This is a genomic window from Curtobacterium luteum (assembly GCF_001475545.1).
Classification (GTDB): Bacteria; Actinomycetota; Actinomycetes; order Actinomycetales; family Microbacteriaceae; genus Curtobacterium; species Curtobacterium luteum_A.
This window is the reverse complement of sequence record NZ_LDQC01000031.1, coordinates 1-54,299: the sequence shown is the minus strand read 5'-3', so window position 1 is coordinate 54,299 and position 54,299 is coordinate 1. Positions and strand designations below refer to the sequence as shown.

The following is a 54,299-nucleotide window of genomic DNA, read 5'->3' as shown; positions in this document are numbered from 1 at the left end:
CGGCCGACGAGCACCGGCCGACGGGCGGCAGCCAGCGGGCGCCAGCCGATGAGCGTCAGCCGACGAGCGGCAGCCGACGGGCGTCAGCGGACGGGCAAAGCCATGCCGAGGCTCGGCGCGACGTCCTCGAACCCGAGGGACCGGTAGAGGCGCTGGCCGGGCGGGTCCCCGACGAGGGTCACGTAGGCGCCCTCGGGAGCGCGTGAGCGGATGTCCGCGACGAGCCACTCCACCACGGCACGGCCGATCCCGTGCCGCTGGTGCACCGGGTCGGTCGCGATGTCCGCGATGTGGAAGTACCAGCCGCCGTCGCCGATCGCCCGCCCCATCGCGACCACGGCACCCTCGCGGTCGACGACATGGCACGCAGTCCAGCTCCCGGCGATCGCGCCGGCTCCCTGCTCGGGCGTCTTGGGGGTCAGCCCGGAGTCGCGGCGCAGCCGCAGGTAGTCGGCGAGGGGTGGCGGACCGGTGACGATCGTGTAGGACGCGTCCATGCGTCCAGTCTGGCCGACCCTGGTGACACGACCCGCGCCTCCAGGCCGACTCGGCGCTCGAGACTCGGACCAGGCGACCGTTGTCGCGCTGCCGGGTCCGACAACGGTCGCCCAGCGGGAGACTCGGCCCGCCGCCCCGCCGCCCCGCCGCGCCGGCCGCTGCTCAGACCGGGATGATGCAGGCGGGTGTGCCCACCGGGATCTGCGCCACCGGCGCACCGGGGAGGCCGTCATCGCCGACGGGCAGCACGGTGATCGCGTCCGACATCTGGTTGGCGACGAGCAGGTACCCCGGCACGCGGGCGAAGTGCCGCGGCCACGTCCCGCCCGCCGGGGCCGAGCCGAGCAGGGTGAGTCCCCCGCCCGAGGCGTCGAGCACCACGATCACGTCCCGTCCGCGGACCGCGACGACCACGTGCCCGGCGTCGTCGACCTCGATGTGGCTGAGCAGCGACTCCCCGACCGCGCCGTCGAACGTCGGCGCGGACGCCACGACCGTGAACGAACCGGAGTCGTCGCGGCGGAGACGGTGCACCCGACCGTCGAGCTCACCCGCGACGATGAGGTCACCCTCGTACCAGGCCATGTGCCGCGGACCGGCGCCCGGCGCGACGTGGTGCACCCGTACCGATTCCACGACGGGTTCCGCGGTCACGCGGAACTCGTGCAGGGCATCGCCGCCGAGGTCGGCCACGAGCACGGTGCCGTCGGGCGTCGCGATCGACTGGTGGGCGTGCGGTCCCTCCTGCCGGTCCTCGTGGGGGCCGGTGACGTCCGGGAGCACTGCGGTGGCCACGGCGGTCTCGGGCACCACGATGCGGTCGGCCGTGCCGTGTGCCCCGACCACGCCGTCGCTGGCGAGTACCGAGGCCGCGTACGACTCAGCGCGCTCGAGGGAGACGGCCGTGACCGTGCCCGAGGTGTAGTTCGCCACGACCAGCGCGCCCGACGGGTCCACCCGGACGTGGCACGGGGCGTCACCGCCGGCGCTGGCGTCCCACAGGTGCTCCAGACCGTTGGCGGTCCGGCGGAAGGCCGAGACGCTGCCGTCGACGGTCTCGGAGACGGCGTAGACCCGGTCGCCGGAGACGGCCAGGAAGGACGGGTCGTCCATCACGGCCACGGTCTGGGCCACGCCGTCGTGGACGAGCGAGATGCCGGTGGCGGTGCCACCGCCCGTCGCCGTGTAGGAGCCGACGAGCAGGTCCGGCAGCGCGGGCCGGGACTGCTCGGGTGAGTCGCCGCTCATTCGCTGCCGCCCGCGATGCGCTCGTGGTGGTGGATGACCTCGGCGACGATGAAGTTCAGGAACTTCTCCGCGAAGGCCGGGTCGAGGTGCGACTCGGCGGCCAGGTCACGGAGCCGTGCCACCTGGATCTGCTCCCGAACGGGATCGGCCGCGGGCATACCGGCGGCGGCCTTGAGGTAGCCGACGCGCTGCGTGTACTTGAAGCGTTCGGCGAGCATGTGGATCACGGCGGCGTCGATGTTGTCGATGCTCTGCCGGATGCTCTGCAGTTCGGCGACGGCTCCGTCGTCGTGGGCGGGCGTGCGGTCGTCGCTCATGCACCGAGCCTACTGGCCGCGCCGGCCGGGCCTCACGTCGGTTACGAGCCTGCGAGAATGGAGGCCATGACGGCTCTCCTCGTGATCTCGAGCGTGTGCGCGGTCCTCGCCGGACTCGTGCACGTGTACATCTTCTTCCTCGAGTCGATCGCCTGGACGAGCCCGCGCGTGCGTCGCATCTTCAGCGTCGAGACCGAGTCCGACGCGCTCGCGACCCGGTCGATGGCCTTCAACCAGGGCTTCTACAACCTGTTCCTCGCGATCGGAGCGATCCTCGGCGTGGTGCTGATCGCGGCCGGCAACGGCGCGGTCGGGTGGCCGATCACGGTGTTCGCGACCGCGTCGATGCTCGGCGCTGCGGTCGTGCTGCTCGGCTCCGGTCGTCGTTACCTCCGGGCCGCGATGGCGCAGGGGACGCTGCCGTTCCTCGCGCTGCTGTCCGCGCTGCTCGGGTCGACGTTCGGCGCCTGACCCCAGCACGACGCGCGCGACTCGGACGCGGCAGCACCCGACACCGACACCGACACCGACACCACGACGCCCCCACCGGCTGACCGGCGGGGGCGTCGTCGTGCGGGGCCCGACGTCAGCCGAGCTTCTCCGCGAACTGCGACGGCAGCTTGTCGAGCGCCCACTCGATCGCGGCGGTCGTCCCGATCGAGAACGCGTTCGCCACGTCCTTGTCGTCGAACACGATGTCGTGCCCGGCCTCGACCGAGGGCACCTTCTGGAACAGCTTGTTCGAGGACGCCTCGGACGCGTCGACGAAGATCGGCAGGACGAGCGTGAGGTCGGCGTCGAGCAGGTCGAGGTTCTCGTCGGAGAGGCTCACCGAGAACTGCTTGCCGGCCTGCTGGTCGATCGCCTTCGGGATGGTGAAGCCGAGGTTCTCCATGAACTGCGACCGGCTGTCCGACGAGGCGTAGGCGCCGAAGCCCTCCGAGGAGTACGAGCCGACGACGGCGGTCTTCCCCGCGAACTCCGGGTGCGCCTTGCGGGCTGCTGCGTAGGCGTCGTCGAGTCCGGAGAGGAGCTTCTTGCCCTCGGACTCCTTGCCGAGCGCCTTCGCGATCATCTCGACCTGCTGCTTCGTGGTCGTGAGGTAGTTCGCGCCGCCCTTCGGCACCGCGACCGTCGGCGCGATCGCGGAGAGCTTCGCGTAGCGGTCGGCGTCGCCCGAGCTCTTGGTGTCGAGGATGACGTCCGGCTTGAGCTTGATGATGTCCTCGTAGCTCGGCTCGAGCGTCTGGATGATCTTCGGCGACTTCGTGTACGCACCCTTGAGCCACGGGCCGACACCGTCGCCGCCGAAGCCGAGCCAGTCGCTCGCGCCGACGGGCTGCACGCCGAGTTCGAGCGCGGTCTCGGCGTCACCCCAGCCCAGCGCGACGACACGCTTCGGAGCACTCGTGATCTCGGTGGTGCCGAGCGCGGTCGTGATCGAGACCGGGAACTGGCCGTTCGCCTTCGCGGAGGACGACGTGTCCGCCGTGGAGGTGCCGGAGCCGGAGGCGCAGCCGGCGAGGACGAGGGATGCTGCGACGACGGCGCCCGCGGCTGCGAGCACGCGGCGGAGTCGGGAAGAGGAGCGGGTCACGGAGGTAAGGCTACCCTAAGTCATCTGCTCCGGGCACCTCGGTACGCTGGCCGGGTGCAGTACTCCGATCCGGCCCGCTCCCACCTCGCGGTGCTCGGCTCCCCCGTCGCACACTCCCTCTCGCCCACCCTCCACGCAGCGGCCTACGACGTCCTCGGTCTGCCCTTCACGTACGGGAGGCACGAGGTGGCGTCCGGTGGGCTCGGTGCGTTCGTCGCGGGGTTGGGTCCGGAATGGCGCGGCCTCAGCCTCACCATGCCGCTCAAGCGGGAGGTGCTGCCGCTCCTCGACCGCACGACCCCGCTCGTCGACGAGCTCGGGGTCGCCAACACGGTCGCCTTCCGCACGGTCGGGGACCACGTCGAACGACTGGGTGCGAACACCGACGTCGAGGGGCTGGTCCGGCCGGTCGAGGCACTCGGGCACCTGCCGGGTGAGGCGACGGTCCTCGGTGGCGGCGCGACCGCGGCGAGTGCCCTCACCGCCGCCGTCCGGCTCGGGGCGGTCCTCGTGCGGGTGTTCCTGCGCGATCCGGCGAAGTCCCGACGCCTCGTCGACCTCGCCGTCCGGCTGGGGGTGTCCCTCGAGGTGCACGCGCTGACCGAGCTCCCGGGGACGCACCACGGGTTCGTCCTGTCGACGCTGCCGGGCGGCGCCGCGGACGACCTCGACCTGGTGCCGTCGGACCCGGACGCGGTGCTGTTCGACGTCGCGTACGAGCCGTGGCCGACCGCTGCCGCCACCCGCTGGGGCGGTGCCGGCGGCCGCGTGCTCAACGGACTCGACATGCTGACCGAACAGGCCATCGGGCAGATCCGGTTCTTCCTGTCGGGCGACCAGGACCAGCTGCTGCCCGACGAGGCCGCGGTGCGTCGGGCGATGCGGTCCGCCGTCGGGCTGGAGCCGTCGATCAGCCCGCGCTGACGTCGCCGTCGACGTAGAGCCACCGGCCGTCCTCGCGGACGAAGTCGCTCGTCTCTTCGAGGACGCCGCGTTCGTCGTCCGTGCGCCAGTACGCCCGGAACGCGACCGTCCCCTCGGTGTCGAACGGTCCGCCGGCGCGGGTGCCGACGATGTCGAGCCGGGTCCACCGCTGCGTGTCGTCGAGGTCGAGGGACGACGGGCGCGTGCTCGGGTGCCAGGTCGCGAGCAGGTACTCGGGCAGCCCGAGCGCGAACGCGGTGAACCGGGAGCGCATGAGCCGTTCGGCGGTCGGCGCGGGGGCACCGGCGTGCAGGGTGCCGCAGCACTCGCCGTACGGGTTCCCGCTCAGGCAGGGGCAGCGGTCGGTGTCGGCGATCACCGGACGACGGTAGCGCGTGTAGGCAGGAGCCGTGTTCCGACTCGGCTGGCAGGTGTTCCGCACGCGGCTGCCCGAGCTCGTCTCCGACCGGGATCGACGACGGCTCGTGGTGGTGGCGGCGATCGTCGCGCCGGTGGTGTTCGTCGGGCTGCTCGTGGTCGCGGCCCTGACCGACGGGATCACCGCGGGAGGCACGGTGGCGGCCCTGCTGTTCGGGACCGCCGCGGGCGGGTTCTCGATGGTGTTCTGCCGCATCGGGCCGAAGGGGTGGGCGATCCCGCCGGTCCCGTCGATCGGCTGGCGGACGCAGGAGGCGGTCGCCCGCTACTACCGCAGGAACCCGCCGCCGGTGGCGCCCGAACACCGGGACATCGTGCTGCGGGGCATCGACGTCTACCGCGACCTCGTCGTCCGTGCGACCCTGCAGAGTTCCTTCCTGCTCGGCTCGTGGGTGCTCGGTCTGGTCGGCGGGATCCTGGTGGCGATCACGGAGACCGTCACCCACGGCCCGGTGTTCCTGTACGCGCCGGTCTGGCCGCTGATCGCCGGCGGCTACGGGATCATCGGCATCCGCACGCTCGGCCGTCAGGAGCAGCTCCGCGTCGAGGCGTCGGCGCTCCCGCCGGTCCCCCCGCCCCCGAAGCGCGGTCGTCCGGGCGGACCGAGCGGCAGCAAGCTCGCGCTGCCCGGCGAGTGATCCCGGTCAGCGCGACCGATCACCGGGTGAGCTCGGTCAGTCCGTCGGTGCGGGCTCCGGCGCGGCGAGCGCGGCGAGCCGTGCGCGTTCGGTGCGCCCGAGGTCGGCGAGCGTGCCCGGGATCGAGAACGCGTAACCCACGACCCAGAGCAGTGGGAACCACTGCGTCCAGGCCGTCACGACGCAGGCGCACGCGGCGGCGACCCCCGCGCCGAGGAGCGGGCCGGCGCGGCCGATCAGGGCGATGAGACCACGGCGGAGCAGCAGGGTGTCGGTGAGGACGGCGTCGCGGTCCTCGGGTGCGACCGGCACGGCGCGTCGACGGAGGTACCGCTTCGTCGTCGGCCGGGCGGCGAACCGGAGGTCCACACGGACCGGTCGGCCGTTGATCGTCGCGGCGGGATCGAGGGGGTGCCGGGTCGGGATGCACCCGAACGTGAGCAGCCCGACCCCGAGCGCGAGGAGTGCGATCGCGACCGCGCTGCGGACGGGGCCGGTCCCCGTCCAGCCGAGTCGTGCCTCCAGTCCGGACAGGGCGACAACACTCACGGCGAAGGCCGCTGCCGCGATCGCGACCGCGCGCCGGACGCGTGCGCGGTCGAAGACGTCGCCGGCGTGGCGGCGGAAGACGGAGCACCCGAGTCGGAACACGCTCCGATCCTCGCGGATGTCACCCGTTCCCGCCAGGAGGGGTACAGCGCCACCCCATGTCCACAAGGCGCGACGCGTAGGAACGAACGCATGCCCGCCACCGCGTTCTGCCTCCACGCCCTCGGCTCGAGTTCCGAGGAGTTCGCGCTGCTGCACGACCGGTTGGAGGACGTGCTCGACCTCGTCGGCATCGACCTCCCGGGGTTCGGCACGAGCCCGGCGTCCTCCGGCACGACCGTCGAGGACATGGTCGAGCGCGTCGAACGGGCCATCGGACGGAGCGGTGTCACGGAGTGGGCGCTCGTCGGGCACTCGATGGGCGGCAAGATCGCGGCGATCGTCGCGGACCGCACCGTCTCCGGCGCGAACGGCCTCTTCGGCCTGCGTGGTGTCGTCCTGCTGGCCGCGTCGCCGCGCTCCCCCGAGCCGATGGGCGAGGACCGCCGCGACGCGATGCTCGACTGGGCCGCCGCCGGGCACATCAGCACCGACCACGCCGGAGAGTTCGTCGACGCGAACACTGCCGGAACCCTGCGGTCCGACCGCCTGCGGTCCGCGGTGTACGACGTCGAGCGCGCCGACCCCGAGGCCTGGCGCTCCTGGCTCGAGCGGGGCAGCCGCGAGGACTGGTCCGACGACACGACGAACCCGGTGCCCGCGCTCGTGCTCGCCGGCGCAGAGGACGGCGATCTCGGACCGTCGGCGCAGCGGGAACTCGTCCTGCCGCACTGGTCGAACGGGACCTTCGCGGTCGTCCCCGGCGCCGCGCACCTGCTGCCGTGGGAGCAGCCCGACGACGTCGCCGACCGCATCCGCACCTTCTGGGCGCGCCACGCCGCGAACGGACCGGTGGTCCCCGCGGAGCACGCCCGGGTCATCGCCTCGCCGCGGGTGAGCGCGACGACCCGCGGGGCGCTGGCCGTCCGAGCGCTGGCGGACGACCCCGACGGCGAGCCGCAGGTGCTCACGCCCACGCAGCTCGACACGCTCCGGGCCGTCGCCGCGGTGGTCGTGCCGCAGTCGGGCGGACGGACCGTCGACGTCGCCCTCCGGGTGGACGCGCAGTTGGCGGACGGCGCAGGGGACGGCTGGCGGCCGGACGGACTGCCGACGGACGTCGAGGCGTACCGGGCGGCGCTCGACGAGCTCGGTGCGACGGTTCCGCGTGGCGGTGCCGACGACGACCGTGCCGGGGTGCTCGCCGACGTCCTCGCTGCGATCGAGGACGGATCGTACGAACCGGTCGGGCTGCTGACCGCCGCGCAGTTGGCCGCCTGGGCCGAGGACGCTGCGGTGGATCTCGCGAAGCAGTGGCTCGCGCACCCGGCGACGATGGCGGCGATCGACTACGACGGCTACGCGAACGGCGGTGACGGCGTGCGGAAGCAGGGCTTCCAGCTCCTCGGCGCCGGACAGCGTGAAGCATGGGAGGCGGGGCCGCCGGCGGCCGGCCCCGCCCGTCCCGAGGACACGACGGAAGCGGAGACGACGCGATGAGACTCGACGGACAGCGACACTGGGACGAGGACGAGGTCGTCGACGTGGTCGTCGTCGGCACCGGCGCGGGTGGTGCCCCGCTCACCGCGGCACTCGCGCGACGCGGGCTCTCGGTCGTCGCGCTCGAGGCCGGGAGGAACACCGAGTCCGGCGACCACACCCCCGACGAGGTGCTCGCACCCGCCGACATCAACTGGATGGACGAGCGGATCAGCGGCGGTGACGCCCCGACCGCGTTCGGCCCGAACAACAGCGGGACCGGGGTCGGCGGGTCGACGCTGCACTGGGGTGCGTTCACTCCCCGTCCGAGCCGGCACGACCTGCAGCTCCGGACCGAGTCCGGCGAGGGCGAGGACTGGCCGATCGACCACGACGAGCTGACCGGCTACATCGAGCAGGTCGAGCACGACGTCGGCGTGGCCGGGCCCGAGCACTACCCGTGGGACCCGTCACGCCGCTACCGCATGCGGCCCCCGGCTCGGAACGCGTCCTCGGACATGATGATGCGCGGCACCGCGGCGCTCGGGATCACCGCCACCGACGCCCCCGTCGGGCTCACCACCGAGGACCGGCACCAGGAGCACCACGGGCTCCGCCAGGCGTGCATCTCGTGCGGGTCCTGCCACCAGGGCTGCCGGAACGGGTCGAAGGTGTCGATGGACACCACGTACCTGCCCGCCGCGGTGGCGTTCGGTGCCGAGATCCGGCCGGAGGCGTTCGTGCACGGGGTCGAGCTGGACGCGCTCGGACGGGTCGAGGCGGTCGTCTACCACCAGGGCGGCCGGGACCACCGACAGCGGTGCCGCTCGCTCGTCCTCGCCGCGGGTGGGGTCGAGACCCCGCGCCTCCTGCTGCACACCGGGCTCGCGAACTCCAGCGGCCAGGTCGGCCGGAACTTCACCGCGCACGGCGCGACCCAGGTGTGGGCGACGTTCGACGAGTCCATGCGGTCCTACCGCGGGTACCCGTCGTCGATCATCACCGAGGACTTCGTGCGCCCGGCCGACGCCGACTTCGCCGGCGGGTACCTCATCCAGAGCCTCGGCGTGCAGCCGCTGACCTTCGCCACGACGCTCGTCCGGGGTGGCGGGCTCCGCGGGAAGGCACTCGTCGACGCCATGCGGGACTACCCGCGGATGGCCGGGGTCGGCATCAACGCCGAGTGCCTGCCGTACGACGGGAACCGCCTCGAGCTGACCGACGAGCTCGACGCACACGGGGTGCCCAAGGCTCGGGTCACGTTCAGCCCCGGCGAGAACGAGGACGCGATCGAGCGGCACGCCGTACGGACCATGACGGCCATCGTCGAGGCGGCCGGAGGTCGTGACGTCCGTGTGCTCGAGCGGACCGCGCACACCATCGGCACCGCCCGGATGGGGACCGACGCGTCGTCGTCGGTCGTGGACCGGGACGGGCGGTCGTGGGACGTGCCGAACCTCTGGGTCTGCGACAACTCGGTGTTCCCGAGTGCCGTGATCGCGAACCCGGCGCTGACGATCATGGCGCTGTCGCTGCGGACGGCGGACCGGATGCTCGCGGGTGCGCCCGAGGGCGGCGGGTCGCGGGAGACGGCGGGCGCGCGGGGCTGACGCTCGGCGCCTGCCGCGCACGCCACCCAGCGCGGACGTCTGTCGGCACACGCCGCCCAGCGCAGACGCCTGTCGGCGGTTCCGGGCAGACTGGCGCCATGTGTGGAAGGTTCGTCGTCTCCGACACCACCGCCGACCTGCTCCCGGAACTCGTCGGTGAGCTCGCCGCGCGCACCGAGCACGTCGACGAGGACACCGGCGAGGTCCGCCCCGGCCTCGCCCCGAGCTGGAACGTCGCCCCGACCGACCCCGTGTACGCCGTCCGGCAGCGCCACGGGCAGCGAGAGCTCCCCCGGATCAGCTGGGGGTTCGTGCCGAGCTGGGCGAAGGACTTCCAGAAGCAACGCCCGAAGCCGATCAACGCCCGCATCGAGACCGTCGCGACGAGCGGGATGTTCAAGCGGGCCTTCGCGACGAACCGGTGCATCGTCCCCGCGCTGGGCTACTACGAGTGGGTCGTGCGCGAGGACGGGAAGGAACCGCACTTCGTCCACGAACCCGGTGGCGCCCTGGCCATGGCGGGTGTCGTCAGCGCGTGGCCCGATCCGACGAAGCCCGAGGACGACCCGGACAAGTGGCGGCTCTCGCTCGCGATCATCACCCGGGACGCCCACGTCGCGCCGGGCGAGGTGCACGACCGGATGCCCGCGTTCCTCACGCCGGACGGCTACGACGACTGGCTCGACGGCGGACTCGGCACGCACGACCTGCTCGCGCTGCTCGACCACGAGTCGCTCGCGGTCGCGGCGGGGCTCGAGCAGTACGAGGTCTCGCGGGCGGTGAACAACGTCCGGAACCAGGGGCCGCAGCTGATCGAGCCGATCCCGTGAGCTCTGCCCGGAGACGACGAAGACCCCGCCGATGGCGGGGTCTCGAAAGGGTTCGTCTCGTTCAGTCGAGCGTGCGACGGACGTCCGGCAACAGTGCGTGCAGCCGTTCCGCCAAGCGGTCCTGGGCTTCCTCGAGCGACCGGTAGTCCCCGACGTACTGCCCGAAGGTGTCGGACACGAAGAAGTGCGCGCCCTGCTGGTCGACCACACCGCCGTAGTACCCGCCGTAGTTCGCTGCCCAGAGTCCGGTGTCCGCCTCGGACCACACGACGTGCGCACGGGCCGGTGCAGCCGGTGAGACGATGCCGTCACCGATGCCCGTGATGAGTTCGATGGTCGCCGTGTCGACGTCCACCTCGGTGTGCTGGCCGGAGACGACGGGGGTGCTCATGGTGGTGCTCCTGGTGCTGTTCGCGCTGCGCGGAGTGGTGCGCGGCCCCGCGGTGCTGCGCGGTGCGGTTGTTCGCGGTGTGGTGTTGTGCAGAGTGGTGCTGTCCGTGAGCCCGCCCGACGACGGTCGCGGATGGTCGCCCGGCACTACGCGACCGGCCGGATGACGGCCGGGAGCATGACGTGGAGCTGGTCGGCGAGACGGCCCTGGGCCTCCTCGAGCGACCCGAAGTCGCCGACGACCAGGCCGAACGTGTCGGAGGCGACGTAGCGGCCGTCCCGCTTGTCGACGGACCCGCCGAAGTAGCCGCCGTAGTTCGCGACCCACTCGTCCTCGTCCTCCTGGGTCCAGGTGAGCTTCGCGCGGCTCGCACGACCGTGCACGGCGGCGTCGGCCTCGAGGATCGCGATCGTGTCGACGGTGTCGGTGTCGAGCGTGACCTCGGCTCGGATGTCAGTCTGGACGGTCGTGCTCATGTCGTGCTCCTTCGCGTTCCGGGGTACATCTGCTGACACCAGAACGCTACGAGAAGGCACGTGCCACGCGCCACCCAGCCGCGTGCATTCACGGGTTGCGTCAATGCGGTGCAGCACAGAAGCCCGTGTTTCCGGGGGCTGACGACGGCAGATCGGGGTACACGTCCCCCAACGGGGTACTCGTTCCGCGGATGAACCGGCTCCGGGGTACAGCGCCGCGAGACGCGGCGCCGGAGCCATGAGACTCGGCGCCGCCCTCACGAGACTCGCGACGCCCCACCGCGAGCAGCGACGCCTCACCGCGAGCAGCAGCGGCAGCGGCAGCGGCAGCAGCAGCCAGCGGCCAGCGGCCAGCGGCCAGCGGCCGTCAGCGCACCGCGCGCAACGCGTCCGCGACCGTCGCCACGGCAGCGCCGATCTCGTCTGCGACGCGGGCGTGCGTCGCCTCCGAACGCCGGTACGGGTCGTCGACGTCGTCGTCACCCGGGTCGATCGGCGACGCCACCGAGCCCCGGAGCCGAGCGACCCGCTCGACGAGCTCGGCGCCGGAGGACACACCGGCGAGGTCGGCGGGCTCGAGGGCGTCGAGCACCCGCGCGAACTGCCGGATCGTGAACGCCCGCTTCGTGACGCGGGGAGCCAGTGACACGACCGCGGCCCGGTGTGAGCGCTCCGCCGTGAGCACGAGGTCCGCAGCACCTGCGATCGCTGGCGTCAGGTACCGCGCACGGTGGCCGTCCGGCGAACCACCCAACCGGCGGGACTGCTCAGCAGCGGCCTCGTCCATCGGGGCACCGTCCTGCGCGATCGTCCCGGCGGACTCGACCGTGAACGCGGGGGCGTCACGGCCGAGCCGGGCAGTGAGGACCTGCGCGCCGAGCGGGGACCGGCAGAGGTTGCCGCTGCAGACGAACAGGACGCGCATCGTCAGGACGCGGTCGGGGCGGCGCCGAGCAGGTCGTGCCGGACGACGATCGCGTCGCGGCCGGGGCCGACACCGATGGCCGAGATCCGGGCGCCGGACATCCGCTCGACGGCGAGGACGTAGTCCTGCGCGGCCTGCGGCAGGTCCGCGAACGTCCGGGCGCCGGTGATGTCCTCGGTCCAGCCGGGGAACTCCTCGTAGATCGGCTTCGCGTGGTGGAAGTCGGACTGGTTCACGGGGACCTCGTCGACGCGCTGCCCGTCGACCTCGTACGCGACGCAGACCGGGATCGTCGCCAGCCCGGTGAGGACGTCGAGCTTGGTGAGCACGAAGTCCGTCACGCCGTTGATGCGCGCCGTGTAGCGGGCGATCGGGGCGTCGTACCAGCCGCAGCGTCGCGGACGGCCCGTGGTGGTGCCGAACTCGAAGCCGTTGGCGCGGAGGAACTCCCCCGACTCGTCGAACAGCTCGGTCGGGAAGGGGCCGGCGCCGACACGGGTCGTGTACGCCTTGACGATGCCGATGATGCGCTCGAGCTTGCCCGGGCCGATGCCGGAACCGGTCGCTGCGCCACCGGCGGTCGCGGATGAGGACGTCACGAACGGGTACGTGCCGTGGTCGACGTCGAGCATGGTGGCCTGGCCTGCCTCGAACAGCACGGTGTCGCCCCGCTCGAGCGCACGGTGGATCTCGAGCGCGGTGTCGGCGACCATCGGACGCAGGCGCTCGGCGAAGGACAGCAGCGACTCCACCACCTCCTCCGCGTCGATGGCGCGACGGTTGAACACCTTCACGAGCAGGTGGTTCTTCTGGTCGAGGGCCGCCTCGACCTTCTGCCGGAGGATGTTCTCGTCGAAGATGTCCTGGATGCGGATGCCGACGCGGTTGATCTTGTCGGCGTAGGTCGGGCCGATGCCCCGGCCGGTGGTGCCGATCTGCCGCTTGCCGAGGAACCGCTCGGTCACCTTGTCGATGGTGCGGTGGTAGTGCGTGATGACGTGGGCGTTCGCCGAGACGAGCAGCCGGGAGACGTCGACGCCGCGGGCCTTGAGCGCGTCGAGCTCCTGGAAGAGGACCTCGAGGTCGACGACCACGCCGTTGCCGATGATCGGCGTCACGCCCGGCGTGAGGATGCCGGACGGCAGGAGGTGCAGTGCGTACTTCTCGCCGCCGACGACGACCGTGTGCCCCGCGTTGTTGCCGCCGTTGAACTTGACGACGTAGTCGATGCGGGACCCGAGGAGGTCGGTGGCCTTCCCCTTGCCCTCGTCGCCCCACTGGGCGCCGATGATGACTGCTGCGGGCATCTGGTTCTCCTCACGTTGGCGGAGGACCGCACGCGACCCTCCGGGTCGGTGGTCCACCCGAGTCTATCGGCTGGTCACCTGGGTGCCACCGTCCGGACAGACGGACGGGAGGCGCGGTGCCAGCTGGCACCGTGCCTCCCGTCCGTTGCTCGGTCGCGCTCGGATCGCGCCCCGTGCCGCAGCTAGCTGCGGAAGAAGTCCGCGTACGCGGGGTCCCCGACCGGCTGGCTGTGACCCGGCTCGCGGAGCCGCTCCTCGACCATCGCCTGGATCACGTCGGGCGGGGTGAGACCACGTCGCCGCCACTCCGTGGGGTTCGCCCGGAGCTGCTTGATGTCGATCTGCTGTCGCATGCGATCACCATTCCACGAAACAACTAGTTTGTCTAACTACCTGTCCCGTCAGCGCACTCCGGGCGGACCCGACGGACCTACTTCTTCACCTTCGCGGTCGGCTTCGAGGTCGCCGAGCCGTCCAGGTACCCCGAGGCCTTCGCGACGACCTTGACGGTGAGCTTCTTCCCGCGGTCCGCGGTCTTCACCTTGTACTTCGCCGCGGTGGCCTTCCCGATGGCTTTGCCGTCCCGGTACCACTGGTACGAGTAGGTCACCTTCGCCGAACCCGAGTCCCACTCGCCGTGCACCGCGGTCAGGGTCTTCCCGACCTTGGCGGTCCCGCTGACCGAGACCGAGCTGCCCGGCTTGAGGGCGAGCTTGGAGACGACCTTGGTCGCGATGGTCTGGGCCTGGCTGCCGACCGCGTTCCCGAGGTGGAGGAGCAGCACCTTCTCACTCGTGGCGCCGCTCGCACGGGTCACCTGCAGCGACCCCTTGTCGGCGAACAGCGTGCCACCCTTGCCCGACTGGGCGAAGGTCAGCGCCGGCTTGGCGAGGTCGAAGGTCGTCGCGGGGGTGGTGTCGACCACGGAGCTGCCCGAGACGCCGGTCGCGTAGGCCGACTCGGTCTCCACGTGGTAGCTCACCTGCTTGCCGGTGGCGCCGATCAGGCTGGCCGTCACCGGCAGGACCTTCACCGCGCTGTCGAACGTGTTGACGTCCTGGCCGGGCGCACCGGCGTTGAGCGGGTAGGCATCGACGACCTTCCCGGTCTGCAGGTCGACCGTCGTGACGAACGTCGCGTCGACCGCCGCGGACTTGGCGTCGTAGACGATGTAGTCGTCCGTGCCGTCACCGTCCACGTCGATGTACACCTCGACGTTGGTCACGGCGCCGGGGTTGGCGTCGGGGCCCTGGGTCTGCACGCCGAACGCGAGCACGTCCGAGGCCTTGTCGTAGCTCGCCCCGTAGGAGCGGACGTCGGCCGCCCGGAGGGACTGCTCGGCCGAACCGGCGGGGAACGACTCGGCCGGGACGGTGCCGCCGAGGACGAACGGTGCGACCGCGGCGTGGTACCCGGTGGTCAGGCCGCCCTGGTCGACGGCGCGACCGGTCAGCTTCAGCTCCGCCTTGGTCGAGCCCGTGAAGACCACGCTGTTCCCCTTGACCGCACTCACCGGCTTCGGCGCGGCGTAGGTACCGAGTCGGAGGGGTTCGACGGTCTTGTCGGTCGGCGTGAAGGTCACGAGGCCGGTCGCCGCGGCGACGAACTCGCGCTGGTAGCCCTGCTGCACGGCCTCCTGCGTCGGGTCGATCACCCGGCGCAACTGCGTGGGATCCGCGACCTTCATCGTCAGGGTGAGCACGGCACTCGCGCCCGCTCGGACCGTGACGCGGGACTGGTCCAGCGAGAACGTGACGCCGGGCTGCGTCACGCGGGACTGGTAGGCCACGTCGTACGTGTGCGCGACCGAGTCCTTGTTCGTGATGATCAGGGACCGCTTCTGCGAGGTGTTCTTGTTCGCCACCTCGACGACCCCGAAGGAGGCCGTGACGAGCTTGCCGTTCTCGGCGCTCACCACGGTGGTGTCGGCGTTCACGGCCTGCAGCGCGTCGACGCGACCCGTCCCCTGGCGGAGCTGGTTCGCGATCGTGCTGCCGTCCTTGACGTCGTGCGTCGCGGTGTTCATGAGCGCTGCCTTGACGGCGTCCGCGCCCCACGTCGGGTGCGACTCGAACGTCAGCGCCGCGATGCCCGCGACGTCCGGCGTGGCCATCGAGGTGCCGCTCATCGACATGCGGCCGTCACCGGTGCCGTTCGCGGCGGAGATGACGTTGACGCCCGGGCCGGCGATGTCCGGCTTCACGATGTCGTCGAACGAGCCGTGGACGCCCCGGCTGGTGAACGACGCGAGCGTGTTCACGGCCTCGGGGTCGGTCGCGAGCTCGGTGCCCTTCAGCTCGTCAGCGAAGCGCACGTGCAGGGTTCCCGCCTTCGCGGCGGCCTGGAGGCTCGTGACGCTGTCCGCCGTCAGTTCGGCACCCGGGATGGTCGCGTTCCCCGCGATGCCCGAGTCGAACGTGTTGACCGTCCCGGCGAGGAGCACGCCGACGCCGCCTGCGGCGGCGACGTTGTTGAAGCGCACCGCTGACCCGCACTCGAGGGCCGCGTCGGTCCACTTCAGCCAGACGACCTTGCCCTTGACGGCGGTGGCGTCGGCCCCGCTGAACGCGGTGCAGCCGTCGACGTTCGTGGTGGGGACGACGACGTCGCCCTCGACGGGCAGCGTGCCGGTGTAGTTCTGCGAGTACTGGGCGCGCCAGTTCTTCGCGACCGAGCTCGGGGCGGTGGCGGCGACGGCGTCGAAGAGCGACTGGCCGGTGGCGCTCGCGGCGACGGTCAGCGCTCCCGCTGCGGTCCCCGGCGATCCACCGATGTCGGTGAAGTCGTCGGCGTTGCCCGAGGCGATCACCGGCAGCACACCGCGGTCGGTCAGCGCGTCGATCTTCGCGTTGTCGGGGTCGTCCGGCGCACCGTAGTCGGAGCCGAGCGAGAGGTTCAGGACGTTGATGTCCTTGCCCTGGGTGAGCGCCTGGCCGACCCAGTCGAGCGCGGCACCGGTCAGGTCGGTCGAGCCGCCCCCGTCACCGAACACCTTGAGGGCGTAGAGCCCGGCCTCGGGCGCGGTGCCCGGGCCGACCCACATGTCCTGGACCTGCTGGGCGGTCAGCTTGGTGTAGTCGCCGTCGAAGGTCTTCTTGTCGGCGGTGAGACCGTAGCCGGCGACGGTGCCGGACACGTGCGTGCCGTGGTCACCGCCCTTGCCGTCGATCGGGTTGTCGTCCGGTGCGGGCACGGGCTGGTAGGCGTCGCTCGACGGGTCCGCGTTGTAGGTGGGACCGGCGAAGTCGTACCCGCCGAGGAACTTCTCCGGGTCGTACGAGCCGGCTGCGGGCGCCGACGTCGAGGCGAGGGCGTCGGCGTAGGCCTGGGCCGTGCCGGGACCGCCGAAGTCGGCCTGCGTGTAGTCGAGCCCGGTGTCGAGCACGGCGACGTTGACGCCCTTGCCGGTGTGCCCGGTCTGGGTCCAGGCGTTGAGCGCCCGGGTGTAGACGTCGCTCGCGGCGTTCTTCGGGGCGACGCCGTCGACGCCGGCCTTCGCCGTGCTCGGGTCGACGCCGGAGGGCGCGGCGGACGCGTCGGCGTTGACGGTCGGCTCGACGACCTTCTTCGGCGTGAGCGGGATGATGCTCTCGACGTCGGAGCGCTTCGCGATCTGCTGGAGCGCGTCGACGTCGGCGACGACCGCGACACCCGGGACGGTGTACTCGGTCGAGTAGAGCTCGGTCGACCTGGAGTCCGCCTTCTTGATGGCGGCGCGCACGGCTGCCGTCGTCGACTGGATCGTCTTGACGCGTTGCTTCGCCTGCGTCGACGGGGACTTCGAACGGGAGAGGTCCCCGCCCTTCGCCTGCGCGTCGACCTCGAGCGCGCCCTTCCCGGTCGTGCGCACGAACGCACTGACCGTCTTCGTGGGCTTCGCGTCGCGCAGCGGCTGCGCGAGCTTCAGCTCGGGGATGGAGACACCCGGGGTCGCTGCGACGGCGGTGCCGCCGACCGCGAGCCCCGCGCACGCCAGGGCCGCGGCGGCGATGCCGGCGGTCAGGACGCGTGCGAGTCGGCGTGGTGTCGGGTTCGGGTTCGGTGTTGCACGGTTCAAAGGGCGCGCTCCTGGCTCTGTCCGTGGTTCTCGTGGAATTCCTGTGAAGCTATGCGGTTCCTCTCAGACCGCCTAGTCCCCTCTTCGGAGGACCGGCCCCCGTCCGGGGGTACAGCCAACAAGAACTTGCACACCACTGTGCAGGTTATTACGATGGGCGCATGCCCACGCCCGCTGCGTCCACTCGCGCTCCGCGCAGGGACGCCACCGAGAACCGCGCGGCGTTGCTCGAGGCCGCGAAGACCGAACTGCAGCGCGACCCCGACGCCTCGCTCGAGACGATCGCCGCGGCTGCCGGCCTGTCGCGCCGTGCGGTCTACGGACACTTCCCCTCCCGCGACGACCTCGTGCGCGAGGTCGTCACCATCGGCGCCGCCCGGATCGCCGCCGCGATGCCGACCACCGGCGACCTCGTCGACGTCCCGCCCGCCGCACGCATCGCGGCGATCGCCGTGGCGCTCTGGGCCGAGGTCTCGCACGTCCGCTCGATGGCGGCCGTCGCCGTCCGGGAGCCGTTCATCCAGTCCGTCGCGGCCGAGTTCGCCCCGGTCCGGGCCCGGGTGCGCGAAGCGTGCGCGCTCGGGATCGCCGACGGGACGATGCGCGACGACGTCAGCCCGGACGCACTCGGTCGGCTCGTCGAGGACGCGTGCATCGCCGTGCTCGACGAGGCCACCCGGTCGGGCACGTCGGACGCCGCCGGGCGCCGCATGGTCGTCCTCTCGGCGCTCGGCGTGACCGGCATCGACTGGCGGACCGCCCTGCTCTCCGAACCCGCACCACCGGCCGCCGCGTCACCCACACCATCGGCCACCGCGTCGCCGACCAGCAGCTCGCCGACGAGCACCGAGGAGCCCTCCGCATGACCACCCTGGAACTCGACCACGTCGGCATCGGCGAGGAACCCGGCGCCGCACTGCCGACCGTGTCCGCGGTCGCCGGCCCCGGTCGACCGGGCATCGTCGCCGTCGAGACCGAGCAGGCTCCGGTGCTCGCGTCGCTCGTCGCCGGTGGCCGGATGCGGCCCGACCGGGGTCGCGTGCTCGTCGACGGACGAGCGGACCCGGCAGCCGTCCGCCGTGGGTTCGCCCTCGTGGACACCCCCGGCGTCGCCGAGCCCTTCCCCGTCATGAGCTGCCGCCGCATCGTCCGCGAGGAACTCGCCTACGCCGGGCAGCGCCCGTCGCGGGAGCACGTCGACACCGTGCTCGAGTCGCTCGGGATGACGCAGTACGCCGACACCCACGTGCAGCGTGTCCCCACCGAGGTCCGCGTCCGCCTGCTCGTCGAGCTCGCGCTCCTCCGTGCGGACGTCACCGGACTGGTCATCACCTCGCCCGAGCGGCACGGCGGCGCCGTCGAGGACTGGTTCGCCGTCGTGCGCGACGTCGCCCTCCGCGGCGTGACCGTCCTCCTCGTGACGTCGAAGGCCGCAGCGCAGACCGCGACAGCGCTCCTCGACACCATCCCCGCACCGACCACCACCGACGGCCCCGACGACGCGACCGCCACCGACGGAGACGACCCGCGCCTCCAGGAAGCGTCCTGACGTGACCACCACCTCGCTCGTCCGCGCGGAGCTCGCGCGCCTCACCGCCACGCCCCTCGCCCGCCTCGCCTTCATCGCGCTGATGTGCGTCCCGCTGCTCTACGGCGGCGCCTACCTGTGGGCGAACCGCGACCCCTACGCCAAGCTCGACCAGGTCCCCGCGGCGATCGTCAACCAGGACGCCGGAGCCACGCTCGACGGCGACCGCGTCGACTACGGCAAGGACGTCACGAAGGAGGCGATCGACGGCCACGACTTCGCGTGGAAGGAGACCTCCGCGGCCGACGCCCGGTCCGGGGTCCGGAACGGCACCTACGACTTCGTCGTGACGATCCCGCACGACTTCTCGTCCTCGCTCGTCTCGGCGCAGTCCGACGACCCCCAGCAGGCGAAGCTCACGATGACGACCGCGGACACCAACTCGTACCTCGCGTCGACCATCGCCGAGCAGGCGGGCAAGACGATGCGCACGGCCGTCGCGGAGCGGGTCGGCAAGCAGGCCGCGAAGACGCTGCTCGTCGGACTCGCGGACGTGCGTGACAGCCTCGGCGACGCCGTCGACGGGGCCGGGCAGCTCGCCTCCGGTGCCACGACCGCGAAGGACGGGGCGGACCGCCTCGCCGACGGGACGGGCAAGCTCTCCTCGGGGGCATCCCAGCTCGCCGCCGGGACCGCGGAGCTGCCGTCGCAGACGCAGCAGTTGGACAGCGGCGCGCAGCAGGTCTCGACCGGAGCCGCGAAGCTGGCGTCGGGGCTGTCCGACGCGGAGCAGCAGACCGCCGCCCTGCCGTCGCAGACCCAGCAGCTCAACGCGGGCGCGCAGCAGGTCGCCACGGGCCTGAAGACGCTGTCGGATTCGACCGACCCGGCCCTGGATGCGCTCGAGGCGCTCTCCCCCGACACCGTCAACGCCGCGATCACCGCGGCTGCGGCGAAGCAGGGCGTCGAGCTGTCGCCCGAGGCGCAGGCCGTCATCGAGCAGACCGTCGAGCAGCAGTTGGCGGACTCCGGCAACCAGGAGCAGCTGGCGAAGGTCAAGCAGGCCCTGACCGGGATCGACCAGCTCCGCGACGGCTCGGCCCGGGTCGCTGCCGGGACCCAGGAGCTCGCCGACGCGTCACCGACACTCGCGAACGGGATCGCCACCGCGGCTGACGGTGCATCGACGCTGTCCGGCGGTGCGTCGCAGGTCGCAGCGGGGACGTCGAAGCTCGCGGCCGCTGCCCCGACCCTGTCGAGCGGCGCGTCCCAGCTCGCGACCGGTGCGGCCTCGGCCGACGACGGTGCGGAGTCGCTCGCGTCCGGGCTGACGAAGCTGGAGAGCGGCTCGAAGGAGCTCGCGGACAAGCTCGACGACGGCCGGACGAAGATCCCGTCGTCCACCGCGTCGTCGCGCGAGGACCAGGCCTCGGTCATCTCGGACCCGGTGAAGGTCGGCGACGACAACGTGGCCTCGGCGGGGAACTACGGCGCCGGCCTCGCCCCGTTCTTCATCTCGCTCGCCGCATGGATCGGCATGTACGCGCTGTTCCTCATCCTCAGGCCGATCTCGAAGCGGGCGATCACCGCCGTGCGGAAGCCGCTCCGCGTGGTGCTCGGCGGCTGGCTCACCCCGGCGCTCCTCGGGGTCGTGCAGATGGTGGCGCTGTTCCTCATCGTCCGGTTCGCACTCGACCTGAACGTCGTGCAGGCCGGCCCGACGATCGGCATCATGGTGCTCGCCTCGGCGACCTTCGCGGCGATCATCATGGCGCTCAACGTGCTGCTCGGGTCGGTCGGGCAGTTCCTCGGCCTCGTGCTCATGCTCGTGCAGCTCGTCACCGCCGGCGGGACGTTCCCGTGGCAGACGCTGCCGGGGCCGTTGGCTGCACTGCACTTCGCGCTGCCGATGACCTACTCGGTCGACGCGATCCGGCAGACGATGTACGGCGGCTCCGCGGCGGCGGCGTGGTCGGACACGGGCGTGCTGCTGTGCTGGCTCCTCGGGGCGCTGCTCGTGTCGTACGTCGTGACCGCCCGGCAGACCCGGAGTCGCACGCTGCGCGACCTGCGCCCGAGCCTGATCGGCTAGCGCGGGCCCGTCGGGACCAGGTTCCGGACGCAGCACCACGGAGAAGCCCGGTGCCGTGTCCGGAACCTGGTCCTGCGCGTCCCCACCCCCGCGTACCGTCGCGCGCATGGCGACGCTGCTCATCACCGGGGCGGCCGGACGCATCGGGACGGCCCTCCGCCCGAGGCTCACGGCCGCGGGACACCACCTCGTCCTGCTCGACACCCGCCGTCCGGACCCACCCGTCGGGGACCGCGAGCGCTTCGTCGAGGGTGACGTGAACGACCGCGCCGCCCTCTCGGCAGCGCTTGCCGGGGTCGACACCGTCGTGCACCTGGCCGGGATCCCGACCGAGGACGAGTGGGACACCCTCGTCGCCGCGAACGTCACGGGCACGAAGAACCTGTTCGAGGCCGCGGCATCGGCAGGGGTCGGACGCGTCGTCCAGGCGAGTTCGATCCACGCGGTCGGCCGGGTGCCCGAGGACGACGCCGCCCCGGGGAGCGTCCCGGGTGACCGGCTCCCCCGCCCCGACCTGTACTACGGGTTCACCAAGGCCGCGATGGAGCTCCTCGGCGGTCTGTTCGCCGACCGGTACGACATGTCGGTCGTCTCGGCACGCATCGGCGCCTTCGGCGAGCGCCCGAGCAGCCGACGCGCCCTGCTGATGTGGAGTTCACCGGACGACCTGGCGCGGCTCGTGCAGGCGACCGTCGGCCTCCGGGAGCCCGGGCACCACGTCGTGTGGGCCGTCTCGCGGAACACCGGGTCCCCCGCCGACCTGTCCGCCGGCGAGGCGATCGGCTACCACCCCGTGGACGACGCCTCGGCCGTGCTCGGTGCGGACGAGCGTGCGGCCCTGCCGGACGAGGACGTCCGCTTCCTCGGCGGGGGCATGGCTGACCTCCCGCTCGGTCGCCGGTCGAACTGACCGCCGGACCGTACGGACGCGGCGGACCCGCACCGCGCCTCCCGGCAGGCCCGACGCGGCGGGCCCGACACGGCGGACCCGCACCGCGCCTCCCGGCGGACCCGACACGGCGGGCCCGACACGGCGGACCCGCACCGCGCCTCCCGGCAGGCCCGACACGGCGACTCCTCGCTGATGCAGCGCGGTCAATGTCCTGACAACAGCACCAACACCACCACCGCTAGGATCGACGAGGACACCAGGAGGTCGATGCCGATCATGGGCGACGGCAAGCCAGCCGGCGGCAAGCCGGCGACCATCTACGACGTCGCGGCCCGCGCCGGCGTCTCCAAATCGCTCGTCTCGCTCGTCCTGCAGCGCTCCCCCCGGGTCAGCGACCAGCGTCGCTCGGCCGTCCTGCAGGCCATCCAGGAGCTCGACTACCGTCCATCGACGGCGGCCGTCGCCCTCGCGGGCACGCGCTCCCGCACCATCGGCGTGGTGCTCGACGACTTCCGGAACCAGTGGTTCGTGGACCTCCTCACCGGTCTCCGCGAGTCGCTGCAGGACCAGGGCCACCGGCTCGTCGTCGCGGACCGGTTCCTCAACACCGGACTCGACGCCTCGCCCGTCGAGGGCTTCCTCTCGATGCGCGTCGAAGGCATCGTGATCGCCGGCGAGCCCGACACGGACCTGGCGGTCCCCGCGTCGATGCCGCTCGTCGTCGCGGGCGGGCGGGTCACGATCCCCCGCGCCGACACGGTCGCCAACGACGACCGCACCGGCGGTGCGATGGCCGCCGACCACCTGCTCGGCCTCGGGCACACGCGCATCGGCTTCGTCGGCGCGCGGTCCGCCGCCTCCGACGAGCGACGGACCGGCCTGGAGGCACGGGTCGCCTCCGGAGGGTCCGGTGCCTCCGTCGTCAGTGCGGTCCTCCCCGGCGAGCCCACCGAGGACGCCGGCGTGCGTGCCGTCGGGGTCCTGTTCGACGAGCACCCCGACGTCACGGCGGTCTTCGCCGCGAACGACGTGATGGCCCTCGGCGCGCTCTCCGGCCTCGCCGAGCGTGGTCTTCGGGTCCCCGAGGACGTCTCGGTCATCGGGTACGACGACACCCCCGTCGCCGCCACCCGGTACGTGGGCCTGACGAGCATCGACGACCGGAGCGTCGACATCGGCCGGGGCGCCGGCGAGCGGCTGCTCGCGCGGATCGCTGAGCCGGACGCGCCCGCGCAGGAGATCCTCGTCGAGCCACGCCTGGTCGCGCGGCGCACGACCGCACGGCGCTGACGCCGACGCACACCGCGCTCGGCCTGCGGCGGGAGCGCCGTTGCCGCTCCCGCCGCAACGGCGGCTCAGCGGTCCGCGGTCGTCTCCTCCTCGCGGGCCACCGCGACGTCGAGTCGCGGGTCGAGTGCCGGGTCCGGCGAGACCGTGGCGGTCCTGACGGGCGGATCCGGCTCGTGCGCGACCTCCGGCCGTGCCGCGCCCCGGGTCGGCTTGAGCCGCTGCCGGATGACCCGCCACGGACGCCCGAGTCCGGTCTGCACGCCGCGCTCAGCGGGTCCTTCGACCTCGAGCCCGTAGTACTCGCCGACGCGTTCGAGCAGCAGGGCGCGCTCCGCCCGGTCGTACGCGCGGCGTTCACGCGTGAACGCGATGACGGTCGACCAGCACGTCAGCAGGAGCACGATGCTGAACGGGAGGGCCGTGGTGATCGCGGCCGTCTTGAGCGCGTTGAGGCCGCCGGTGAGCAGGAGCGCGACCGCCAGGAGCGCCGAGACCCCCGCGAAGAAGACCCGGAGCCAGTTCTTCGGCTCGATGTCCCCACCGGACGCGATCATCGCCATGACGAGCGACCCGGAGTCGGACGAGGTGACGAAGAAGACACCGATGAGCAGGATCGCGCCGAAGGTCAGCACCGTCCCGGCGGGCAGGTCCGCGAGCAGGGTGAACAACGAACCCTCGACGTCCACGGAGCCGTCGGTCCCGACGAGTCCACCGCCGTTCATCTGCTGGTGGATCGCCGCTCCGCCGAGCACCGCGAACCAGAGCATCGTGAGCGCGGTCGGGACGAGGAGGACGCCGAACACGAACTGCCGCACGGTCCGGCCCTTGGAGATGCGGGCGATGAAGATGCCCACGAACGGCGCCCAGGACATCCACCAGCCCCAGTAGAACGTCGTCCAGGCCGCCTGCCAGGCCTCGCCGGCGGCACCCTGCTGGGCGCTCACGGTGAAGGAGAGACCGACGAGGTTCTGCAGGTACGCGCCGATCGACTGGACGAAGTCACGCAGCAGGTACTGCGTCGGGCCGACGATGAGGATGAAGAGCAGCAGCGCGGCAGCGAGGATCAGGTTGAAGTTCGACAGGATCTTCATGCCCTTCGTCACACCGGTGACGAGGGACACGATCGTGAGCGCCGTGATCACGGCGATGATGGCGATCTGGCTCACCGTGCTGCTCTCGGCGATGCCCGCGCTCTCGAGACCGGCGCCGATCTGGATGACGCCGAGGCCGAGCGAGGTCGCGACACCGAACAGGGTCCCGATGAGGGCGATGACGTCGATGGTGTTGCCCCAACCCCCCTTGACCCGCTTGCCGAGGAGGGGTTCGAGCGCCCAGCGGATCGAGACCGGGCGGCCGCGACGGTGGATCGCGTAGGCGAGGGCCAGCCCGAGCACCACGTAGATCGCCCAGGCGTGCAGGCCCCAGTGCAGGAAGGTCTGCGTCATGGCCTGCTGCGCGAGCGAGGCCTCGTCGCCGGTGACGCCGGGGCGTGGGTCGGCGAAGTGGCTCAGCGGCTCGGAGACGCCGTAGAACACCAGACCGATGCCCATGCCGGCGGCGAAGAGGAGCGCGAACCAGGAGCCGGTCGAGAACTCCGGTTCGTCCTGGTCCTTGCCGAGCTTGATGTCGCCGAACCTGCTGAAGCCGACGAAGATGCTGAACGCGACGAAGAACGCCGCGATGAGGACGTAGTACCAGCTGAAGTTCGCGACGATCCCGGCCTGGAGGGCGTTGAATGCGCTCTCCGCGCTGCCGGGGGCGATGAGGGTCCACGCGACGAAGCCCAGCACGATGACCGCGGCAGGCCAGAACACCCATCGCTTCAGTCGCGGGGTCGTGGTGACGGGAGCGCCGAGTTCGTCGCCGTCCGCGGTCACGGGCGCAGGGGGGTGTGTCGCTGCCATGCAGTCCATGGTGCCCGGGTCCCTGCGCGTCTGCTCAGGCTCGGGCGGCGGCGTCAGTCCGACGGCTCTGCCGACTGCGGGATCGGCAGGGCGATCGGGACGTCGGGGTCGTCCTGTCGGGCGGCGCGGATCATGGCGTTCGCCGTCGCCGCGAGGGGCACGGCGAAGAACCCGCCCGCGATGCCACCGACCGTCGTGCCCGCGATCACGGCGAGCAGGACCGCGAGCGGGTGCACGGCCACGACGGACCCGGTCAGGAAGGGGTGGAGCACCTGTCCCTCGAGCTGCTGCACGAGGACGACCACCGCGAGCATCACGAGCGCGATCACCCACCCCTTGAACAACAGGGCGAGCAGGACCGCCACGGCCCCCGCGGCGAAGGCCCCGACCACCGGGATGAACGCCCCGACGAAGACGACGACGCCGATCGGGCCGGCGAGGGGCACGCCCAGGAAGAACGCGCCGAGGGCGATCCCGATCGCGTCCGTCGCCGCGATCACGACCTGCACACGGATGAAGTGGGTGAGGGTCGTCCAGCCGGCCTCCCCCGCCACGCCGAGCCGGTGCTGCGCGCCGCGGGGGAAGAGCGACACGACCCACTCCCACATCCGGCGTCCGCCGGTCAGCGCGAAGATCACCGTGAACGTGACGATGAAGAGGCCCTCGCCGAGGTGGACGAGCGTGGCACCCGCGACGACGACCCCCTCCCGGAGTTCCGCGGAGTGCTGCGCGATGAAGTCGCGCGCGTCGGTCGAGAGCGTGTCGAGGTCGACGGCGGGCAGACCGAGCGGCGGGTGCCGGAGCAGGTCCTGCACGCTCCCGATGAGGGCGACGGTCCGCGACTCGAGACCGGGGAGCTGGTCGCTCACGCGCCAGACCACGAGGAACACCAGCAGTGCCGCACCGACGACGACCGACAGCAGAGCGGTGACGATCGCCAACCACTTCGGCACGCCGTGACCCTGCAGGAGGTTGCTGAGCGGGACGAGGAGGGCCGCGACGACGATGCCGATGAGCAGCGGGACGACGACGTTCGCGAGCGTCGCGGCGATCCACACGGCGAGTCCGACAGCGGCGGCGATCACGAGGACCCGGCCGGCGAACACCGCCCCGGTGCGGAGCGCGGAGGAGCGGGAGGACACGACGGCGTCGAGGGCTGGTCCCGCGTCGGGTGTCGTTCGGGTGTCAGAGGTCACGTCGGGTTCGTCTCACTCGGTCCTGCACGGCCCGCCGCGCGTCCGGCGGCGGTGTGGGCGAGGCTGCCCAGACTGCAAACTTGTACCGCAGCAACCGTCCGGGCGTCCAGCCGACGACGAGTCCGGGGGACAACCCCGTGGACCGGTGACCGCCACGTGACGACGACACGGGCTCGCGGTCCGTGGACGCACGGCGTTGCCGGGTCATCCCGACGGGTACGTTGAGGATGCGCTGGCTCGGACGTCGCTCCCAGCTCGCGAGGACCCTCGAGCACCACGAGGACCACCAGGACGGATCGGGAGGGCAGAGCATGGACGACCTCGGGTCCTCCTCGGCACGCGCGGCGCTCGTCGCCGCACTCGACGTCGTGGGAGCGGCGCCGTCCGAGCGGTTCGAACGGATCGTCCGGGTCGCCCGCGAGGTCTTCGACGTACCGCTGTCCTACGTCAACGTCCTCGACGACGACCTGCTGCACACGCTGACGCCGAACGTCCCGGACGAGATCGTGTCCGGACCGGTCGGCTGGTCGTTCTGTCAGCTGACGATCCGGCAGGTCGAACCGACGGTCATCTGCGACACGACCGCCGACCCGCGCACGGCCGGGCTCCCAGGGGTGACGAACCGCGGCATCCGTTTCTACGCCGGCGTCCCGCTGACGATGCCCGGCGGGGTACCCGTCGGGACGCTCTGCCTCATGGACACGCAGCCGCGGGACTTCTCGCTCGCGGACGAGGCAGCGCTGATCGACTTCGGCCGCTGGGCCGAACGAGCCCTCGGCCAGGGCCTCCACCACGACCGGTTGCAGGACGTCGTGGCAGCGCTGACGCCCGCCCCGCTCGGGGTCCGGGACCTGCACGTCTCCGCGACCTCGGTGCCCTACGGCGACACGAGCGGGGACCTGCACGACTGGTCGACCGACGGGCAGCACCTCATCGTGACGCTCGCCGACGTGATGGGCAAGGAGCAGCCCGCGGCGATCCTCGCCGCCGGGATCCGAGCGGCGCTCCGGCAGCACCGCGACCGGGCGCCCGAGGACGCCGTGCGGGCCGTCGAGCCGGCGGTCGCGGAGGACCTCGTCGCCGCGAGCGCGTTCGCCACGCTGTTCCACGCCCGGGTCACCCTCGGCACCGGTGCGGTCGAGGCGGTCGACGCTGGACACGGACTCGTCGTGCACCTCGGCGCGGACGGCCGGCACCGGGTGCTCCGCTCGCACGACCTGCCGCTCGGCCTGCACCCGGTCGGCGCCGCACGGTCGGTCACGACCGTCACGCTGGCCCCCGGTGACGCACTGCTCGTGGCGAGCGACGGCGCGCTCGACCTCGGCGACGGCACGATCGACACGCTGTCCGAGCTCGCGCGGACGTTCGAGCGGACGCGGGACCACCACGCGTTCCTCGAGACCGTCCGCCTGCGGGCCGCTGAGCGCGCGGAGGACGACGTGACCGTGGTGCTGCTGACCCGCGACGCCTGAGCGCGGGCCGTGGTGCCGGCGCGCGACGTCAGGCGGCGTGCTGCAGGATCCAGCTGTGCATCACGATGGCCGCCGCGGCCGAGGCGTTGATGCTCCGAGTCGAGCCGTACTGGGTGATCTCGAGGTGCGCGTCCGCCCCGGCCACGGCCTCGCCGGTGAGCCCCGGGCCCTCCTGGCCGAAGAGGAACACGCAGCGCTCCGGGATCGTGGCGGTCTCGATGCGCTCCGCGCCGTCGGTGTTGTCGATCGCGATCACGGGACGGCCCTCGGCGTGCATGGCGTCGAGGAACGTCGCGACGTCCGGGTGGTACCGGACGTGCTGGTACCGGTCGGTGACCATCGCGCCGCGTTTGTTCCATCGGCGACGACCGATGATGTGCACGGTCCCGGCGAGGAACGCGTTGGCGCTCCGGACGATCGACCCGATGTTGAGGTCGTGCTGCCAGTTCTCGATCGCGACGTCGAACGCGTGGCGGCGGGTGTCGAGGTCGGCGACGATCGCCTCCATCGACCAGTAGCGGAACCGGTCCACGACGTTGCGGGGGTCGCCCTCCGCGAGGAGCTCGGGGTCGAGTCGCGGGTCGTCCGGCCACGGCCGCGGATGGGGGCCGACACCGTTGGTCGTGCGCTCGTGGGAGGGCTCGGGCGAGGCGTCGGTCACACCCTCCAGACTAGGACGCTCGCTGGCTCGCGACCCGCGCCTCGATGCCCGCGAGCAGCACGTCGACCCCGAGCGTGAAGCGGTCGTCGTACGAGTGCGACCCGAGGACCTCGCCGACGAGCGCGTGCCGCTCCGGACGCCCGGCCTCGGACGAGCCCCGGCCGACGAGGACCCCGACGTGCCCGACCACGAAGTCGTAGACGACGAAGAACGCGTACATCGCCTCGCGGTCCGGCAGTCCCGCCTCCCGCAGGGCTCCCACGACCGTGCGGACGACCCCGTCCGACTCCGTCGAGGCGAGCGGCGCGTGCTGGCTGTGCGACTCGAGCACGAGCGGGTGGGTCGTCATGAGGTCGCGGAACGTGCACGCGAAGACCCGGACGACCTCGCGCCAGTCGGACGGCCACACGAACGTCGACGCGAACTCGTCGACGGTCCGGCGGACGAGCTCGGCGTGCAGGTCGTCCAGTCCGCCGATCGTCCGGTGCACGGTCATCGGGGCGACGCCGAGCGCCGCGCCGAGCGAGCGGAAGGACAACCGGTCGAGCCCTTCCTCGTTCGCGATGCGCGTCGCGGCGTCGACCACCTGCTGACGCGAGAGCACGTTCGGACGGCCGCGTCGTCGTCGCGGCGCCGCCTCGGCCTCGCCGACCGCTGCAGCAGCAGTGGCGGCAGCGGGTCGGGGTGTGGCGGTGTGGGCGACGGGGTCGACGAGCACGGCGGGTCTCCTTGTTCCAGTACGTGTACCGAAAACCCTACGGCAAAGCCGAGCGGCGGTCGGTGTCTCGACCATCCCGGGAACCGGCACCGACGCACAAGGGCCGATCCGAGCCTCCCGGCCTGCTCCCGGCACGCGCCGGGCGCGACCGTGCGCGCGCACTAGTGTGAGGCCATGGCAACCCGCGACGAGGTCGAGTGCTGGCTGACGGACATGGACGGCGTGCTGGTGCACGAGAACCAGGCCCTCCCGGGGGCCCCGGAGCTCATCCAGCAGTGGCTCGACGAGGGCACCGAGTTCCTCGTGCTGACGAACAACTCGATCTTCACGCCGCGCGACCTGAGCGCACGACTCCGGGGTTCGGGCCTGCACGTCCCCGAGGAACGCATCTGGACGAGTGCGCTGGCGACCGCCGACTTCTGCCGGTCCCAGATGCCCGGCGGCTCCGCCTTCGTGATCGGCGAAGCCGGCATGACCACCGCGCTGCACGAGGCGGGCTTCATCATGACCGAGACCGCCCCCGACTACGTGGTCGTCGGCGAGACGCGCAACTACTCGTTCGAGGCGATCACGAAGGCCGTGCGGCTCATCCGCGACGGCGCGCGCTTCATCGTCACGAACCCCGACGCGACCGGCCCGAGCGCCGAGGGCGTCCTGCCGGCGACCGGCGCCATCGCCGCGATGATCGAGAAGGCCACCGGCAAGCAGCCGTACGTCGTCGGCAAGCCGAACCCGATGATGTTCCGATCGGCGATGAACCGCATCGGGGCGCACTCGGAGAACACCGGCATGATCGGCGACCGGATGGACACCGACGTCCAGGCAGGCATCGAGGCCGGGCTCCACACGGTGCTCGTGATGACGGGCATCAGCGACCAGGCCGAGATCGAGAAGTACCCGTTCCGCCCGAGCGAGGTCATCTCCGGCGTGCACGAGCTCGTGCGCACCGAGCCGTTCGAAGTCGAGATGTAGGCCCTGCGTCAGACCGACTGGAGGCGCGGCTCGCCCCCGCGCACCGCGAAGGCGGCAATCGGGGGCACCTCCGTCCACCGGCGACGCAGGCGTCGCGGACGGTCGTCGCGCCACGCGACCATGCCACCCGCGACGATCCCGAAGGCGAGCAGGCCGAACGAGAACAGGCCGATCAGGCCGGCCACCGTCAGCGTCGAGAGGTCCGACGGATCCGCCGTGGCCGAGTAGCCGATCGACCCGAAGTCCCAGAACGCGTGCAGCAGCACGGGCGCGAGCAGCGACCCGGTCAGCCGTCGTGCGACGTAGAGCGTCGAGCCGAACGACGCCGCGAACACGACCTGCAGCAGCGTCGGCCCGACACCGGCCCCGGCGAGGATGTTCAGCAGGTGCAGCAGCCCGAACAGCACGCACGACACCGCCCACACCGCGAACTCGGGCAGGCGTCGTCGCAGCCCGACGAGCAGGACGCCCCGGGTCATGAGCTCCTCGAAGACCCCGACGAACAGCACCCCGACCGTGAGCAGCAGGAAGTACCGCGCGGGCAGCGCACCCCAGTCGACGAGCGGCAGCCGCACGAGGCACACCAGCAGGATCCCGAGCGGTGCGATCATCGTCCAGCGCAGGGGCGTCCGGGTGGGGTCGACGGTCGCGATCCGCCACCAGCCGAGCGCGGTGACGACGACGGCGAGCGCGGCGACCGCGATCCCCTCGGGGACGACGAGCGACCGCACGACGCTGTCGACCGTGTGCCCGAGGCTCGGGTAGTCGTCGCTCGGGCGGGCCCGGACCGCGCTCACCACGGCGAACACGACGAGGGGCGCGACGCCGACCAGCAGCGAGGGGGGAACCGGCCAGCGTCGTCCGCGGGCCGGGGCTGCTGACGTCACCCTTGCGTTTGTACCATTGACGCATGCGGCTTCCCTCCCTCAGCACCATGGCCGAGGACTACGTGAAGCTGATCTGGAAGGCGGGCGAGCGCGGCGGTGCCGGTCTGGCGACGCGGGACATCGCGGCGGCGCTCCGCGTCTCGGCCTCCACCGTTTCGGGCAACCTCCGGAAGCTCGACCGTGACGGCCTCATCGAGCACACGCCGTACTACGGCGTCGTCCTCACGCCGCTCGGGCAGCAGGTCGCGGTGGCGATGGTCCGCCGACACCGGCTGATCGAGACGTTCCTGGTGCAGCGGCTCGGGTACGGCTGGGACGAGGTGCACACCGAGGCCGAGGCACTCGAGCACGCGGTGTCGGAGACCTTCCTCGACCGCGTCGACGCCGACCTGGGGCACCCGACGCACGACCCCCACGGCGACCCGATCCCCCGCGCGGACGGCTCCGTGCCGGACTCCCCCGGGGCACTCCTCGGCAGCGTCGCCCCGGGGACGTGCGGCACGGTGGACCGGGTGTCCGACGACGACCCCTCGCTCCTGCGGTACTTCGACGAGCTCGGGGTCGCACTCGGGACGCACCTCCGGGTCGAGCAGGTCCGGGACTACGCGGGGGTCATCGCCGTCGCACGACGGTCATCCGACGGTTCGGAGTCCCTCGTCGACCTGCCGGCAGCGGCCGCGACCGCCATCTGGCTCGCTCCCGACGACGACTGACGCCCGGCCCGGCCGTCCCGATCTGCTCTTCTCCGGTCCTCGAGGTTCCCGCATCCTGGCATCTCGGCAACTGCCAGGCGGCCCCGTGGAACCTCGACGACTGAGCGACGGCGAGTCGTGGAACCTCGGGCGGACGGCACGCCGGCTCCACGATCGCCCGGGGCGCCCGCGTCAGCCGCGCGCGTCCGCCGACTGTCGCCGGAACGGCGCGGCCAGCGTCGGCGCGATCTCCCGGCGGTTGATCCAGAAGACGACGACCGCCGCGACGAGGTGCACGATGCTGAGCACCCACCGCCCGCTCGTGTCCGTCACCACGAACTGGACCGCGAAGAGCGCCACGAGCGCGATCGCCGACCACCGGTGGAACCGCAGCGCGATGATGATCGCCACGCCGAGCACGGTCTGCGAGGCGGTGAGCATGAACTCCTCGACCTGCCGACCGTCGAGCGGCAACCCACCCGTGGTCCCGCCGCCGAGCACGTGCGCGATCGGCAGCGATCCGACGAGCAGCGACCACTGGTTCACCTTCGAGGCGATGAGCGTCCCGATCGCCGCGCCGCCCATCCCGCGCAGGGCGAAGAGCGCGGCGACGATGAACTCGGGCGCCTCGGTCGCGAGCGGGGCGAGCCACTGGACGAGGAAGTAGCTGTCGATGCCGAGCGCGCTCCCGGAGGACACCAGCGCCTCGGCGAACGGCTCCGCCGACGACAGGATGACGGCCGCGGCCACGACGAACAGCGCGACGATGGTCCACCGGCGCGCACGCTGCGGCATCGAGGCGATGTTGCCCGCCATGCCGACCATCTCCTCGTCGTCGCCGTCACCGTCGGCGACCTTCGACGCGCGCCACAGGTAGGCGACGAAGGCGGCGAGGAGCACGAACCCGTACCACAGCGGGATCGATCCGAACAGCGGGATGAGGAACGCCACGATCGCCAGGAGCGCGAGGAAGCCGATGTCGAGCCGGGACGACTGCTCCAGCTGCAGCACCCGCGTGGCCGAGGCAGGCAACGAGCCCGCGCGCACGTACCGCCGGGCGACGAGGAGCGAGACGATCACGACGAGTGGCCAGCCGAAGCCGAGCAGCAGCCGGTTCGACCCGGTCATGTTGGCGGCGGCGAACTGCTCGAACGCGGGATCGGAGCCGGAGCGGAACGCGTAGAACAGGTCGACGGCGTACTCGGGCAGCACGGCGATGAGCGCGAGGATCGCGATGGCGAGCGCGCCTGCGATGTCCTTCTGCGCGGCCTCGGCGGCCCACGCGAGCAGGAACGACGCTGCGACGACCGCACCGCCGAAGACGAGCAGGTCGACGACGGGGTTCGGTGCGGAGCCGGTCAGCCGGAAGACCACGGCGGGCAGCGCGATCACGATGCAGATCGCGACGCGCCCCCAGGCGCTGCGGCCCATGCGGGCGGGCGGTGCGTCGGCGTCGACGACGCGGACGGGTGAGGTGTCGATCACAGGGTGGTCCCTTGGTCGGGCCGCACCGATCGCGCAGGGGTGGGGAGCGCTTCGGCACGACAGAACGGCCGAAGGTCTCGCTCGCCCGCCGGGTGGGACCGGCAGGTGGTGCACCGGGCCGATCATCGTGATGGCCAGTGTGTCGATGCACGCGCTGGGAGCTACTCCCCTTCGACACCCACCCTGGCCGGTGTCGCTCCCGACACGCAAGCCGATCCGGGGGTTTCGAGATGCCGAATCCGCAGGTTCCGTCACCCGCCCAGCGCTGGCGCGGACGGCCTGGAGGCGCGTGGCGGCGCCGCCTCGCGCCTCCAGGCCGTCGTCCGGTCGCGTCGACGGGGGCCGCACTCGCCGCAGGTCGGGTCAGCCCGAGGCGCGCTTGCTGCGTCCCAGCGCCATCTCGCGTCGTGCGCGCTCCAGCGCGAGCGAGGACGCAGCGTCCGGGTCGTGGAGCAGCCGCTCGGTCTCGGCGACGTGCTCGCGCACCGGCTCGCCGCGGCGCGCGGCGGCGTCCGCGAGGACCGGCGCGACGACGTCCTCGCCGAGGGACACCAAGGCCCGACTGAGGGCCAGACGACGGTCGCGGTCACCCTCGCCGAGCTCGAGGGCGAGGCGTCGAGCCAGGGCAGGACGCTCCTCGTCCGGTGCCAGCACGGCGGCGGCACGCCAGGCGGTCCGTCGGACACCGGGGTCGTCGTCGCCGATGCGCTCGGCGACCTCGGGGTACACGGACCCGTCGCGGATCTTCGAGAGGGTGTGCAGTGCCTGCGACCGCGCCTGGGCCTCCGGACGGTCGAGCTCGGACACGAGCCGCGGCACGACGAGGTCCGCGGGCAGCCGGACGAGCGACCAGGTCAGGGCCTCGCGGACCTGCAGGTCGGGGTCGACCGCACACTGCTCCAGGAGGACGTCGAGGTCGTCCGGGTCCGCCGTGGTCCCGGCCGCCATCACGGCGCGGAGGCGCACGGAGGAGCGGGGGTCGGTGAGGTGGTCGGTCAGCGTGGGCATCCCCTCATGCAACACCGCGAAGCCTCTGGTCGGGCGACAGGGAGCCGGGCATAGCGTGGGAGGGTCGCGGCCGTCGTCGTCGCCGCGGCGTCCCGACCACGAAAGGACCACCATGCCCCGCATCGGTACCAGCGACCTCACCGTGTTCCCCCTCGCCCTCGGCGGCAACGTGTTCGGCTGGACGGCCGACGAGCAGACCTCGCACCGGGTCCTCGACACGTACGCGGGCGCCGGCGGCGACTTCGTGGACTCCGCCGACGTCTACTCCGCGTGGGCGCCCGGCAACAGCGGCGGGGAGTCCGAGCGGGTCATCGGGTCGTGGCTCCGCGCCTCGGGCAAGCGCGACGACGTCGTCATCGCGACCAAGGTGTCGCAGCACCCGGAGTTCCAGGGCCTCTCGGCGTCGAACGTCGCTGCGGCTGCCCGCGCCAGCCTCGAGCGGCTCGGCACCGATCGGATCGACCTGTACTACGCGCACTTCGACGACGAGTCGACCCCGCTCGAGGAGACCGTGCGGTCGTTCGACCAGCTCGTCCGCGAGGGCCTCGTCCGGTACACCGCGATCTCGAACTACTCGCGGGAGCGCGCCGAGGAGTGGATCCGGATCGCGGACGAGAACGGGCTCGCGAAGCCGGTCGCGATCCAGCCGCACTACAACCTGGTGACGCGGGAGCCGTACGAGTCGGACATCGCGCCGCTCGCCGCCGCCGAGCACCTCGGGGTGGTGCCGTACTTCGCCCTCGCCGCGGGGTTCCTCACCGGGAAGTACCGCACGCAGGAGGACTTCGCCGGGAAGGACCGCGAGGGGCAGGTGTCGGGCTACTTCTCGGACGAGGGCCTCGCGGTCGTCGATGCCCTCGACACGATCTCCCGGGAGCACCACGTGGAGATCGCGACCGTGGCCCTGGCGTGGCTCCAGGCACAGCCCGACGTGGTCGCGCCGATCGCCAGCGCGCGGAACACCGACCAGCTGCCGGCACTGCTCGCATCTGCGGAGCTCGAGCTCAGCGCCGAGGAGCTGCGCACCCTGTCGGACGCGTCCGCGAAGGTGCACGCGGCGAGCTGAGTCGGCCCCGGCTGCCGCCGCCCGCACCGCCGCCCGCGCCGGGCCGCCGCAGAACGACGTCGCCGCTGTCGTACGACGACGGCGACGTCGTTCGTTGCGCCCGCGAGCACCAGGCGCCAGCATGCAGCGACACCCTCGCTGTCGTACGACGACGGCGACGTCGTTCGTTGCGCCCGCGAGTACCAGGCGCCAGCATGGAACGACACCCTCGCTGTCGCACGACGTCGGAACGGTCGTTCGACGACGACGGCATCCCGCGTTCGGGCCCGCGTCCGCGTTCACGTCCGCACGCGCTCCCCGCCCCGCACGCACCACCGGCGCGCGGCCGTGGCCGGATGGCCCGGTACGCGTCGCCGCCTCGACCTACGCCGTCGGCGCGAGCGACCCCGTGAGCTCCTGCCCCGACGACCGCGTGACGAAGCACGAGATGAACGTGTCGCCCTGCTGCCACGAGGACTCGTCGGGCGCGTAGGTCCCCTGGACCTGCACGTCCCCGACCGAGCCGGCCGCGGCCGTGTCCAACGCCGTCGAGGTCTGGCACTGCTCTCCGGCCTGCGCCGCGAGTGCGTCCGCCCCCGGGTAGGCGTCCGCCTGGACGGGCAGCCGCGCGGTGAGCTGCGCTGCGTGCGGTGCCGCGCAGTCGACGACCGTGAAGGTCTGCGCCCACGCGTTCGTGAACGGCGAGAGGCACTCCCCGCCTGCGAGGTCGGTCCACGCGTGCTCGCCGGGCGCAGCGGGCGTGGTGGCGAACTGCAGCCCGGGGGCCGCCTCCGCGGGGTCGGACGCTGCAGCCGGGGCCGAGGGCGTGGTCGACGGCGACGCGGATTGCGCAGCGGCGGTCGGCGACTTCGTGGGCGGCACGAGGTGGTCGGCGACCGTGTTGCCCATGATCCACCTCGCGAAGAGGAACACGAGGACGAGCAGCACGACGATGAGGACGACCGCGCCGCCGATGAGGAGCTGCTTGCCGCGCGTGCCCTCGCCCTGCAGCTTCGCGAACTGCTGGTTGATGATCCCCTGCTGCGACGGCGACGGGGTCGGGGCACCCGGTGTGCGGGCGGCCGACGCACCCGTGGTCGCAGACGACTGCACCGCCGGCATCATCGCCGTGCCCGTGTCGTGCGGGTCGTAGCCCGTCGTGCCGAGCTGGTCGACGGCGGCGGTCCCGAAGAGGTCCTTGATCGCGCTCGTGTCGCTCGTCTCGCGGTCGGTCCACTCGGACTGGTCGATGTCCTCCGGCCGCACTGCTCCGGCAGCAGGCGCGGTGGTCGCGACCGGCTCGGGATCCGGTCGGTCCTCCGGGGCGGACAGGAGCCCGTCGAAGTCCTGCCCGACCGCGGGCGGGAGGTGTGCCGGGTACGACTCCGGCGTCGGCTCCACCAGCGGCGGGGCGGCGGTCGGCGGCACGGCGTCGTCCGGCTCGGACCACCACGGCGTCGCGGTCGCGGAGCGCGGCGGCTCGAAGGCGACGGTCGGGGTCTCCTCGGCGTCGTCGGAGAGCGACCAGCTGGTCGGGGCGGACCGTGCTGGCCCGGACTCGGCAGGTGCGGGCGCGGACTCGGCAGGTGCGGGCGCGGGCTCGGCAGGCGACGGCCCGGTCGGGGTGCCCGGCCGCGTCGGTTCGACCGGGAGGCCCGTGGCCGCGTCCGGTACGGACAGTCGCGTCGTCGGGGCGTCCGGCTCGGTCTCCGTCGGCGCGGCGGCCAGCGCCTCGGAGGCCACCGCCCCGGCAGCAGCCCCTGCAGCAACGCCCCCAGCAGCGGCCGGGAACCCGGCCCCGGCGGTGGGGACCTCGCCCGTGACGACCTCGTCCTCCTCCTCGGCCTCGTCCGCGAGCGTCCAGGACCCGGTGGCGAGCCCGGTCGTGTCGAACGCGGTCGTGTCGTACGCCTCGGACGTCAGCGTCGTGGGGACCTCGCCCGTCTCGTCGTCGTGCACGGCCCAGTCGAAGGGGCGGTCCGGCCCGGGAGCCCCGTCGTCAGGGCCCGGCTGCACCCGCAGCAGGTCGGTGAAGCTCGGCGGTTCGTCGGCGGAGGGCAGCGCGTCCTCGACACCGATCGGCTGGCGGGCCATCGGCTCGCCGACGGTCACCGCCCCCGTCCCGGTGCCGGTCGCACGGCCGAGCCAGTCGACGTCGTCGCGGCCGGTCCCGGTGGGGTCGGTCCGGCGGCGTTCCTCGTCGAGCGCACGCGCCTCGGCGGCGCGGGCGTCCCGGTTCGTCTGCGCGGTCGGGAGCTGGATCGAACTCGGGTGCGCCTGCTGCGAGGGCGCCCGGAGCTCCTCGGGCATCGAGATCGCCTGAGTGGGTGCGTCGTCCTCGGTGCCGTCCGCTCCCTCGTCGGCCGGAGTCGTGTCCGCTCCCTCGTCGGCCTGGGTCGTCTCCGCGTCGGAGGAGTCCTCCGCGGGCGCCGTGAACGGCTCGGGCAGCGGCGCACCGGTCTCCTGCGCGGCCTTGATGGCCTCGCGACGCTCCCGTCGGGACGGCCACTCGTCGGCCGAGCGGGGAGCGCCGAAGATGTCCGCGGCACTGCGGAGACCGTGGAACGGAGCGTCCGTGTCCGACGCACGCCGTGCCTCCAGGCCGTCGTCCCCGTCTGCGGGGCCGGCGGTGTCCTCGGGGCGTCGCGCGTCGTCCGGACGCTCCCCGGTCACGCGGACAACCCCAGGTCGGCCAACCCGATGGCGGCGTAGTAGGGGTACCCGGCGGCCTCGATCTTCTCCTTGGCGCCGGTGTCGCGGTCGACCACGACGGCCACCGCGGCGATGATCGCACCCTCGCGCTCGAGCGCCTCGGCCGCCTTGAGCGGCGAGCCGCCCGTCGTGGAGGTGTCCTCGAGCACGATGACGCGCTTCCCGCGGACGTCGGGGCCCTCGACCTGGCGGCCGCGACCGTGGTCCTTCGGCTCCTTGCGGACGACGAACGCGTCGTAGGTGAGGCCGCGGGCGGCGGCCTGGTGCAGCACGGCGCTCGCGATCGGGTCGGCGCCCATCGTGAGGCCACCGACGGCGGCGACGTCCGGCACCTCGGCGATGAGGTCGGTCATCACCTGTCCGATGAGGGGTGCGACGCGGTGGTCGAGGCTCACCTTCCGCAGGTCGATGTAGTACGACGCCTGCTTCCCGCTGGTCAGGGTGAAGTCGCCGTGGAACACGGCATCGGCCGTGATGTGGTCGATCAGCTGGGCGCGCACGTCAGTCACAGCGCACCAGAGTAGCCGGTCGGGGTGGTCGGGCGCTGCTGTCCACCTGGGCGGCGCGCACCGAGGCGCGCTCGGTACGCTCCGGAGCATGTCCCGCTCCGCACCGTCGCCAGCCGTCGAGGGGGCGCGGGCGGCGAGCGGCGGCAGGTGGGTCGCGGTCGGCCGGGAGGCACTGGGCGCCCTGGTCGCGCTGGCCCTGTCCGTCATCGCGTTGCGCCACGTCGTCGCCACCCCGCGGGTCGCGCTGCTCTGGTACGACGGCGACTCGGTGCTCCTCCCGTTGGTCCGGCGCTCGCTCGACGCCGGTCAACCGTTCGAGTGGGCGATGTCCCCCGCGCTGTTCTTCTTCCCCGAGCTGCCGGTCTACCTGCTCTGCTCGGTGGTGACGGCGACCCCGCAGCAGGCGCTCGCGCTCAACGGCGTGCTCGTGCTCCTCGCCGTGTACGCGCTGCTCCGCGCTGCGGCGAACGAGCTCATGCCCTCGGCCGGACGCCCGGCGCGGATCGCGGTGTCGGGGCTGGCGCTCGCGTTCGTCACGGCGCTCGTCCTCACCGAGTCGACCGCGACGGCGACGTCGCTCGAACTCGCGTCCCTGCTCCTGACGACCACCTACTACTACGGCGCCGTCCTGGCGATGCTCGGCACCGCGGTGCTCGTGCTCCGAGCAGTGCGGACCGGACGGGCGTCCGTGGCGGTCCTCGTCACGCTCGGCCTCGTCGCGGCGCTGACGACCGCGTCGAACCCGCTGTACGTCCCGTGGTCGGCCGGCCCGGTCGTCGTGACGCTCGGGCTGCTCGCACTCGCACGCCGGGTGCCGTGGCGGCCGGCCGGCCTGCTCGGCGGGGTGCTGGTCGTCGGCTCCGTGGTCGGGTACCTCGTGCGGATCCCGCTGCGCCGGTTCGTGTCGCTCGACCCGTCGACGTACGTGCACCCCTCGCAGGCGGGCAGCACGCTCGCGTTCTTCGCGCAGCTCACCGACGACCGGGCCGCGACCGCGGCGGGCGACGCCGGACTCCTGCTGCTCTTCGTCGGGGTGCTGCTCGCGGTCGGCGGCACCGTCTGGGCGTGGCGGGTCCGGACCTCCCGGACGGTGCTCGCCGCCACGGTGCTGCCGCTCGTGACCGTGGTCGCGGTGTCCGTCGGGGTCGTGGTCGCCGGGTCCGAGACCCCGCGGTACCTCGAGCCGATCGTGACCGCACCGCTCCTGGCGTTCATCGCGGTCGCCGAACTCGCCCGGACAGCAGTCCGCGCGACCCGGGTCCACCGACCGTCGCGGGCGGTCCGTACGGTGCTCGCGATCGGTGCGGCGGCCGTCCTCGTCGCGGGGGTCGCGACCGCCCCGGGGACCGTCCGGGCCGTGGCGGAGGCCCGCTACTCGGCCGCCGGCTGCCTCGACCGCTGGGCCGGCGGCCGCGACGTCACCGGGGTCGGACAGTTCTGGACCGTGCGGCCGCTCGCGACCTACGCGGCGCCGAACGTCGAGCTGCTGCAGGTCCGCGACACGTTCGACACCTACCCGTGGCTGGTCGACCTGGGCGCCTACCGCGGGGCCAGGCCGACGTTCGTGGTCATCGGCTCCGGGGACGTGTGGACCCGGGCCGTGGAGGACTCGCTCGGCGCTCCGGCGTCGATCACGCACTGCACGGGCTTCGACGTCTACGACTACGCGGGGACCGCCGGCGCGGCCGTCCTCCGCGAGCGGGTGGTGCAGAGCGCCGAGCAGACCCTGCGCGACCGGGGCTTCTGAGCTCCGCCCCGTCCTGCGGTGTTCCGTCCACAGCGGCGCGCCCGCGACCCGATCTGCCTGTACGGATGTATAGGCTTCCCCCTGTGACCCGCGCCACCAGCCACAGACCCCGCCGCCCGGCCCTCCCGCTCCGCCTCGCCGTCACCGGTCTGGCGCTCGCGGGACTCGTCGGCTCGGTCGTGCTGGACGCCCCGGTGGCGCAGGCGAAGACGTACCCGTCATGGGACGACGTCCTCGCAGCCCGCGGCAAGGAGTCCGAGAAGCAGACGCAGATCACGAAGATCCGCGGCATCATCGACGGCCTGTCCGACGACCTCGAGGAAGCCCAGGCCGAGGCGCAGCGCCTCGGTGACGAGTTCGCGAAGGCGCAGTCCGCGGCGCAACGACAGGCCGAGACGGAACGGCGGCTCCGCGCCGAAGCCGACGAGCACGCCGAGACCGCCGAGCAGAGCGCAGCGCAGGCCGGCCAGCTCGCCGCGCAGATGGCACGCTCCGGCGGCGCGGACGTCACCGCGTCCGTGGTCGGGAGCAGCGAGGACGCTTCCGACCTCCTCTACAACCTCGGCGCGCTCAGCAAGCTGTCCGAGCAGGCCGAACGCGTCGAGGCCGCTGCCTCCGCGGACGCCTCGGTCGCGAGGTCCCTCACCGCGCAGGCCGACCGCGCGGCCAAGAAGCTCGACGAACTCGCGGACGAGGCGCAGGAGCGGATGGACGTCGCGCAGGCCGCGTCCGACAAGGTCCAGGCGGCGTACGACGAGCAGCAGTCGAACAAGGCCCGACTCGACGCCCAGCTCGCGACCCTGACGTCGGGTCGCGTCCGGTCCGAGAAGGAGTTCGCGAAGGGCGAGGCGATCCGCAAGGCGGCGGAGGAGAAGGCGGCGCGTGAAGCCGCCGCCCGTGCCGCCGCTGCCGCCGCAGCTGCGGCCGCCGCGGCGAACAGCGGCGGCGGCTCGTCCGGTGGCGGCTCTGGTTCCTCGGGCAGCTCGAGCGGTGGGTCCTCCGGTGGCTCGGTCGGATCAGGCTCGGGCACCGGCTGGGTCCGCCCGGCGAGCGGTGGCATCACGAGTCCGTACGGCTACCGTGTGCACCCGATCCACGGCGGCGTCATCTTCCACGACGGCGTCGACCTCGGCAGCCCGTGCTCGTCGGCCATCGTGGCGGCGGCTGCCGGGACGGTCGAGTACGTCGGCTGGTACGGCGGCTACGGCAACTACGTGCGGATCGCCCACGCCGGCGGGATCACGACCGCGTACGGCCACATCGTGAACGGCGGCTTCCGGGTGTCGCCCGGGCAGCGGGTCTCGGCCGGGCAGCTCATCGCACTCGTGGGCTCCACGGGGAACTCGACCGGCTGCCACTCGCACATCGAGGTCCACACGGGCGGCGCCACGATCGACCCCGTGCCGTTCCTCCGCGCCCGCGGCGTCGGCATCTAGCACCGCGGGCCCGCCGCGACGCGTTCGCGTTCGCGTTCGCGTTCGCGCGCTCGCGTTCGCATTCGCGCGCTCGCGTTCGCATTCGCATTCGCGTGCTCGCACTCGCGCTCGCAATCGCGCGCTCGCACAAGCAAAGGCACTTCGAACCGCGCGCATCCGCGGTTCGAAGTGCCTTTGGTTGTGCGCCAGCAATCCGCGCCGGCACCGACGCCGCACCTGCGCCGGCCCCCGCGCCGGACCGCTCCGCACCGCTCCTCAGTGCACGCGGTCCGGCTTCCCTGACCCGGCGCCCCCGCGGGCGATCTCGAGCAGGACCGGCAGCTGCTCGCCGAGCAGCGTGTCGAGGTCCGCCACGATCCCCTCGACCCGCTCGGTGACCTCACGCGGCCCGGCCCCGCGACGGGGACGCACCTTGATCCGGACGGCACGACGACCGCGCACCCGGTAGACGTCCACGGCGAGCGAAGCCACCTGCGGCAGGCCGCCGATCGCCGACGAGAGCGCGTGCTGCACTGCTGCGGCCTCGATCCGGACCGAACCCGCGACACCGTCCGCACCAGGGTCGGCGGCGCCGTCGTCCTGCACGACCGTGCCCGTCCGGCCACCACCGAGCGTGCTGAGCACCACGAGGGCGAGCACCCCGACCACGACCGCGGAACCGAGGACCGCCGTCCACGCGACGAGCGATGCGTCCTGAGTGGCTCGCGCACCGAGGTCGGCCAGGCCCGGTCGTGCGAGGTCGTGCCAGACCCCGGCGGCGACCGGGACGGTCTGCACCAGGACGGCTCCGGCGCCCGCGAGGAGCAGCACGAGCCCGACGAGGACGAGGGCGATTCGTCCGACGACGCGGTTCGTGGCGTTCACCCGTCCACCCTCCCGGTCGGTTGCACGCGGACGTGCGGCGTCACCGTGGGCTGGGCCGCGACGGCGTCGAGCTCCCGCTGCACGGCCTCGGTGGCGTCGATCACGGGCACGTCGACGCCGGCGGCAGGGCGCAGCACCACGTCGACCGTCCGGCGGCCCACGGTGCCGACGGCCGCGTCCGGGCCGAGACGGGTGGCGGAACGGGCCGCACGGGCAGCGGCGGACGCGAGCACCTCGTCGTCGACGACCACCGCGAGCCGATCGGACGGCAGGGTGTGCCGGGGCCGTCGCTGCGGCAGGAGTCCGCGGAGCAGGAAGACCAACCCGACGACGGCAACGATCGCGCCGATGGTCACCACGACGGTCGTGTCGAGACCGGCAGGGGCCCGCACCGCCGTGTCGACGACCGCTCGGGGATCGACGCCGAGGACGCGCTGACCGAGGAGGACGACGGCGGCCGCGAACACGACCGCAGCGGCGAGCAGGACGGTGAGCAGCATCGCGACGACGACGGTGCCCGAGCGCGACGCCGAGGTCTCGCGGCGGAGGACCCGTCGGTACACCCGCTCGATCTCCGGAGACGGGTCGTCGGTCCCACGGTTCGGGTCAGCGCCCGGCGCGGCGCTCACCGCACCCTCCTCGGCACGTCGACGACCGACGATGCGTACGTCACGTCCACACGGTCGACCTGCCGCCCGGTGATCGCGTGCAGCCGCTCGGCGATCGTGCCGCGAGCGCGATGAGCGGAGCGGAGCACCGGCTCGGAAGGGACGTTCCCGGTACCCAGCGCGGGCACGACGAGCGGGGCTGTGATCTCGACCGCGAGCGAGCCGTGCCCGTCGTCGGCGACCCGGGCACGGACCTCCCGGAACGGCGCGCGGAGCGCTTCGGAGGCGACCGCCTGCGCGGTGTGGACGATCGCGGCGGGACCGATGCGGTCCCACCCGGGCACGATGCCGCCGCTGCCGGGACCACCGGCCACGACGGCGGCGCTCACGACGAGCTCCGGCGTCCGCGCAGCACGTCGACGAGTCGCCGCACGTCGAGGTCACCGCTGACGATCCGGCCGACGAGGGCGCCGACGAGCATGAAGACGGCGACGACGACGAACGCCCAGAAGCCGAGCGTCACGGCGACGATCGCGAGGACCGCTCCGACGCCAGCCCCGACGACGGTGCCGTTCATCGCACGCGACCCTCGGAGTCCTCGGTCGCGGCCGGCAGCCCCGGGATCTCGACGTCGTTGATCGCGACGTTGACCTCGGTGACCTCGAGCCCGACGAGGTCGGTGACCGCGGTGGTCACGGCCGCGCGGACCGCGGAGGCGACCTCCATCATCGGCACCGGGTACTCGACGACGATCGTGACGTCGACCGCCGCCTGCGTCTCGCCCACCTCGACGCGGACGCCCTGCCCGAGGTCGCTCGACCCGATGGCGTCCCGGATCGCCCCGAACGCGCGAGCTGCGTTGCCGCCCAAGGCGTGCACGCCGGGGACGTCGCGGGCGGCGATGCCGGCGACCTTCGCCACGACGGCGTCGTCGATGAGGGTCTTGCCCTTGGTGGTCACCTGCGTCGTCGTGGTCCCGGTGGTGGTCCCGTCGACGCGGTTCGTGGTCGATGCCATGAGGGTCTCCGATCTGATCCGGTGGTGCACCCCAGCGAACACCATCCCACCGGGGAGGGACCGGTAGGTTCGGACCCATGCGCGTGGCGACCTGGAACGTGAACTCCGTCCGGACCCGAGTGGGGCGGATCGTCGACTGGCTGGTCCGCGAGGACGTCGACGTCCTCGGCATGCAGGAGATCAAGTGCAAGCCCGAGCAGTTCCCGACCGAGGCGTTCGAAGCCGCCGGCTACCAGGTCGAGGCGCACGGGCTGAACCAGTGGAACGGCGTCGCCTTCGCCAGCCGGCTGCCGATGGAGGACGTCACACGGGACTTCCCCGGCCAGCCGGGCTTCCTCAAGGGGCACGAGGGGCCGGACCTCCCGGTCGAGGCCCGAGCGATCGGCGTGACGGTCGACGGTGTCCGGCTCTGGAGCCTCTACGTGCCGAACGGCCGTGAACTCGGCGATCCGCACTACACGTACAAGCTCGACTGGCTGGCCCAGCTCGCCGACCGCACGTCGGAGTGGCTCACCGAGGACCCGCAGCTGCCGCTCGCACTGATGGGCGACTGGAACGTGGCGCCGCTCGACCAGGACGTCTGGGACATGGCGGTGTTCGAGGGGGCGACCCACGTCAGCGAGCCGGAACGCGCGGCGTTCCGGGCGTTCGAGGAGCGGGGGCTGCAGGACGTGGTCCGCCCGATCGTCCCCGACGGCTACACCTACTGGGACTACAAGTCCCTCCGCTTCCCGCGCAACGAGGGCATGCGCATCGACTTCGTCCTCGGCTCGCAGGCGTTCGCGGACGTCGTCACCGACGCCGCGATCCACCGCAACGAGCGGAAGGGCGACGCCCCGAGCGACCACGTGCCCGTGACGGTCGACCTCGACCTCGACACCTCGCTCGACGACGACCGCCCGATGATCTTCTGACGCTCGCGGCGTCGCGAGCGCACTCGGCGTCGCGAACGCCCGCGGCGTCGCGAGCGCCCGTCCGCTCGCGCGCACCGAGCGCGTCGCGAGCGCCCACCCGTTGGCGACCCAGCGCCGGCCTGGAGGCACGGTGCGGGCCCGACCCGCGCCTCCAGGCCGTCGACGGGTCACGCCGGGCAGCGCGCTACGGGTGCAGCAGTGCCGCGATCGCCACGAGCACCGGCACCGACCCGACGGTCGAGACGAGCACGACGTCCCGCGCCACCGGCACGGCGGCGCCGTAGCGCTGCGCGTAGTTGAAGACGTTCTGCGCCGACGGCAGCGCACCGAGCGTGGTGAGGACGAAGACGTCCTGCGCGCCGACTCCGAACACGAACCGGGCGAGCACGAACGCCACCGCCGGCATCACCACGAGCTTGATCGCGGACGCCACGACGACGTCGGTCCGGATCGCCGGGTCACGCAGCGGTGTGGCCCCGTGCAGGCTCATCCCGAACGACAGCAGCACCACGGGCACCGCCGCGGCCCCGACGAGCGAGAACGGCTCGAGCACGGGCGCGGGCAGCTCGACGCGCAGCGCACTGAACACCAGCCCGACGAGCGAGGCGATGATGATCGGGTTCCGGAACGGCCCGGCGATCCGGCGCCCGAGGCTGCCCGAGCCGGCGGTCGCGGTGTCGAGGACCGTCAGGGCGATGGGCGCGAGGACGATGAGCTGCAGCAGGATCACCGGGACGACGGCGGTGGCCTGACCGAGGACGTACACGGCGACCGGCAGGCCGATGTTGTTCGCGTTGACGTAACTCGACGCCAGGGCGCCCACCGTCGTCGTCGTGAGGGGCCGCCGGAGCACCACGCGGAACACGATCGCCGCTCCGAGCGCCACCACGAGCGCGCTGAGGAGGGACACCCAGAGCACCGGCGAGAGCAGGGCGGCGATGTCGGCCGTCGCGATGGTGTGGAACAGCAGGCACGGCATGAGCACGAAGAACGCAAGCCGGCTCATCACGAACTGGGCGTGCGGACCGAGCAGGCCGGTGCGCCCCACGATGTACCCGGCGGCGATGATCGCGCCGATGATCGCGAACCCGGTCAAGACGCCACCCATCCCGTCCATCCTGGCACCTCGGCTTCATGTGACGTCGTTCAGCCCGGAAATGCGAACGCATCGAATACCGTTGAGGGCACCATGACCTCGCAGACGCTCACCCGCTCGACCGACTCCAGCCAGCCCCTCGTGCCGCTCCTCGAGGAGCGGTGGAGCCCGCGTTCCTACGACGAGACCGCGACCATCGACGACGCCGCCTTCGACGCGGTCCTCGAGGCCGCACGCTGGGCGGCCTCGGCGATGAACCACCAGCCGCGTCGCTTCATCGCAGGCCGCCGTGGCACCGAGACGTTCCGGAAGATCAACGAGAACCTGCTCGGCTTCAACGCCGCGTGGGCGTTCCGTGCCAGCGCCCTCGTCGTCGGCGTGCTCGAGACCGTGACCGAGGACGGCGAGGAGCGCCCGTTCGCGCAGTACGACCTCGGCCAGTCGCTCGCCGCGCTGACCGTGCAGGCGCACGCCGAGGGCCTGCACGTGCACCAGATGGCGGGCATCGACGCAGCGGGCCTCCGCGCCGCGTTCGACCTGCCGGAGCGCTTCCTGCCCTACACCGTGACGGCGATCGGGACCGTCGCCGACCCGTCGCAGCTCGACGACAAGGCTGCCGAGCGCGAGGTCGCGCCGCGCACGCGTCTGCCGCTCGACGAGGTCGTCCTCGTCAAGGAGTAGTCCGCAGCGGGTCACACCGACGGCCGGGTCCCGACGGGGCCCGGTCGTCGTAGCATGTACGGACATGCAGAACGAGATGAACTTCTACACCCGCAAGTGGGTCCGCCCCGAGGACCTCAACGCCAACGGCACGCTGTTCGGCGGCAGCCTCCTGCGCTGGATCGACGAGGAGGCCGCAGTCTACGCGATCATCCAGCTCGGCAACGGCAAGGTCGTGACGAAGTACATGTCCGAGATCGTCTTCGTGTCGTCCGCGCGCGAGGGCGACATCGTCGAGATCGGTCTCGTCGCCACCCGCTTCGGCCGGACCTCACTCACGATGCGGGCCGAGGCGCGGAACCTCTTCACGCACCGCAGCATCCTGACCATCGACGAGGTCGTCTTCGTCAACCTCGACGAGGACGGCAACCCGGCGCCGCACGGCTACACGGACATCACCTACGCGCGCGACCGCGTGCCCGCGACGCACCGGGCCTGACGCGGCAGCCCTCGCGTCGCCGACGCGGCAGCCCTCGCGCCGCCGACGCGGCAGCCTCCGCGCCGCCGTCGCGGTGCTCCGCATCGGAACCGCACCGCTCCCCGCACGGACCGTTCGTCCGGTTCGGCTCTGGCAGGATCGGTGCCATGACCACGCCCCGCCTCGTCGCCTTCGACCTGGACGACACCCTCGCCCCGTCGAAGTCGCCGCTCGACCCCCGCATGCTCGAGACCTTCGCCTCCCTGCTCGAGGTCGTGCCGGTCGCCGTGATCTCCGGGGGCAACTTCCACCAGTTCGAGCAGCAGCTCGTCACGCCGCTCCGGCACCGCGACGGCCTGACGCTCGACGACCTCCACCTCCTGCCGACGTGCGGCACCCGGTACTACCGCTGGCACGACGACGACTGGGCCCTGCAGTACGCCGAGGACCTCACGGACGACCAGAAGGCCCGCGCCCTCGCCGCCGTCGAGGAGCAGGCGAAGCAGGCCGGGTACTGGGAGGAACAGACCTGGGGTGACATCCTCGAGGACCGCGGCTCGCAGATCACGTTCTCGGCCCTCGGCCAGGCGGCTCCGGTGGACGTGAAGAAGCAGTGGGACCCGACGGGCGAGAAGAAGGACCACCTGCGCCGCCTCGTGCAGGAACGCCTCCCGGACCTCGAGGTCCGCTCGGGTGGTTCCACGAGCATCGACATCACCCGCAAGGGCATCGACAAGGCGTACGGCATGCGGCGCCTCGCCGAGCTCACGGGCATCGCGCTCGACGACATGCTGTTCGTCGGTGACCGCCTCGACCCCGAGGGCAACGACTACCCGGTGAAGGCCCTGGGCGTTCCCTGCCACGCGGTGGAGGGCTGGGAGGACACCGATGCGTTCCTGACGGAGCTGATCCCGACCCTGCGCTGACGCGCGCCGAGACGGACGGGAGGCCCGTGGCGGGTCCGCCACGGGCCTCCCGTCCGTCCACCTGGTCGCCGCGCGCGGCGTCAGGGGATGCTGCGGACCGCCTCGACGAACGCGCGGATCTTCGCGGTGTCCTTGACGCCGCGCTCGGACTCGACACCGCTCGACACGTCGACGCCGTCCGGGTCGAGCGCCTCGACCGCCGCCACGACGTTCGCCGGCGTGAGCCCGCCCGCGAGGATCCAGGCCTCGTCCACCTTGCCCGCGATCGTGGCCGGATCGACGAGCCGACCGCTGCCCGGCACCGCGGCGTCGAGCAGCAGGAGGTCGTGGTCGAACGCGGCACGCTGCTCGGGCGTCTCGCGCAGGTAGTCCTCGGTGCTGACCGCCCGGATCGTGAAGAAGCCGGCGTCACGCGCGCGGGCGAAGTCCGAGGCGGACTCCCCGCCGTGCAGCTGGAGCGTGGTCAGGCCCACCGCGGAGGCGATGCCGACGACCTCGTCGATCTGCTGGTCGCGGAACACCCCGACGGCGTCGATGCCCTCGGGCACCCGCTCGACGAGTTCCTTGGCGAGGTCGGCCGTCACCGTGCGAGGGCTGCCGGCGGCGAACACGAACCCGACCGCGTCGGCGCCGGCGTCCACGGCGGCGTCCACCGTCTCGGGGGTGGAGAGGCCGCAGATCTTGATCCAGCGCTGATCGGTCATGCCGTCCATCCTGCCAGGGCGCACAGACGCGGTCGCACCCGGTTCAGTGCAGCATGCCCGCCAGGTAGGACGCCCCGCACGCGGCGAGGAGTCCGAACACCGCGAACCCGCCGAGCAGCACGTTCCGTCGACGCCACCGCTTCACCAAGTCGAACGTGCCCCGCTTGGCGTGTCGGTGTGCCGCACGGTGCAGCTTGTGCGCCCGCAGGTGCTTCTCACGGTCGGGCCCCAGCGGCACCGGGCCGGTGATCTGCGTCGAACCACCGCGCAGCGCGTTCGCGACGGCCACCGCGGTCGGGCGACGCTCGGGGTCCCGCGCCGTCATGCGCTCGAGGAGGTCGCGCCACTCCGACGCGATGCCGTCCGGGACCTCCGGGTCGCGGCGGAGTCTGGCGAGGGCGGCCTCGATCAGGGTGCCGGAGTACTCCTGCTTGCCGGTGAGGGCCTCGAGCAGGACGAGTCCGAGCGAGTAGACGTCGGTTGCGAACCCGATCGGCTCGCCGGCGACCTGCTCCGGGCTGAGGTACGCCGCGGTCCCGATGATGGTGCCGTCGTTGGTCAGCCGCGAGCCGTCGACGAAGTGTGCGACGCCGAAGTCGGTGAGCTTCACCGTGCGTGCGAACCCCGATGAACCTTCGTCGCTGATGAGGATGTTCGCCGGCTTGACGTCCCGGTGGACGATCCCGCGCGAGTGCACGTACGCGAGCGCATCGGCGAGCTGCGCGCCGAGGTCGGCCACCTCGTAGTTGTGCAGCGCGCCCTCGGCGAGGCGGCGGAGCAGGGTCGTGTCGGCGATGAGCTCCATGACGATGAAGCGGTGCGGGCCGTCCTCGAAGTCGTGCGTGCCGGCGTCGTAGAGCGGGATCAGCCCGGGGTGCGAGAGCATGCTGAGCAGCCGGATCTCGCGCTCCTGGCGGACCCGGTCGGCGGTCGTCATGGTGTCCGGCGTCGCGAACAGCTTCACGGCGACGAGCCGGTACGTGTGCTCGTCGCGCGCCTCGTAGACGGTACCCATGCCACCGGTGCCGATGAGCCGGACGAGTCGGTAGCGGCCAGCGAGGACCGTCTCCGCCCGAGGGCTGTCCAGCAGGGTCATGTGCACGTCGTTCCGTCGGGAGTCGGGAGCAGCTGTTGCCTTCGGGTTGACTCACCCAGTACGGTACGCGCCCGCGGGCGATCCCGCGGTCTCGTTACGACATCGTGATGCCCCGTGCTTCCCTGTGTCCGCGCGGTTCGGCCGGTGTAGGCATGACCGAAACGGATGAGCGTTCACGCGCAAGGAGGACACGATGGCGCTGTCGAAGGGCGACGAGGTGCACTGGAACACCTCGCAGGGCAAGACGACCGGCAAGCTGGTCGAGAAGAAGACCAAGGACTTCACGTTCGACGGTCAGGACTTCAAGCCGGAGGACGACGACCCGTACTGGATCGTCGAGTCGGAGAAGTCGGGCAACAAGGCTGCCCACAAGGAGTCGGCCCTGAAGAAGGCCTGAACCGGGTCCCGCTCGGTTCAGTCGCCGGCCGGGGTGGCGCGGCGTCGCCCGCGCGCACCCTGTCCGGCGCGGGCTCGTCGGATCCGACGGACGACGAACGTCACCACGACGGCGGCGATGGCGACGTAGAGCACCCGGTCGATCCACTCGGTGTACTGCTCGACCTTGTCGTACTGCGTCCCGAACGCCGCTCCGAGCAGGACGAGCGCGCCGTTCCAGATCCCGCTCGCGATGATCGTGAAGACCGAGAACGTGCCGAGGTGCATCCGGTCCGCCCCCGCGGGCAGCGAGATGAGGCTGCGCACGATCGGCACGAAGCGCCCGAAGAACACCGCGCTCCTGCCGTGCCGGTGGAACCAGTCCGCGGCCTTGCGGAAGTCGTCCTCGTCGACGAGGGGCAGCCGACCGAGCAGGCGCACGGTCCGCTCGAAGCCGATGACCGCACCGAGCCAGTAGAGCACCAGCGCCCCGAGGTAGGACCCGAGCGTCGCAGCGACGAGCACCAGCACGAGGTTCATCTGCCCCGCTCCGGCGAGGAACCCGGCGAGCGGCAGGATGACCTCGGACGGGATCGGGGGGAAGACCGTCTCGACGAAGAGCATGAGCGCGACGCCCCATTCGCCGAGGGCGTCGATGAGCTGCAGGACGAGCCCGGAGAGCCCGCCCATCTCAGGATCAGCGGCAGCCACGGGGCGGGGCAGGGCAGTCGTCATCCGCCGATCATCCCTGAGCGGCCTGTCAGACTCCGGCGCGGGACCTGAGCGTCAGCCGAGGCCCATGTGGGAGGTCCGCACGTGCGTCAGGGATCGGGCGAGTGCCCCCCGTGCCACCGCGTCACGACCGACGGTCGACGGCACGACCTCGACCGGGTGCCGCAGCTCGGGCGTCACGAGGTCCTGCAGCGCTTCGGCGAAGACGTCCGCGGCGGGCAGGACCTCTCCCCCGACGACGACGATCTGCGGGTCGAGCGTCGTGACGAGCTGCACGACCCCGGGGACGACGTCCGCCGCGAAGGCCCGCACGACCTCGACCGCTGCCGCGTCACGGTGCCCGGCCGCCGTGAAGACCGACTCGAGGTCCGTGCCGGGCGCGATCCGGGCCTCCAGGCGGGCCGGAGCGGACGGCCAGCCGGTCGACGCGAGGCCACCCACCTCGCCCGCGGCGCCGCGCGCACCGCGCGCCAGTGACCCGCCGACGACGTAGGACGCACCGATCTGCCGACCCATGACCAGGTAGAGCGCGTCGTCGACGTCGCGGAACCGACCCCACATCGCCTCGGCGGTCGCCGCGAGCTTGGCGTCGTTGTCGAAGAAGGTCGCGGCACCGGGGAAGAGGTCCTGGATGCGGCCGGGCACCCGCGACTCCACCCACTGCGGCACCGCGACCGTGTAGTCGATCGCGCCCGAGCGGTCCACGACCGCCGGGACACCGAACGTCGCCGCGAGCACCCGATCCGGGTCGACGCCCTCCGTCAGCCGCTGCACGACGTCCTGCACGCTCGTCCAGGCCTGCTCGGCGCTGGTCAGGTCTGCGTAGCGCTCCTCGACCCGGGCGGTCGTCGCGCCTCGGAGGTCCGCCCGGAGCCCGACGATGCCGTGCAGTCCGAGGTCCACGCCGAGGACCGCTCCGGCCGACGCGTCGGCGGCGAACCGCTTGGCCCGCCGACCGGCCTTGTTCGGTGTGGCGATGGCCTCGGCCTCGGCCACCCACCCCTCGTCCACGAGGTCGGCGAGCGCCGCCTCGACCGTCGGGCGCGAGAGTCCGACCGTCCGGCTCAACTCCGTGACCGTCCGGGAGGCGTCCTCACGGAAGAGCTCGTCGAGGATCGCGCGCGAGTTGATCAGCCGCAGCACACCGGGGGTCGTCCCCACGACAGTGCTCGGGAGCGTTGACACGGTCTCTTCCACGGCCATAGCCTCCATATTACGAAAGACCATTGAGGAATGGTGGACCTGACATGCTCATCCCCCGCCCGCGCCGCGTCGAAGCGGGTTCCGGCGCCTTCACGATCACCGCCTCGACCCGCATCGCGGCCGACGACGACACCGCGTCGGTGCGACTGTACCTCCAGCAGACCCTCCGCGGCTCGACGGGCCTGCCGGTGCGGGACGCGGAACTCGACGAAGGGGCCGACGTCATCGCACTGCGGGTCGCTGGTGGTGCAGAACGCGCCGGGCTGCCCACCGGCCCCTCGACCGCCCCGGACGACCGGAGCGAAGCCTTCCGACTCACGGTCACGCCCCACCGGATCGAGGTCGTCGGTGGTTCGGCCGCCGGGGTGTTCTACGGCGTGCAGGCGCTGCTGCAGTCCCTGCCCGCCGACGTGTACCGGCACGGCCGCGTCGGGACGGGCCCGTGGACGGTCCCCGCGACGGTCGTCGAGGACGCTCCCGCCTTCGCCTGGCGGGGCGTGATGCTCGACGTCTGCCGGCACTTCCGGACGAAGCACGAGGTCATGCGGGTCGTCGACCAGCTCGCCGCGCACCGGATCAACCGCCTGCACTTCCACCTCACGGAAGACCAGGGGTGGCGCATCGAGATCCGGAAGTACCCGCGTCTGACCGAGGTCGGGTCGTGGCGACGCGAGTCCCAGGTCGGCGCGCACGTGGCGGACGCCGACGGGGTGCTCCGTCCCGCGGGGTTCGACGGCCGACCGCACGGCGGGTACTACACGCAGGACGACATCCGCGAGATCGTCGCCTACGCGGCCGACCGGTTCGTGACGGTCGTGCCCGAGGTCGAGACGCCCGGGCACGTCCGCGCCGCCCTCGCCGCGTACCCCGAGCTCGGCGTCCACCCGGACCGTCCGGTCGAGGTCTGGACGGAGTGGGGCATCGCCGACGACGTCCTCAACGCCGAGGAGTCCACGATCGCGTTCTTCCAGGACGTCCTCGACGAGGTCATCGACCTGTTCCCGAGCCCGTACATCGGCATCGGCGGCGACGAGTGCCCGAAGGTGCAGTGGGAGCAGGACCCCCGGACGCAGGAGCGCATGCGGGAGCTCGGTCTCGCCGACGAGGAGCAGCTGCAGGCGTGGATCATCGGCCGCCTGGCGGCACACGTCGGGTCCCGTGGGCGCCGGGCCTTCGGCTGGGACGAGATCCTCGAGGGCGGCACACTGTCCTCCTCCGCCACCGTGTTGTCGTGGCGCGGGCTCACGGGTGCGCGGACGGCCGCGAAGCGCGGACACGACGTCATCTCGTCCCCGGACGACCAGGCCTACCTCGACTACCGGCAGAGCGACCTCCCGACCGAGCCGATCCCGGTGTCGATCGTGCTGTCCGTCGACGACGTCTTCGCGTTCGACCCGGTGCCCTCGGGGCTGACCGACGCCGAACGTGCGCACGTCATCGGGGGCCAGGGCAACATGTGGACCGAGCACGTCGACACCGCCAGGAAGCTCGACTACCAGCTCTTCCCCCGGGTGGCGGCACTGTCCGAGGCGCTGTGGTCCGCCGACGTCGCAGGGCCACGGGACGTCGCGGAGTTCCGCGGACGCCTGGCCGAGCACACGGCACGGCTCGAGGCGATGGGGATCGAGTACCGGCACGAAGCCGGGCCGTTCCCGTGGGAGCAGCGGCCGGGCGTGCCCGGGCGACCGGCCTCGAGGGAGGAGCGTGCCGCCTACATCGACGCGGTGACGGCGAACATCGCGGAGTGAGCGCCGCGGTGGTGCCGCCAGGCCCCGGTTCGGCGGGGGCGACGAGGCGGCCCGGCTCGGCGCGAGCGGCGGCCCGGCACGGCTCGAGCGGCTCCGGCGCGGCGCGCTTGGTCGCACGACTTGCCGCTCACTTCCGCGCTGGTCGCACAACGTGTCGCCCGGCTGGCCGTCGAGCGACACGATTCGCGACCAACGCCGCCGACTCGCGCCCCGCGCACACCACGACCGACGGCGGACGGGAGGCACGGT

Annotated in this window: 54 protein-coding genes; 23 read left to right on the top strand and 31 right to left on the bottom strand. The window is 72.4% G+C overall.

What is annotated here, in order from left to right:
* Positions 1-83: 83 nt before the first annotated feature.
* The 3 genes from NS184_RS05970 to NS184_RS05960 all read right to left on the bottom strand — a co-directional run bounded on the left by NS184_RS05970 (position 84) and on the right by NS184_RS05960 (position 2,063).
* Positions 84-497 (bottom strand): GNAT family N-acetyltransferase, encoded by a 414-nt coding sequence (locus NS184_RS05970; RefSeq protein WP_058725219.1) that lies wholly within the window; start codon positions 495-497, stop codon positions 84-86.
* A 163-nt stretch (positions 498-660) separates the two neighbouring features.
* Positions 661-1,746 (bottom strand): lactonase family protein, encoded by a 1,086-nt coding sequence (locus NS184_RS05965; protein WP_058725218.1) that lies wholly within the window; start codon positions 1,744-1,746, stop codon positions 661-663.
* Positions 1,743-2,063: a chorismate mutase gene (locus NS184_RS05960; RefSeq protein ID WP_058725217.1), complete on the bottom strand. Its 321-nt coding sequence runs from the start codon at positions 2,061-2,063 to the stop codon at positions 1,743-1,745. Before NS184_RS05960 ends, NS184_RS05965 begins: the two co-directional genes overlap by 4 nt.
* A 66-nt stretch (positions 2,064-2,129) precedes the next feature.
* On the opposite strand from NS184_RS05960, the gene NS184_RS05955 reads away from it, so the two are divergent.
* Positions 2,130-2,534 carry a DUF1304 domain-containing protein gene (locus NS184_RS05955; RefSeq protein ID WP_058725228.1) on the top strand — a complete coding sequence of 135 codons (405 nt, stop codon included), beginning with the start codon at positions 2,130-2,132 and terminating at the stop codon, positions 2,532-2,534.
* 115 nt (positions 2,535-2,649) lie between these two features.
* Here the strand turns inward: NS184_RS05955 and NS184_RS05950 are convergent, their stop codons facing one another.
* A complete protein-coding gene (locus NS184_RS05950) occupies positions 2,650-3,660 on the bottom strand; it encodes an iron-siderophore ABC transporter substrate-binding protein (RefSeq protein ID WP_058725216.1) in 1,011 nt (336 codons plus the stop codon).
* 54 nt (positions 3,661-3,714) lie between these two features.
* On the opposite strand from NS184_RS05950, the gene NS184_RS05945 reads away from it, so the two are divergent.
* Complete coding sequence (locus tag NS184_RS05945) at positions 3,715-4,584, top strand: shikimate dehydrogenase family protein (protein WP_058725215.1); 870 nt, start codon at positions 3,715-3,717, stop codon at positions 4,582-4,584.
* Here the strand turns inward: NS184_RS05945 and NS184_RS18660 are convergent.
* Positions 4,571-4,963: a YchJ family protein gene (locus tag NS184_RS18660; protein WP_058725214.1), complete on the bottom strand. Its 393-nt coding sequence runs from the start codon at positions 4,961-4,963 to the stop codon at positions 4,571-4,573. The two genes, NS184_RS05945 and NS184_RS18660, sit on opposite strands and share 14 nt — an antisense overlap.
* 31 nt (positions 4,964-4,994) lie before the next feature.
* Here NS184_RS18660 and NS184_RS05935 point away from each other — a divergent pair, with 31 nt between their 5' ends.
* The gene (locus NS184_RS05935; RefSeq protein WP_058725213.1) at positions 4,995-5,660 is read left to right on the top strand and encodes a hypothetical protein; all 666 of its coding nucleotides are present in this window, start codon (positions 4,995-4,997) and stop codon (positions 5,658-5,660) included.
* A 36-nt stretch (positions 5,661-5,696) separates the two neighbouring features.
* Here the strand turns inward: NS184_RS05935 and NS184_RS05930 are convergent, their stop codons facing one another.
* Positions 5,697-6,311, bottom strand: a complete 615-nt coding sequence (locus NS184_RS05930; protein ID WP_058725212.1) for a hypothetical protein — start codon at positions 6,309-6,311, stop codon at positions 5,697-5,699.
* A gap of 90 nt (positions 6,312-6,401) precedes the next feature.
* Here NS184_RS05930 and NS184_RS05925 point away from each other — a divergent pair, with 90 nt between their 5' ends.
* The 3 genes from NS184_RS05925 to NS184_RS05915 all read left to right on the top strand — a co-directional run bounded on the left by NS184_RS05925 (position 6,402) and on the right by NS184_RS05915 (position 10,227).
* Complete coding sequence (locus NS184_RS05925; RefSeq protein WP_058725211.1) at positions 6,402-7,808, top strand: alpha/beta fold hydrolase; 1,407 nt, start codon at positions 6,402-6,404, stop codon at positions 7,806-7,808.
* A complete protein-coding gene (locus NS184_RS05920; protein WP_058725227.1) occupies positions 7,805-9,397 on the top strand; it encodes a GMC family oxidoreductase in 1,593 nt (530 codons plus the stop codon). Before NS184_RS05925 ends, NS184_RS05920 begins: the two co-directional genes overlap by 4 nt.
* 98 nt (positions 9,398-9,495) lie before the next feature.
* Positions 9,496-10,227, top strand: a complete 732-nt coding sequence (locus NS184_RS05915) for an SOS response-associated peptidase (protein WP_058725210.1) — start codon at positions 9,496-9,498, stop codon at positions 10,225-10,227.
* A gap of 61 nt (positions 10,228-10,288) precedes the next feature.
* Here NS184_RS05915 and NS184_RS05910 read toward each other — a convergent pair whose 3' ends face one another.
* The 6 genes from NS184_RS05910 to NS184_RS05890 form a co-directional block, all read right to left on the bottom strand.
* On the bottom strand, positions 10,289-10,618 hold the full coding sequence (locus NS184_RS05910; protein ID WP_058725209.1) for a hypothetical protein: 330 nt from the start codon (positions 10,616-10,618) through the stop codon (positions 10,289-10,291).
* 146 nt (positions 10,619-10,764) lie between these two features.
* A complete protein-coding gene (locus tag NS184_RS05905) occupies positions 10,765-11,094 on the bottom strand; it encodes a hypothetical protein (protein ID WP_058725208.1) in 330 nt (109 codons plus the stop codon).
* A gap of 367 nt (positions 11,095-11,461) precedes the next feature.
* Positions 11,462-12,019, bottom strand: coding sequence for a low molecular weight phosphatase family protein (locus tag NS184_RS05900; RefSeq protein WP_058725207.1), 558 nt, complete (start codon positions 12,017-12,019; stop codon positions 11,462-11,464).
* A 2-nt stretch (positions 12,020-12,021) separates the two neighbouring features.
* Positions 12,022-13,326 carry an adenylosuccinate synthase gene (locus tag NS184_RS05895; RefSeq protein WP_058725226.1) on the bottom strand — a complete coding sequence of 435 codons (1,305 nt, stop codon included), beginning with the start codon at positions 13,324-13,326 and terminating at the stop codon, positions 12,022-12,024.
* 182 nt (positions 13,327-13,508) lie between these two features.
* Positions 13,509-13,679, bottom strand: a complete 171-nt coding sequence (locus NS184_RS18240; protein ID WP_193750405.1) for a hypothetical protein — start codon at positions 13,677-13,679, stop codon at positions 13,509-13,511.
* Between the two features lie 77 nt (positions 13,680-13,756).
* Positions 13,757-17,383: a S8 family serine peptidase gene (locus tag NS184_RS05890; RefSeq protein WP_058725206.1), complete on the bottom strand. Its 3,627-nt coding sequence runs from the start codon at positions 17,381-17,383 to the stop codon at positions 13,757-13,759.
* Between the two features lie 161 nt (positions 17,384-17,544).
* Here NS184_RS05890 and NS184_RS05885 point away from each other — a divergent pair, with 161 nt between their 5' ends.
* The 5 genes from NS184_RS05885 (at position 17,545) to NS184_RS05865 (ending at position 23,185) form a co-directional block, all read left to right on the top strand.
* Positions 17,545-18,249 (top strand): TetR/AcrR family transcriptional regulator, encoded by a 705-nt coding sequence (locus tag NS184_RS05885; protein ID WP_058725205.1) that lies wholly within the window; start codon positions 17,545-17,547, stop codon positions 18,247-18,249.
* Complete coding sequence (locus tag NS184_RS05880) at positions 18,246-18,932, top strand: hypothetical protein (protein WP_058725204.1); 687 nt, start codon at positions 18,246-18,248, stop codon at positions 18,930-18,932. The genes NS184_RS05885 and NS184_RS05880 overlap by 4 nt, the downstream gene beginning before the upstream one ends.
* A 1-nt stretch (position 18,933) precedes the next feature.
* Positions 18,934-21,003, top strand: coding sequence for a YhgE/Pip domain-containing protein (locus NS184_RS05875; RefSeq protein WP_058725203.1), 2,070 nt, complete (start codon positions 18,934-18,936; stop codon positions 21,001-21,003).
* Positions 21,004-21,109: 106 nt separating this feature from the next.
* Positions 21,110-21,913: an NAD-dependent epimerase/dehydratase family protein gene (locus tag NS184_RS05870; RefSeq protein ID WP_058725202.1), complete on the top strand. Its 804-nt coding sequence runs from the start codon at positions 21,110-21,112 to the stop codon at positions 21,911-21,913.
* Between the two features lie 249 nt (positions 21,914-22,162).
* A complete protein-coding gene (locus tag NS184_RS05865) occupies positions 22,163-23,185 on the top strand; it encodes a LacI family DNA-binding transcriptional regulator (protein ID WP_242862980.1) in 1,023 nt (340 codons plus the stop codon).
* Positions 23,186-23,250: 65 nt separating this feature from the next.
* On the opposite strand, the gene NS184_RS05860 is transcribed toward NS184_RS05865, so the two are convergent.
* Positions 23,251-25,089 (bottom strand): BCCT family transporter, encoded by a 1,839-nt coding sequence (locus NS184_RS05860; protein ID WP_083513489.1) that lies wholly within the window; start codon positions 25,087-25,089, stop codon positions 23,251-23,253.
* A gap of 53 nt (positions 25,090-25,142) precedes the next feature.
* Complete coding sequence (locus tag NS184_RS05855; RefSeq protein ID WP_058725201.1) at positions 25,143-26,285, bottom strand: AI-2E family transporter; 1,143 nt, start codon at positions 26,283-26,285, stop codon at positions 25,143-25,145.
* 227 nt (positions 26,286-26,512) lie between these two features.
* On the opposite strand from NS184_RS05855, the gene NS184_RS05850 reads away from it, so the two are divergent.
* Positions 26,513-27,757, top strand: a complete 1,245-nt coding sequence (locus tag NS184_RS05850; RefSeq protein WP_058725200.1) for a PP2C family protein-serine/threonine phosphatase — start codon at positions 26,513-26,515, stop codon at positions 27,755-27,757.
* A gap of 28 nt (positions 27,758-27,785) precedes the next feature.
* On the opposite strand, the gene NS184_RS05845 is transcribed toward NS184_RS05850, so the two are convergent.
* Both NS184_RS05845 and NS184_RS05840 read right to left on the bottom strand, forming a co-directional pair.
* Entirely contained in the window at positions 27,786-28,427 is a 642-nt protein-coding gene (locus NS184_RS05845) for a TrmH family RNA methyltransferase (RefSeq protein WP_206556262.1), read from the bottom strand.
* Between the two features lies 1 nt (position 28,428).
* A complete protein-coding gene (locus NS184_RS05840; protein WP_193750404.1) occupies positions 28,429-29,136 on the bottom strand; it encodes a TetR/AcrR family transcriptional regulator in 708 nt (235 codons plus the stop codon).
* Positions 29,137-29,310: 174 nt separating this feature from the next.
* Between NS184_RS05840 and NS184_RS05835 the strand changes: the two genes are divergently transcribed.
* Complete coding sequence (locus tag NS184_RS05835; RefSeq protein WP_058725198.1) at positions 29,311-30,108, top strand: HAD-IIA family hydrolase; 798 nt, start codon at positions 29,311-29,313, stop codon at positions 30,106-30,108.
* Between the two features lie 8 nt (positions 30,109-30,116).
* Here NS184_RS05835 and NS184_RS05830 read toward each other — a convergent pair whose 3' ends face one another.
* Positions 30,117-30,995 (bottom strand): CPBP family intramembrane glutamic endopeptidase, encoded by an 879-nt coding sequence (locus NS184_RS05830; RefSeq protein ID WP_058725197.1) that lies wholly within the window; start codon positions 30,993-30,995, stop codon positions 30,117-30,119.
* A 23-nt stretch (positions 30,996-31,018) separates the two neighbouring features.
* Between NS184_RS05830 and NS184_RS05825 the strand changes: the two genes are divergently transcribed.
* Positions 31,019-31,708 carry a metal-dependent transcriptional regulator gene (locus tag NS184_RS05825; RefSeq protein WP_058725196.1) on the top strand — a complete coding sequence of 230 codons (690 nt, stop codon included), beginning with the start codon at positions 31,019-31,021 and terminating at the stop codon, positions 31,706-31,708.
* 171 nt (positions 31,709-31,879) lie between these two features.
* Here NS184_RS05825 and NS184_RS05820 read toward each other — a convergent pair whose 3' ends face one another.
* Together NS184_RS05820 and NS184_RS05815 are read right to left on the bottom strand one after the other, a co-directional pair.
* On the bottom strand, positions 31,880-33,172 hold the full coding sequence (locus NS184_RS05820; RefSeq protein ID WP_242862979.1) for a sodium:proton exchanger: 1,293 nt from the start codon (positions 33,170-33,172) through the stop codon (positions 31,880-31,882).
* Between the two features lie 363 nt (positions 33,173-33,535).
* Entirely contained in the window at positions 33,536-34,180 is a 645-nt protein-coding gene (locus NS184_RS05815) for a HEAT repeat domain-containing protein (RefSeq protein ID WP_058725195.1), read from the bottom strand.
* 112 nt (positions 34,181-34,292) lie between these two features.
* On the opposite strand from NS184_RS05815, the gene NS184_RS05810 reads away from it, so the two are divergent.
* Positions 34,293-35,246, top strand: a complete 954-nt coding sequence (locus NS184_RS05810; protein ID WP_058725194.1) for an aldo/keto reductase — start codon at positions 34,293-34,295, stop codon at positions 35,244-35,246.
* A gap of 363 nt (positions 35,247-35,609) precedes the next feature.
* On the opposite strand, the gene NS184_RS18235 is transcribed toward NS184_RS05810, so the two are convergent.
* Complete coding sequence (locus NS184_RS18235; protein ID WP_058725193.1) at positions 35,610-37,898, bottom strand: septum formation family protein; 2,289 nt, start codon at positions 37,896-37,898, stop codon at positions 35,610-35,612.
* Complete coding sequence (pyrE, locus tag NS184_RS05800; protein WP_058725192.1) at positions 37,895-38,446, bottom strand: orotate phosphoribosyltransferase; 552 nt, start codon at positions 38,444-38,446, stop codon at positions 37,895-37,897. Before pyrE ends, NS184_RS18235 begins: the two co-directional genes overlap by 4 nt.
* Before the next feature lie 88 nt (positions 38,447-38,534).
* Here pyrE and NS184_RS05795 point away from each other — a divergent pair, with 88 nt between their 5' ends.
* Positions 38,535-40,193 carry a hypothetical protein gene (locus NS184_RS05795; protein ID WP_058725191.1) on the top strand — a complete coding sequence of 553 codons (1,659 nt, stop codon included), beginning with the start codon at positions 38,535-38,537 and terminating at the stop codon, positions 40,191-40,193.
* 83 nt (positions 40,194-40,276) lie between these two features.
* Positions 40,277-41,629 carry a M23 family metallopeptidase gene (locus NS184_RS05790; protein WP_058725190.1) on the top strand — a complete coding sequence of 451 codons (1,353 nt, stop codon included), beginning with the start codon at positions 40,277-40,279 and terminating at the stop codon, positions 41,627-41,629.
* Positions 41,630-41,884: 255 nt separating this feature from the next.
* Here NS184_RS05790 and NS184_RS05785 read toward each other — a convergent pair whose 3' ends face one another.
* Genes NS184_RS05785 through NS184_RS05765 form a run of 5 tightly spaced genes read right to left on the bottom strand, consistent with a single transcriptional unit; the run spans position 41,885 to position 44,118 of the window.
* Entirely contained in the window at positions 41,885-42,493 is a 609-nt protein-coding gene (locus NS184_RS05785) for a hypothetical protein (protein WP_058725189.1), read from the bottom strand.
* On the bottom strand, positions 42,490-43,122 hold the full coding sequence (locus NS184_RS05780; RefSeq protein ID WP_058725188.1) for a hypothetical protein: 633 nt from the start codon (positions 43,120-43,122) through the stop codon (positions 42,490-42,492). Before NS184_RS05780 ends, NS184_RS05785 begins: the two co-directional genes overlap by 4 nt.
* Positions 43,119-43,490 (bottom strand): hypothetical protein, encoded by a 372-nt coding sequence (locus tag NS184_RS05775; RefSeq protein ID WP_058725187.1) that lies wholly within the window; start codon positions 43,488-43,490, stop codon positions 43,119-43,121. The genes NS184_RS05780 and NS184_RS05775 overlap by 4 nt, the downstream gene beginning before the upstream one ends.
* A complete protein-coding gene (locus tag NS184_RS05770; protein WP_058725186.1) occupies positions 43,487-43,678 on the bottom strand; it encodes a DUF2273 domain-containing protein in 192 nt (63 codons plus the stop codon). The genes NS184_RS05775 and NS184_RS05770 overlap by 4 nt, the downstream gene beginning before the upstream one ends.
* The gene (locus NS184_RS05765; protein ID WP_058725221.1) at positions 43,675-44,118 is read right to left on the bottom strand and encodes an Asp23/Gls24 family envelope stress response protein; all 444 of its coding nucleotides are present in this window, start codon (positions 44,116-44,118) and stop codon (positions 43,675-43,677) included. Before NS184_RS05765 ends, NS184_RS05770 begins: the two co-directional genes overlap by 4 nt.
* 77 nt (positions 44,119-44,195) lie before the next feature.
* On the opposite strand from NS184_RS05765, the gene NS184_RS05760 reads away from it, so the two are divergent.
* The gene (locus tag NS184_RS05760; RefSeq protein WP_058725185.1) at positions 44,196-45,032 is read left to right on the top strand and encodes an exodeoxyribonuclease III; all 837 of its coding nucleotides are present in this window, start codon (positions 44,196-44,198) and stop codon (positions 45,030-45,032) included.
* A gap of 184 nt (positions 45,033-45,216) precedes the next feature.
* Here NS184_RS05760 and NS184_RS05755 read toward each other — a convergent pair whose 3' ends face one another.
* Positions 45,217-46,140, bottom strand: coding sequence for an AEC family transporter (locus tag NS184_RS05755; protein ID WP_058725184.1), 924 nt, complete (start codon positions 46,138-46,140; stop codon positions 45,217-45,219).
* Positions 46,141-46,221: 81 nt separating this feature from the next.
* Between NS184_RS05755 and NS184_RS05750 the strand changes: the two genes are divergently transcribed.
* From NS184_RS05750 to NS184_RS05740, 3 genes are all read left to right on the top strand, one after another.
* The gene (locus tag NS184_RS05750; protein ID WP_058725183.1) at positions 46,222-46,809 is read left to right on the top strand and encodes a nitroreductase family protein; all 588 of its coding nucleotides are present in this window, start codon (positions 46,222-46,224) and stop codon (positions 46,807-46,809) included.
* A 64-nt stretch (positions 46,810-46,873) separates the two neighbouring features.
* Positions 46,874-47,287 (top strand): acyl-CoA thioesterase, encoded by a 414-nt coding sequence (locus NS184_RS05745; protein WP_083513486.1) that lies wholly within the window; start codon positions 46,874-46,876, stop codon positions 47,285-47,287.
* Between the two features lie 146 nt (positions 47,288-47,433).
* Positions 47,434-48,192, top strand: a complete 759-nt coding sequence (locus NS184_RS05740; protein WP_058725182.1) for an HAD-IIB family hydrolase — start codon at positions 47,434-47,436, stop codon at positions 48,190-48,192.
* 80 nt (positions 48,193-48,272) lie between these two features.
* Here the strand turns inward: NS184_RS05740 and NS184_RS05735 are convergent, their stop codons facing one another.
* Both NS184_RS05735 and NS184_RS05730 read right to left on the bottom strand, forming a co-directional pair.
* Complete coding sequence (locus NS184_RS05735) at positions 48,273-48,896, bottom strand: phosphoribosylanthranilate isomerase (protein ID WP_058725181.1); 624 nt, start codon at positions 48,894-48,896, stop codon at positions 48,273-48,275.
* 43 nt (positions 48,897-48,939) lie between these two features.
* Positions 48,940-49,992 carry a serine/threonine-protein kinase gene (locus tag NS184_RS05730; protein ID WP_058725180.1) on the bottom strand — a complete coding sequence of 351 codons (1,053 nt, stop codon included), beginning with the start codon at positions 49,990-49,992 and terminating at the stop codon, positions 48,940-48,942.
* A gap of 193 nt (positions 49,993-50,185) precedes the next feature.
* Between NS184_RS05730 and NS184_RS05725 the strand changes: the two genes are divergently transcribed.
* Entirely contained in the window at positions 50,186-50,389 is a 204-nt protein-coding gene (locus tag NS184_RS05725) for a DUF2945 domain-containing protein (RefSeq protein WP_058725179.1), read from the top strand.
* Between the two features lie 17 nt (positions 50,390-50,406).
* Here NS184_RS05725 and NS184_RS05720 read toward each other — a convergent pair whose 3' ends face one another.
* A complete protein-coding gene (locus NS184_RS05720; RefSeq protein WP_058725178.1) occupies positions 50,407-51,102 on the bottom strand; it encodes a DedA family protein in 696 nt (231 codons plus the stop codon).
* A gap of 51 nt (positions 51,103-51,153) precedes the next feature.
* The gene (locus NS184_RS05715; protein ID WP_193750403.1) at positions 51,154-52,296 is read right to left on the bottom strand and encodes an ROK family transcriptional regulator; all 1,143 of its coding nucleotides are present in this window, start codon (positions 52,294-52,296) and stop codon (positions 51,154-51,156) included.
* Positions 52,297-52,346: 50 nt separating this feature from the next.
* Here NS184_RS05715 and NS184_RS05710 point away from each other — a divergent pair, with 50 nt between their 5' ends.
* The gene (locus tag NS184_RS05710) at positions 52,347-54,050 is read left to right on the top strand and encodes a beta-N-acetylhexosaminidase (RefSeq protein WP_058725176.1); all 1,704 of its coding nucleotides are present in this window, start codon (positions 52,347-52,349) and stop codon (positions 54,048-54,050) included.
* The last annotated feature ends 249 nt before the right edge of the window (positions 54,051-54,299 follow it).

Bases quoted from the DNA above. Each gene is read 5' to 3' on its own strand.
- NS184_RS05740 (WP_058725182.1), top strand. From the start codon at position 47,434: ATGACCACGCCCCGCCTCGTCGCCTTCGACCTGGACGACACCCTCGCC.
- NS184_RS05770 (WP_058725186.1), bottom strand. From the start codon at position 43,678: ATGAACGGCACCGTCGTCGGGGCTGGCGTCGGAGCGGTCCTCGCGATC.
- NS184_RS05880 (WP_058725204.1), top strand. From the start codon at position 18,246: ATGACCACCCTGGAACTCGACCACGTCGGCATCGGCGAGGAACCCGGC.
- NS184_RS05860 (WP_083513489.1), bottom strand. From the start codon at position 25,089: ATGGCAGCGACACACCCCCCTGCGCCCGTGACCGCGGACGGCGACGAA.
- NS184_RS05905 (WP_058725208.1), bottom strand. From the start codon at position 11,094: ATGAGCACGACCGTCCAGACTGACATCCGAGCCGAGGTCACGCTCGAC.
- NS184_RS05750 (WP_058725183.1), top strand. From the start codon at position 46,222: ATGACCTCGCAGACGCTCACCCGCTCGACCGACTCCAGCCAGCCCCTC.
- NS184_RS05895 (WP_058725226.1), bottom strand. From the start codon at position 13,326: ATGCCCGCAGCAGTCATCATCGGCGCCCAGTGGGGCGACGAGGGCAAG.
- NS184_RS05765 (WP_058725221.1), bottom strand. From the start codon at position 44,118: ATGGCATCGACCACGAACCGCGTCGACGGGACCACCACCGGGACCACG.
- NS184_RS05925 (WP_058725211.1), top strand. From the start codon at position 6,402: ATGCCCGCCACCGCGTTCTGCCTCCACGCCCTCGGCTCGAGTTCCGAG.
- NS184_RS05960 (WP_058725217.1), bottom strand. From the start codon at position 2,063: ATGAGCGACGACCGCACGCCCGCCCACGACGACGGAGCCGTCGCCGAA.
- NS184_RS05955 (WP_058725228.1), top strand. From the start codon at position 2,130: ATGACGGCTCTCCTCGTGATCTCGAGCGTGTGCGCGGTCCTCGCCGGA.
- NS184_RS05725 (WP_058725179.1), top strand. From the start codon at position 50,186: ATGGCGCTGTCGAAGGGCGACGAGGTGCACTGGAACACCTCGCAGGGC.
- NS184_RS05865 (WP_242862980.1), top strand. From the start codon at position 22,163: ATGCCGATCATGGGCGACGGCAAGCCAGCCGGCGGCAAGCCGGCGACC.
- NS184_RS05910 (WP_058725209.1), bottom strand. From the start codon at position 10,618: ATGAGCACCCCCGTCGTCTCCGGCCAGCACACCGAGGTGGACGTCGAC.
- NS184_RS05835 (WP_058725198.1), top strand. From the start codon at position 29,311: ATGGCAACCCGCGACGAGGTCGAGTGCTGGCTGACGGACATGGACGGC.
- NS184_RS05900 (WP_058725207.1), bottom strand. From the start codon at position 12,019: ATGCGCGTCCTGTTCGTCTGCAGCGGCAACCTCTGCCGGTCCCCGCTC.
- NS184_RS05915 (WP_058725210.1), top strand. From the start codon at position 9,496: ATGTGTGGAAGGTTCGTCGTCTCCGACACCACCGCCGACCTGCTCCCG.
- NS184_RS05795 (WP_058725191.1), top strand. From the start codon at position 38,535: ATGTCCCGCTCCGCACCGTCGCCAGCCGTCGAGGGGGCGCGGGCGGCG.
- NS184_RS05825 (WP_058725196.1), top strand. From the start codon at position 31,019: ATGCGGCTTCCCTCCCTCAGCACCATGGCCGAGGACTACGTGAAGCTG.
- NS184_RS05710 (WP_058725176.1), top strand. From the start codon at position 52,347: ATGCTCATCCCCCGCCCGCGCCGCGTCGAAGCGGGTTCCGGCGCCTTC.
- NS184_RS05920 (WP_058725227.1), top strand. From the start codon at position 7,805: ATGAGACTCGACGGACAGCGACACTGGGACGAGGACGAGGTCGTCGAC.
- NS184_RS05760 (WP_058725185.1), top strand. From the start codon at position 44,196: ATGCGCGTGGCGACCTGGAACGTGAACTCCGTCCGGACCCGAGTGGGG.
- NS184_RS18240 (WP_193750405.1), bottom strand. From the start codon at position 13,679: ATGCGACAGCAGATCGACATCAAGCAGCTCCGGGCGAACCCCACGGAG.
- NS184_RS05815 (WP_058725195.1), bottom strand. From the start codon at position 34,180: ATGCCCACGCTGACCGACCACCTCACCGACCCCCGCTCCTCCGTGCGC.
- NS184_RS05885 (WP_058725205.1), top strand. From the start codon at position 17,545: ATGCCCACGCCCGCTGCGTCCACTCGCGCTCCGCGCAGGGACGCCACC.
- NS184_RS05970 (WP_058725219.1), bottom strand. From the start codon at position 497: ATGGACGCGTCCTACACGATCGTCACCGGTCCGCCACCCCTCGCCGAC.
- NS184_RS05965 (WP_058725218.1), bottom strand. From the start codon at position 1,746: ATGAGCGGCGACTCACCCGAGCAGTCCCGGCCCGCGCTGCCGGACCTG.
- NS184_RS05810 (WP_058725194.1), top strand. From the start codon at position 34,293: ATGCCCCGCATCGGTACCAGCGACCTCACCGTGTTCCCCCTCGCCCTC.
- NS184_RS05850 (WP_058725200.1), top strand. From the start codon at position 26,513: ATGCGCTGGCTCGGACGTCGCTCCCAGCTCGCGAGGACCCTCGAGCAC.
- NS184_RS05745 (WP_083513486.1), top strand. From the start codon at position 46,874: ATGCAGAACGAGATGAACTTCTACACCCGCAAGTGGGTCCGCCCCGAG.
- NS184_RS05735 (WP_058725181.1), bottom strand. From the start codon at position 48,896: ATGACCGATCAGCGCTGGATCAAGATCTGCGGCCTCTCCACCCCCGAG.
- NS184_RS05870 (WP_058725202.1), top strand. From the start codon at position 21,110: ATGGCGACGCTGCTCATCACCGGGGCGGCCGGACGCATCGGGACGGCC.
- NS184_RS05730 (WP_058725180.1), bottom strand. From the start codon at position 49,992: ATGACCCTGCTGGACAGCCCTCGGGCGGAGACGGTCCTCGCTGGCCGC.
- NS184_RS05720 (WP_058725178.1), bottom strand. From the start codon at position 51,102: ATGACGACTGCCCTGCCCCGCCCCGTGGCTGCCGCTGATCCTGAGATG.
- NS184_RS05755 (WP_058725184.1), bottom strand. From the start codon at position 46,140: ATGGGTGGCGTCTTGACCGGGTTCGCGATCATCGGCGCGATCATCGCC.